This is a genomic window from Vibrio sp. J2-4, assembly GCF_021728155.1.
GTDB classification, from domain to species: Bacteria; Pseudomonadota; Gammaproteobacteria; order Enterobacterales; family Vibrionaceae; genus Vibrio; species Vibrio diabolicus.
This window is the reverse complement of record NZ_JAKKCN010000008.1, coordinates 56,751-113,937: the sequence shown is the minus strand read 5'-3', so window position 1 is coordinate 113,937 and position 57,187 is coordinate 56,751. Positions and strand designations below refer to the sequence as shown.

Genomic DNA, 57,187 nt, shown 5'->3' with positions numbered 1-57,187 from the left:
TCATTGGTATATAGACATGCGGGCGAGGAAGCGCAAAGCCCTGTTGAGCTACAAGTACCATCAGGGACGTCGCGCTAATAGCGAAAAAGAGTCGGAATACAAATCGACTGCCAAAACGCATCATTACTAACGGAAATAGAAAAAGCAGTATCGTAGGTTCTGTCAGTTCTATAACAAGATTTGAGATCTGATTCGCTACCTCGAAACTCGTGTCTGATAAAGCCCCTACCCAGCTTTGTAAGTCTTTCATCCACCTCAATTCAATCTGACGAAATGAAGGCGCGGATTCGATCAGCTGAGTCACATAAGATGCGGACTGCTGAGTAGCTTGTTCAAAAAACTGAATGGCTTGTGGCCATTGAGCGGGATAGCGGTACAAAAATGATGGCAGCTCGGATGGTCCAAGTAACATTGCAGATGCGATTTCTACTCCGTAGTGAGGAGCAAACCAAATAGGTAACTCATTCCCACCTAAGGAATTGTTCATCGAAAAAGCAATAATCTCAGAGTCTGATATGCAATCGTAATAAACCGCGGTGTCTGTTCTGCCAAGTTCCTCCCCAACCGTGACCACTAAACCCGTTTCTTCCCACGTTTCTCTTTGCGCAGCAACTTTGGGGGATTCTCCATCAATAATTGTCCCACCAGGTAGAGAAATCTTATCCGTCAATATTTCATGAACTAGCACTAACTTGTCGTCAGCACGAACAACGCAGAGCGCCCCTTTTACTTCGCTCGCTGCAGCTTTAGCCGTAGAGATTGGTGAAACAGGTAACAAAATAAAACAAAGGATGAGTAATAACAGCTGTCTCAACACAAAATATGACCTTAAGTAAACATTATGATAACCAATGAATAATGGCAGTTAATCTTATCTTTTTCGATAAAAATTAAGTAACGAGTTATGCCAAACAACGTTGATCGAATAAAGCATGATCTTGAAGCTCATTGGAGAGTAATTTAATGCAAACCTGACAAAAGTCAGACAAAACATGAAATGTTGATCGCAATTCTGCCAGTTATATGAAGGTAGCGTCAGGATAAAGTCATACACATTTTATGGGTTCTCAAAGTTGGAACAATAAAAAAGGGCTTATTATTCGAAAACAATAAACCCTGCTTATGATAACTATGCGCTGTTCGTTGAAACCAAGAATGAATTCTACCTCAAGTCACCAACGAATCAGCTTTTGAATGCTTGATGGTTAGTTAGACTTGCAATGTGCGTCGCGAACTTCTTGCCAAACACCCCAAGGTCCAGAGTCTGCTGGGTTATCGCCTTGAGTCCACCACTGCGCCTGCCACACTTTGCCATTCCAAGTAACGTTATCCCCTTTGAGATACACCGTACTCGCTTGCCATTCTGCTGCGCAGTTATCTGTTGGAGGCGTTGTCACTGTTTTGGCTTGAGCCGACACTAGTGCCTGATATTGTGTACTGGTCTTATCAACGTTGAAGTTCAAAGCAACTCTTGCTTCTCCCGCCTGAGCTGCTCCAAATTCGACATCGACACGACAACTTGCATTCATTGCTAACGTCGCCTGAGAACACTGATCATTTGCAATAACGGCAGCATCAGCAACGCCAGAAGCAAACGCGCGAACGTTTTCTACAGTGAACGTCGTGTTACCTGAATTTTTGATAACAAAACTATGTTGCTGCAACTCGCCAACATTAAATGATGCCAATGTCTGTTCGGTGGTATACCCAACAGAAACATTCTCTTTAGGAGGTGTAGTCGTGCCAATGACACCATTAACAAAATTACGCATGGCGGCGATATCGCTATAAACACCATACATACCCGGACGAGCACAACCTATCCCCCAACTGACCACACCAAGTTGAGTAATTACGCCACCACGATTAATAACGATTGGGCCACCGCTATCTCCCTGACAGGAATCTATCCCACCTTGAGGAATTCCCGCACAGAATGACACTTCTCCAACGGTTGTGTAATTGCCACCGGCTTGACGACAAGTCGTGTCCGACACGAGCGGAACGTCAACCTCTTGCAATCGAGATGGGGAGCTTCCTCCTTCAGAGGTTCTCCCTAAACCTGCGACTGTAAGCCAATCTCCGATACTGGCGTATTGCGTTAGACTGCCATCGGTAATTTCAACCGCGGCAACACCTTGAGGTACAGAGTCTAACTTTAAGACTGCGAGATCGTGAGAAAGCGTTGCTCGGCGATATGCCGGGTGCATGTGGATTTCACTCACGTTAGCTCGAACACCGTCAGTGCCATTGTAAACGACGCCACCAATTTTAACCGCAATCTGATTCGGTGAATCACCCTCGACACAGTGGGCCGCAGTCAGGACGTAGCCATTTCCAATATAACTGGCACCACAATATGATCGGTTACCATAACGGCCCACAATTTGGGTGTAGAATCTCCACTCACTAGGATCAGCAGTGATGCCGCCTACGATCTGGGGTTGTATAGTGTGATATTGTTTCTGTGACAAATCATCAGCACTTGCGAACATTGGCAAAACAGCCAACGCAAGTAACGATTTTGTTAGTTTCAAAATATTGTCCTCTTGTTTTTGTAAGCACGATCCTCGTGCTACTAATAAACAAGCAGACAAAAACGCCAATACCAATGTGGGCGCATATTAATTTACTAACATTGCGAGCAACTTATAGAGAAAAGTCTATTGACGAACTGAATGATTTCAATTCGCTAGAATGTGTATCACAATATTAAAATTAAGCATGGCCATTAGCTCAACGGCTTTCTTAGATAGTGAATATGGTGTGCAAACCCTTGTTTTTCATACAAAGAGATTGCACCCTGGTTAAAGTGCCATACTTCAACAAACATCTGTTTTGCACCGTAATCAGAGAACGTTGACTCAATTTTGTTAATCAATGCCTGAGCTGTGCCTTGTTTCCGAAACTCAGGTAACACATAGAGCTCATCCACACTTCCCATCATAACCGGCTGACTGACGGTAGAAACAAGTTCACAGAAATGACCAGAGATAAAACCAATAATTTCATCTCCTTGTTTTGCTACATAAACAAGACATTCAGGATCATCAATGTATCGAGCAAGACTTTTTTCTTGCTCTATCTCCTCTGCAGTTTTGAACAGCTCAGGAGATTGAAGATGATGCTCATCATGCAGCTCAAACATAAGGTCGTTGAGCGACTCAAGGTCGCTAAAACACGCAGATTTAATTACAAACGTGGTCATACAAAGGGTCACTAAAAATTGAATGGCTGTAGTTTGTGAGGAAAATGCCGTATTGGCAAGTCACAAAATTGCCTGCACGAGACGTTTACGCGATCTACAAACAAAAAAGCCCCTGCACTTAATAAGCGTACAGAGGCAGAACCAACCTACAGAGTTCGAGGATCAGGGGTTAGTTAGAATTGAGTTTTAATTAGCGTCTTAACACTCGTTCAATTTCGTTCAAACTACTTGGGTCATCAATCGTTGACGGAACGGTGTATTTTTCACCATCGGCTATTTGACGTATGGTTCGGCGCAGAATTTTACCCGAACGTGTTTTCGGTAAGCGATCCACAACCAGTGCATGCTTAAAGCAGGCAACCGCACCGATCTCACTACGTACCTTGCCAACAAGCTCACCTTCAAGATCAAGCTCGTCCACTTTGACACCATCTTTAAGCACAACAAAACCAAGTGGTAACTGCCCTTTTAACTCATCGTGGATACCCACGACTGCACATTCCGCAATCGCTGGGTGGCCACCGACAATTTCTTCCATTTCGCCTGTCGATAAACGATGCCCCGCGACATTAATCACGTCATCAATACGTCCCATAATGAACAGGTAACCGTCTTCATCCAAATAGCCACCATCACCTGACACATAGTAGCCAGGGAATTGGCTGAGGTAACCGGTTTCAAAACGGTCATGGTTACGCCAAACCGTTGGCAGACAACTCGGTGGCAGCGGACGTTTTAATGCGACAAAGCCTTGTTGGTTAGGCCCGACCGACTCTCCAAGTTCATTCAGAATCTCGACCTGATAACCCGGAATTGGCTTCGTCGAAGAACCCGCTTTAACTGGCATCATTTCAACACCTGTTGGGTTGCCCGCGATAGCCCAACCCGTTTCCGTTTGCCACCAGTGGTCAATAACGGGTTTGTCTGCTTTGCTCTGAACCCATTCCAGTGTTGGAGGGTCAAGGCGTTCTCCTGCCATAAAGATGGTTTTCAATTTAGAGAGATCATACTGTTTTAAAAACTCACCTTCTGGGTCTTCTTTCTTGATCGCACGGAACGCTGTCGGGGCAGAGAACAACGCATCTACTTTGTATTCGTCACACACTCGCCAAAATGCACCAGGATCCGGTGTTCGGACGGGCTTGCCTTCGAATAGGATTGTTGTGCAACCGTGAATCAGTGGCGCGTAAACAATGTAAGAGTGCCCTACTACCCAGCCAACATCAGATGCCGCCCAAAATACGCCATCTTGAGGAATGTTGTAGATTGCGCTCATAGAGTACTTCATCGCGACGGCATGGCCACCGTTGTCACGCACGACGCCTTTTGGCTTACCTGTCGTACCCGAAGTATAAAGAATGTAGAGTGGATCGGTTGCTAACACCGGAACACAACCGTGTGGCAACGCTTGGTTGTACTCTTGCTGCCAATCCAGATCTCTTTCTTGGTTTAGATCGGCTTCGCACTCAGGGCGCTGGAATACAAATACTTTCTCTGGCTTCCATCGGCTGTCCATAATGGCCTTGTCTACCATTGGCTTATATGGAATAACTTTGTTGATCTCAATCCCACACGACGCCGTCATGATGACTTTCGGCTCTGCATCTTCAATTCGTACAGCAAGTTCATTAGGTGCAAAACCACCGAATACAACGGAGTGAATCGCCCCCAAACGCGCACAGGCTAGCATCGCCATTGCGGCTTCTGGAATCATCGGCATGTAAATAACGACTCGGTCGCCTTTTTCAACGCCTTGGGCAGACAGCATGCCGGCAATTTTTGCCACTTGGTCACGCAGGTTACTATAGGTATACGTGGTTTTATTGCCGGTTACTGGCGAGTCATAAATGAGTGCCGTATTATCACCGCGTCCTTGCTCGCAATGGTAATCCAATGCTAACCAGCACGTATTCATTACACCATCTGGAAACCAACGTTCTATGCCGTTTTCATCAGATTTCAAGATAGTTTTAGGAGATTCGAACCAATCGATATTCTCCGCTTGAGCGCGCCAAAAACTCTCCAGTTCGTTTTTCGCCCATAAATATTCTTTTTCGTATGAAGACATATTGCTTCCTCCAGTATGTCCTGACATTGCTCTCGTTCTATTCAAAGACCGTTCTTTTCACTCAAAGACATCAGAGGGTACACGCACAAATCCCTCCATTAGTATTCTCGCACTTCGGCTCATGATGGCTTTTTGCACCACCCAGCCCTGCTCAGTTTGCTTCGCTTGTGCTCCAACTTTTAACGTTCCTGAGGGGTGGCCAAAAGTCACTGACTCTTTTTCACCGCCACCAGCAGCCAAGTTAACCAACGTACCCGGTACACACGCCGCTGAAGCGATAGCAACGGCTGCTGTTCCCATCATTGCATGGTGAAGTTTGCCCATCGACAACGCACGTACCAGCACATCAATTTCCGACTCATTGACCGCTTTGCCACTTGAAGACAGGTAACTTTTCGGTTTAGAAACAAACGCAATTTTCGGTGTGTGCTGGCGTGTTTGAGCTTCTTCTAAATCAGAAATCAGGCCCATTTTTAATGCGCCATGCGCACGGATAGATTCGAACATCGCCAATGCGGCATCATCGTTGTTGATATCGTCTTGTAGCTCAGTGCCCTGATAACCAATCGATTCAGCATCAATAAAAATGGTTGGAATGCCCGCATTTATAAATGTGGCGTTAAACGTACCTACGTCCGGTACCACTAAATCATCGACTAAGTTGCCTGTTGGGAACATGCTGCCTTCGCCATCAGAAGGGTCAACGAAATCGACTTGAATCTCGGCGGCCGGAAACGTCACGCCATCGAGCTCAAACTCGCCGGTTTCTTGGACGAAACCATTAACAATTGGAACGTGAATCAAGATGGTTTTGCTGATGTTCACCTGCCAAACACGCACCGTCACAATGCCATTTTCTGGAATGCGATCTTGTGGAATCAGCCCAGCATGAATGGCGAAGGGACCAACTGCCGCAGACAAGTTGCCGCAGTTACCACTCCAATCGACGAATGGTTTGTCGATCGACACTTGTCCAAACAAGTAGTCAACATCGTGATCTGCTCGGCTACTGCGAGAAACAATCACTGTTTTACTGGTGCTGGAGGTCGCACCACCCATGCCATCAATTTGCTTCGCGTAAGGATCCGGGCTGCCGATAACACGTAACAACAGCTTGTCACGCGCGGCTCCAGCCACTTGCGCTTCTTGAGGCAAATCCTCTAGGTTGAAAAAGACACCTTTACTTGTACCGCCACGCATGTACGTCGCCGGCACTTTGATTTGGCTCATTTGATTCGGAGTTTTGCTTTCCATACCCACTCCTTATTGCGCCAAGAAATCTTGCGCAAAACGCTGCAGAACACCGCCCGCGTTGTACACATGAACTTCGTCAGCGGTATCTAGGCGACACGTAACAGGAACGTCGACTTTCTCACCGTTGCTACGTGTAATAACCAAGGCTAAATCTGCACCCGGCTTGATTTCACCAACCACGTCATACAGTTCAGTACCATCCAGTTCTAGCGTATTGCGGTTTACACCTGGCTTAAATTGCAGTGGTAGTACACCCATGCCAACCAAGTTAGTACGGTGAATACGCTCAAAGCCTTCAGCAACAATGGCTTCTACGCCTGCCAAACGAACACCTTTTGCTGCCCAGTCACGAGATGAACCCTGACCATAATCAGCACCCGCGACAACAATCAGTGGCTGTTTGCGGTTCATGTAGGTTTCAATCGCTTCCCACATGCGTACAACCTGGCCTTCTGGTTCGATTCGCGCCAGAGAACCCTGAACCACTTCACCGTTCTCTTTCACCATTTCGTTAAATAGTTTCGGGTTAGCAAAGGTCGCACGTTGCGCCGTTAAGTGATCGCCACGGTGAGTCGCATAAGAGTTGAAGTCCTCTTCCGGAACGCCCATTTTGGCAAGGTATTCACCCGCAGCACTGCTCGCCATGATCGCGTTGGATGGTGACAGGTGGTCAGTCGTGATGTTGTCGCCCAGAATCGCTAATGGACGCATGCCAGACAGTGTTCTTTCACCCGCCAGCGCACCTTCCCAGTAAGGTGGACGGCGAATGTAGGTACTCATCGGACGCCAGTCATAAAGCGGACTAGAGCTTTTCTCTGCGTCATCGAGCTTAAACATCTGGATGTAAACTTGGTTAAACTGCTCTGGCTTAACGTGTTTGCCGACCACAACATCGATCTCTTCGTCGCTTGGCCACAAATCATTTAAGTAAATTGGTTTACCATTTTGGTCAGTACCCAGAGCATCGCGCTCGATATCAAAACGAATGGTTCCTGCTAGCGCATAAGCGACAACTAACGGTGGAGATGCTAAGAAGGCTTGTTTCGCATAAGGGTGAATTCGGCCATCGAAGTTACGGTTACCAGACAGAACGGCTGTCGCATATAAATCACGGTCGATGATCTCTTGTTGGATTTTTGGATCCAACGCACCACTCATACCGTTACAAGTGGTACATGCGTAACCGACGATACCAAAGCCAAGCTTCTCTAACTCAGGTAATAAGCCCGCTTCTTCCAAGTACAGGCGTGCAACTTTAGAACCCGGAGCAAAAGACGATTTCACCCAAGGTTTACGTACAAGGCCGAGCTCATTGGCTTTCTTCGCGACAAGGCCAGCAGCGACGACGTTTCTTGGGTTACTAGTATTAGTACACGATGTGATAGCAGCGATGATCACTGCGCCATCTGGCAACTCACCTTCTTTCTCTTCCCACGCACCAGAAATGCCACGCTGCGCCAACTCCGATGTTGGTAAACGGCGGTGAGGGTTTGACGGGCCAGCCATGTTACGACTTACTGATGATAAATCGAACTCAAGTACTCGCTCATAAACGGCAGTATCTAGATCGTCAGCCCAAAGACCGGTTTGTTTTGCGTATTTTTCTACTAGAGCAACTTGCTCTTCATTTCGACCAGTTAGTTTCAAGTAATTGATGGTCTGCTCATCAATATAAAACATGCCAGCTGTCGCGCCGTATTCTGGTGTCATATTTGAAATAGTTGCGCGGTCTCCGATCGTTAGATCGCGTGCACCTTCACCAAAGAATTCAAGATATGAAGAGACCACACGCTCGTTACGTAGGAACTCAGTAATCGCGAGGACAATATCGGTTGCGGTAATGCCTGGTTGACGTTTCCCCGTTAGTTTTACACCGACAATATCAGGTAAACGCATCATTGATGGTCGGCCAAGCATTACGGTTTCAGCTTCCAGACCACCAACACCGATCGCGATAACACCGAGGGCGTCTACGTGAGGCGTATGACTGTCCGTACCCACACAGGTATCTGGGTAGGCAATACCCTGCTTCGCTTGCACCACAGGAGACATTTTCTCCAAGTTGATTTGGTGCATGATGCCGTTACCCGCAGGAATCACGCTTACGTTTTCAAACGCTGTTTTACACCACTCGATAAAGTGAAATCGGTCTTCATTACGGCGTTCTTCAATCGCGCGGTTTTTATCGAAAGCATCAGGATCAAAGCCCGCATGCTCAACCGCTAAAGAGTGGTCAACGATCAGTTGAGTCTCAACGACAGGGTTCACTTTTGCAGGGTCGCCACCCTGATCCGAAATAGCATCGCGCAGACCCGCTAAATCGACTAGAGCGGTCTGACCAAGAATGTCATGACAAACAACGCGCGCTGGATACCAAGGAAAATCAAGATCTCGTTTGCGTTCAATTAACTGTTTCAGGCTATCCGTCAATGTGTTCGGATCACAGCGACGGACCAGTTGCTCAGCTAGCACGCGGGAGGTGTAAGGGAGTTTTTCATAGGCTCCAGGAGAAATGGCATTGACGGCTTCGCGTGCATCAAAGTAATCCAGTTGAGTTCCCGGAAGCGGCTTACGATATTGGGTATTAATATTTGTGTTCATGGTTTGCTTCCATTCAGTCTGTACATCTTGCCTTCATCAACGTTTTCCATTGCTCCAGAAACATCGTGATGAGAGGGGCTCCTTCCTCTGTAAGAGAGAGGTACAAAGGAAGGAGGTGGTCAATCAAAGCATATGTGCCCTGATTGACCTTCGCGCTAGCGATTCTCGATAGGTACCCATTCTTGATGGTCTGGGCCCGTGTAATCAGCACTTGGGCGAATGATGCGGTTATTAGCACGTTGCTCATAAACGTGTGCAGCCCAACCAGTTAAACGGCTCATCACGAAAATCGGTGTGAACAGCTTGGTCGGAATATCCATAAAGTGGTACGCCGATGCATGGAAGAAGTCCGCATTACAGAACAGACCTTTTTCGCGCTTCATTACTGATTCCACACGCTCAGAAACAGCATATAGATGTGTATCACCGACTTGCTGTGACAGCTCTTTCGACCAGCGCTTAATCAACGCGTTGCGAGGATCACTTTCGCGATAGATGGCATGACCAAAGCCCATGATCTTGTCTTTGTTGGCCAGCATTTTCATGATGTTCGCTTCCGCCTCGTCTGGCGTTTGCCAATCTTCAATCATTTCCATCGCCGCTTCGTTTGCGCCGCCGTGAAGTGGCCCACGAAGTGTACCGATTGCTGCCGTGATACAAGAATGAATGTCTGACAACGTTGATGCACAAACACGCGCTGCAAAAGTTGATGCGTTGAATTCATGCTCAGCGTAAAGGATTAAGGAACAGTGCATCACTTGCTTGTGTGGCGCTGATGGCTCTTTATCTGTAAGCAATCGCAAGAAGTAACCGCCGATGCAGTCTTCGGTTTGATCTTCTGTATCGATACGAACGCCATCGTGACTAAAACGATACCAGTAGCAGATGATAGCTGGGAAAAGCGCCAGCATACGTTCCGTCGAATGCAATTGCTCATCGAAGCTCATTTCCTGCTCTAGGTTTCCTAACACAGAACAACCAGTGCGCATCACATCCATTGGATGAGCAGTAGCAGGAATAAGCTCTAACGCTTGCTTAAGCTCAGTTGGTAAGCCGCGAAGGTTTAAGAGATGTGTCTTGTACGCATCCAGTTCTTTCTGAGTTGGTAAGTGACCGCGTAACAGAAGATGTGCAACTTCTTCAAATTGAGCATTATTGGCAAGGTCAGTAATATCGTAACCGCGATAAGTCAGACCGGTCCCCGTTTTTCCGACAGTACATAAAGCTGTGCTTCCAGCGCTTTGACCGCGTAGGCCTGCACCACCTAACTCTGCTTTCTTTTCTGCAGTTTGAGACATTGTTTGAACTCCTTTTCTGTCTGGCTTTGCCCTCTTTGGAGCGTTTTTTAGCCAGACGAATTTCACGTTATTGAATTAGATAAATTCCGATTATCTTTTCTTGGGCTTCCGTCTATCTTTTCTTTTCCCGCTATTTTCCTTCAGAGAATAGCTGGTCAAGTTTGTCTTCGTAATCGTGGTAGTTCAGGTGCTGATACAACTCTTTGCGTGTTTGCATTGAATCAACCAAAGCTTCCTGATTGCCCACTTCTAGCAAATGCTTGTAAACCGTTTCAGCGGCTTTGTTCATCGCACGGAACGCACTTAATGGGTAAAGCACCATATCGACTTTCGCTTTTGCAAGCTCGTCGCAGCCGTACAGTGGCGTTGCGCCGAACTCGGTAATGTTCGCCAGAATAGGAACGTGCTTTCCAGTTGCTTGCTCAAGTGCGTTTGAGAACTGAAGGTACTGATCCAGCTTGGTCATTGCTTCTGGGAAGATCATATCTGCGCCTGCTTCCACACAGGCAATCGCACGCTCAATTGCACTGTCCATACCTTCAACAGCTAGCGCGTCAGTACGAGCCATAATCACAAAGCTTTCATCATTGCGTGCGTCAACCGCGGCTTTTACGCGATCAACCATCTCGTGCTGGCTCACAATTGCTTTGTTCGGACGATGCCCACAACGTTTCTGTGCGACTTGGTCTTCCATATGAACCGCAGCAGCACCCGCCTTTTCCATTGCTTTGATCGTGCGGGCAATATTAAATGCGCCTCCAAAACCGGTGTCGATGTCGACCAATAGCGGTAAATCACACGCGTTAGTGATGCGGTCAACATCGACCAGTACGTCGTTCAATGTTGTAATACCGAGATCCGGCAATCCGTATGACGCGTTTGCAATACCGCCGCCAGACAAATAAATCGCTTGATGCCCCAAATTTTTCGCCATCATGGCGCAGTAAGGATTAATGGTGCCAACAATTTGTAGCGGATTGTTTTGTTCAATAGCGAGTCTGAACTTCGCTCCCGGTGTTAAGCTCATGACGAATTCCTTCTAGTCTTTGTCTAAACTTTCTGTATGTATAATTTGCGATTGGATGAGCTTTCGACTTCCTGAGATGTGTCTTCTCATCAGCATTTCTGCAAGCTCTTCATCGCGATTACGGATGGCTTCCAGAATGAATTTGTGTTCAGTCAGCGCTTCGTTTGGACGAGATTGCGCGCGCGGTGACTGATAGCGGTACATGCGTAACAAGTGGTAAAGCTCGTCGCACAGCAGAGAAATCAGCTTGCTGTTTCGGCTTGCTTGGATGATGCGATAGTGAAAATCAAAATCTCCATGCTGATGGAAGTAAGAGGCTCCCTCCACTTGATCGATGTGCTTAGAATGTGTCGACAATAGCATTTCCAAGCTCAAGAGCTCTTCTTGCGTAATATGTCGCGCTGCTAACCTTGCCGCCATACCTTCTAGCGCTTCGCGAACCGCATAGAGTTCTATCAGCTTTTCTGGAGAAAAAGTGGTCACTCTAGCCCCGACATGAGGAATACGTTCAATGAGCCCTAGCCCCTCTAAACGCATTAATGCTTCACGCAAAGGGCCACGGCTGACTTGATATTTCTTCGCCAGTTCAGGCTCCGAGATTTTATGACCAGGCTTAACATCGCCATTCACAATGACTTCAATCAGTGTTTCTGTCAGTGTTTCTGACTTGGTGTGTTCTTTCTCAGAACCCAGTACTTTATAACGAGTTTTCAACTCAGAGTTCATACTCAGATACTCACGTTACCGACATCAAAATGTCTACAATTTCTTAACCTGAATATAAAGTAGCCGATCAAAGTGTCGACAATCAAGTAAATTGTCGACAATTTAGACTAAGGTCGTAATTTAAATCGATGAAAATCATCTATTACGAGCTAAATGGAGGGGTAATTGCGAAAGAAAAAGCAAATTGTCGACAACTAAACACCTCTTAATATTATGATATAAAAGAAAAACAATTAAGCTATCGAACAATTAAGGATACAAAAGGTTATTCTTTAGATGAAAATTGCTCAAAAACTTGCTGCGATGTCATCTTTTGTGAGGTGGGATTGAGGTCATAATACGCGGGCTTTTCATCGGTAAAGATCTCTAATGTGAGTTTGAAATCTGGATTGTCGAACAAACCAGCGGAGAGAATGTACTCGCCTGTCGGTAACAAATGATAGAAAAGGTTTGTGCCGCATTCGCCACAAAAACCTCTCACCGCCCAGTCAGACGATTGATAACGCTTTGGCTCGGCCCCCTTAAACGTTACGTTAGGACCACAATGCACAGCATGGAGTGCTCCACTCGACCATTTTCGACACATCGAGCAGTGGCATAGACTCACTTCATTCTTAGCATCTGCGATCACTTCAATAGCGCCGCACAAACATGTCCCTTTCATTCTCTGTTTCCTTATTCGTTTGATGTCATTCCATTATGACGCAATTGTTAGCACGCACGCGTGATGTGCAACCAATTTTTCAGCGTGAACTTTATGAACAAAATACCCGTTATGCTCAATATTCTCTTTATCGACGTTTTAAAGACATCAATTTAACACTTGATTAACCTTTGACACATCAGCATCCAGTTCGAGTTAAAAGCTGAAACAAAAATAAGACTCATCTAAAAATAGAGTCACCAACATAAGGAACGTGAACATGTTAAAGGTAATCAAACCAACGCTCGCCGCATCGATCATCGCAGCTTCATTTTCATTTAACGCTTTTGCTGCTGATGTAGAAAAAATGCATTTCTTGATCCCTGGAGGTGCCGGTGGCGGCTGGGACATGACCGCACGAGGTACAGGTGATGTGCTACTCAAATCAGACATCGTTGAGACGGTATCTTTCCAAAACCTTTCTGGTGGCGGCGGCGGTAAAGCCATTGCGCACTTGATTGAAACGGCAGATCGCCAAGAAGATACGCTGATGGTGAATTCAACACCGATCGTCGTTCGCTCTCTAACAGGTATTTTCCCTCAATCCTTTAGAGATCTCACTCCCGTTGCAGCCACCATTGCGGATTACGGTGCCATCGTAGCCTCTGTTGATTCGCCATACAATTCTTGGGAAGACGTGGTAAAAGCATTTGAATCTAACCCTCGCAAAGTGAAAATTGCGGGTGGCTCTGCTCGTGGCTCGATGGACCACCTCGTCGTTGCCGCCGCATTTAAAGGCGAAGGATTTGATGCGCGTAAAGTTCGTTACATCGCTTACGATGCGGGCGGTAAAGCCATGGCAGCCCTTCTTTCAGGCGAAACTCAACTGCTCTCTACGGGCCTAGGTGAAGTACTGGAGATGTCAAAATCTGGTCAAGTCAAAGTACTAGCGGTAACTGCACCAAAACGCCTAGAAGCCGCACCAAACATCCCTACGCTAACAGAATATGGTAACGAAACGGTCTTCGCTAACTGGCGTGGATTCTTTGCTGCACCAGGTACTAGCCAAGAAAAGCTGGATGAATGGAATGCAGCATTTACCAAAATGTACAACACTGACGAATGGCAAGTCGTCCGTGACCGCAATGGTTGGATAGACAACTACAAAGCGGACAAAGCGTTCTTCGCGTTCCTTGAAGAGCAAGAGCAGCAAATGGGTGACCTAATGCGCGAGTTAGGCTTCCTAAAGTAACAGTCGAACAGGGTCCCTAAGATTCCAACCTCACCCAATAACGTGAGGTTGGTATTTCCCCAACTGTATTTGCACTCTAAGTTTCACCGTATATGGATATTGTCGACAATCGGCATGCACACTCCTTTGTTTATATACCCAAAGCAGCTCGACTAGCAGCGAAATGCTTAATTGTTAATGGTTTAATTTATTCATTAACGTCCATATGCGGTCTTTTTTATTTTTGTTAGGAGTTGAATATGTCTCGTTCAACCAACTTTTTCACCAAAGAATATTTGCTCTGTCGTGACCGTGTCGGCGCAATGATCTTTCTACTCTTCTGTCTTTGCTACGGTTATCAAACCTCGCAAATTCCATTGTTCCCTGGTGATGAATACGAACCGTTCACCGCACGTACTTTGCCAACCATCCTGACTTACGTTGGTGCAGGCCTTTCTTTGTTATTACTGGTAACAGGACAACCAGATAAACAAAGTGGCGCGGTGCTGACCTTTAATTGGAAGTTACTGATCGCTTTCTTGGTTTTGATGGCGCTGTACGGCGTGGGCCTGACTTACCTAGGCTTTGTTATAGCTACTGGCTTCTTTTTATTGGCTGGCTTCTATCTGCTGGGGGAAAGACGTAAACCCGTTCTGTTCGGCGCGTCGTTTCCATTCGTGATCGCGTTCTATTTATTACTTACTCAAGGTTTGGACATCTACCTCGAACCGGGTTTGATTTTCACCATCTGGTAGTCAAAGAAAGGACTGAATTATGTTAGATGGAATTCTACAAGGTTTATCCACTGCAGTAATGCCAATGAACATCATGATGGTGATCGTTGGTTGCTTCGTCGGTACATTTATCGGCATGTTACCTGGGCTTGGGCCGATCTCAGCCATTGCTTTGATGATCCCAATTACTTATGGCCTAGAGCCCTCCTCTGGCCTTATTTTGATGGCGGGTGTTTATTACGGTGCGGTATTTGGTGGTTCTACATCGTCGATTTTAATTAACGCGCCGGGTTGTTCTTCAACCGTGGTGACAGCATTCGACGGCTACCCAATGGCTCAAAAAGGCCAAGCAGGTAAAGCATTAGCTTTGGCAGCTTATTCTTCTTTCACTGGCGGTACGCTATCTGCCATTATGTTACTTGTCGCAGCACCAGCATTGGCTAGCGTTTCACTTAGCTTCCAATCGTCAGACTATTTTGCGTTGATGCTGCTTGGGTTATCAGCAGTCGCGGCTTTTGCGGGGAAAGGTCAGGTCATCAAAGCATGGATGATGACCATTCTTGGTTTGATGCTATCTACAGTTGGTATCGATAAAGGCGTAGGCGTTGAACGCTTTACCTTCGGTTTAACGGATTTAATGGATGGCTTTAGCTTCTTGTTGCTAGCAATGGCGACATTCGCACTGGGTGAAACATTGATGGGCATTCTTAAACCATCAAAAGACACCAGCGATGAAGAACAGGAAAAGCTGAGTAACATTGGCTCAATGAAAGTGACAAAGGAAGAAATCAAAGACGTCGCGCCTGTTTCAATTCGCTCTTCAATATTAGGTTTCTTCACTGGCGTTCTTCCTGGCGCAGGAGCAACCATTGCGGCTTTTTTAAGCTATGGTATGGAGCGCAACCTCGCACCTAAAGAGAAAAAGGAAGAGTTCGGTAAAGGCAGTATCCGTGGTTTGGTCGCGCCAGAGTCTGCGAACAATGCAGCGTCTAGTGGTTCATTTGTTCCACTGCTAACGCTTGGTATTCCGGGGTCTGGTACGACAGCTATTATGCTCGGCGCGCTGATCGCCTATGGTATTCAACCTGGTCCTCGCCTGTTTGTTGAGCACCCAGACGTGTTCTGGTCGGTGATCATTTCCATGTACTTCGGCAACATCGTACTCGTGATCCTGAACTTACCGTTGATTCCGTACATCTCAAAGCTTTTGGCGGTGCCTAGAACGGTGCTTCTACCGATGATTTTATTCTTCTCAATCACCGGAGTTTATTTGGTCTCATTCAATACCATGGATGTGTTCGTGATGCTGATTGTCGCTATGGCTGCCATTGCACTTCGACTCGCTAACTTCCCACTTGCGCCTTTATTGCTGGGTTTCATCCTTGGGGGATTAATGGAAGAGAACTTACGCCGCGCATTAATGATTTCAGACGGCGAATTGAGTTTCCTATGGGAGCGCCCTATTACCCTTACCTTTACTGTTTTAGCCGTATTGGTACTGGCAAGTCCACTAATCGTAAAGCTGATTCAAAAGTTTAAAGCACAGCCAGTGAGCGTTGAGCAGTAATAGCTGTCTCTTTCAACCTAGATAAAGCCATCCATCGCGATGGCTTTTCTTTCTCCTATCAAATCGTTCACTTATTAAGCAAAACAATATTGACAAGTCATCGCCTATATATAAGAGTAGTTGCATGAATACACACTTAGCGCAACTTAACCAACGAATTATCATCATTCCATAGGAATGGTGGGATATTTGATGCGCTCAATATTTATCGAACCCACCCATAGCGGTGGGTTTTCTGTCTCTACCGTATGGGAAATACTCTTTTGGAGGCGGTCACATGCAAAAAGTAGCGGTTTTTGGTAAGCCCGGCAGCGGAAAATCGACGATAAGTAAAGCAATCGCGTCTGCTACCGATCTCCCTCTTCATCAATTAGATTCCATAGTCTATAAACCAAACGGTGAGCCCGTTGAGCGTAACGTTTTTGATGAAGCACATAGCAATATACTTCACTCAGATCGTTGGATCATAGATGGTCTGGGGCCTATCAGCTCCTTTAATGCTCGTTTAGATGCAGCCGATACTCTCGTTTATATTGATCTACCATACTCCGTAAGCTATTGGTTTGTGACGAAACGTCTCCTTAAAGGACTATTCATTAAACCCGAAGGTTGGCCTGATGGCAGTTCGGTATTGAAAGGGACATTACAAAGCTACAAAGTTCTTCAGCAATGCCCTGCATTCTGGAATGATGACTTTATGTCTCGTCTCGAAGGGTACTCTCAAAGTAAAACCGTTCATGTCATCAAAAACGTCACAGAACTGAACAATTTTGTTTTAGAGCGGGTAAAGTAAACTTCATATCAGAACACTAGAGCATGTGGGATGGGCCATCTAAAGCTCTAACAATGAAAAAGAACATAACAAGGATTGTTTATGCTTTTAGAACTAGCGCTTTTATTCGTTGCCGGCGTAGTTGGTGGGATCATTAACTCCATTGCGGGAGGCGGAAGCTTTATTACTTTTCCGGCCCTATTGGCGGTTGGTGTGCCTCCAATTATGGCCAACGCAACAAATACTTATGCTTCATGTGCAGGGTACATTAGCGGAGCCGTTGGCTTCAGAGAAGAGATCATGAAGAACAAGCAAGAACTGTTGTTCACAGTCTCATTCAGTTTAGTAGGTGGCGCTGTCGGAGCATATCTGCTGCTCAACACACCAGAATCGCTATTTTTGGAAGCCATTCCTTGGCTACTATTGTTTGCCACCGTGCTTTTCCTGACTGGTTCTCGTTTAACAATGCTTATCAAAACTGTCGCGAAAGAGCACAAACACGCAGGAATACTTGGAGCAATCGCTTTGGGCCTATTACTTGTTGGTGTCTCTGTTTACGGTGGTTTTTTTAACGCAGGTTTAGGGGTTATTGTTCTGAGTTATCTGGTAGTAGCGGGTCACCAAGACATTAATTTAATGAACGGTTTGAAATTGCTGGTATCTACGTGTGTTTCACTCATTGCTATCGTGATTTTTGTTGCGAATGGTTCCATTGACTGGCGCACAGGTAGCGTTGTTTTGGTCGGTACGTTGGTGGGTGGTTATCTTGCAGCTCGTGTATCTCGTCAACTTAATCCCAATCATGTTAAAGGGTTTGTTGCTCTTTCTTCTATTCTCATCACTATCTACTTTTTCATTGATGTTTATGCTTAAGTAAAACTTGCACATGTAGATAACACTCCTATAAAAAACGCCATCGCGAATGATTAATGCTGATCGCTGAACGAGGTTTTTGTGTCATTACAGCGAGCCTTGGCGTGACTAGGGATCTAATAGCAGTACGCTGAGCGGCTAATGAAACAATTTTGACCATAAAGGGCTCGGATAGAAGATCCTGTATCACGCTCCTCCGTCGCTGTACAGGATGACGAGAAATAGAAATATGCCACTCGCTGTTAAACGAGTGGCATTAATCGAGAAAGATGGCGTTTTACATCAATAAGAAGAGAAAGTAACGGTTACTTAATCAGCCCTACTTCTTTGTAGTATTTGAGCGCACCTGGGTGAAGAGGCGCAGATAAACCGTCTTTTACCATTTCCTCTTTCTTCAAGTTCGCAAACGCTGGGTGGAGACGGCGGAAATCATCGAAGTTTTCAAATACCGCTTTAACCACGTTATAAACCACATCTTCTGGTACAGCAGTAGAGGAAACAAACGTCGCACCCACACCAAAGGTTTGAACATCACTATCTGTGCCACGATACATACCACCCGGTACATTTGCGACACGATAGAAGCTATTGTCTGCAACCAATTTTTCTACATTAGGTCCAGCTACCGTTACGATATTACTATCACACGACGTAGTGGCTTCTTTAATCGCTCCACTTGGGTGACCAACGGTATAAATCATCGCATCAATTTTGTTATCACAAAGTGCTTTTGATTGCTCTGCTGCTTTTAACTCAGACACAAGCTTAAAGTCATCGTTACTCCAGCCATACTGGCTCATTAACACTTCCATGGTGCCTCGTTGACCAGAGCCAGGGTTACCAATATTGACGCGCTTACCTTTCAAATCATCAAAAGTTTTGATGTTCGCGTCTTTACGTGCAACGACAGTGAACGGTTCTGGATGAACGGAGAATACGGCGCGTAGTTCTTTAAAAGGCCCGCTTTCTTTAAACTTACTGGTTCCTTTGTAAGCATGATACTGCCAGTCTGATTGAGCGATACCGAGATCCAATTCACCAGCACGAATGGTGTTGATGTTATAAATCGATCCCCCGGTACTTTCTACCGAACAACGGATACCGTGATCTTCTCGCGATTTGTTAACCAAGCGACAAATAGCGCCACCAGTCGGATAATAAACCCCTGTTACGCCACCAGTACCAATCGTGACAAACGTTTCTTCCGCAGACGCAGAAAAGCCAGTTGTGAGTGCCGCTAAAGAAGCAGCAAGTGCGATTTGCTTAAACTTAAACATTGAACATCCTTTTTACCTGTGTTGATGACCGTTTAAGTATAGCAACCGTTAACAATTTGATAACGTTTGAGTTCTCATCCTTGCAGATTGGCTTAGCAATCACCATTTTTATCAGCATATTCTGCCATCATACAAGGCTCTATATAAGATGTAAGCGCAACCCGTATCGCATAGAAAATTAAATCTTTTTAAAATTTTTCATTTATGAAATGTTTAGACAGACATATCTATTCGAAATTATCTATTAAATAGAAACAATCAGGTCAATTACAATAATCTTTTTAAACAACCTTTATTCTATATAAATATGATGAATTATAACTCCAGACAAAAGACATGAGGCACTTGAAATAAACAAGACGAAAGAGAGAACAAATAATCGTTTAATATGCTTTGGAACTTTATCTCTCTTCTCTAGCATTTTATACCGTTTCGCATGAAACTTGCTCAGAAAGACAGTGCCATATTGTAGGACACCTTGACCTGATAAGAATATATTCAGAGTGTAGTATCGGACTCCATTATCAAGAGTATCTTCAAGATACTTCAACCAGTTGGATTTCAAATAAATAACAAACAAAACCCAAGTGAATATACCTAAAATTCCAACCGTAGTCAGATAAATAACTAAATCTGATGCTAAACTGATATCTTCCATCTTCGACTACTTATTAAGTTGAGTTTTATATAATTCTGTTCCCAAATACTCACCAGTCGAACCGCCATATTTTCCTTTTAAGTACTCCCACTACAAAAAACACTTTTTGTGAGTAATAATGACACTCTAACTCAATTTTATGCAACAAAGCCACTATGGAGTGATAACTTTGAGCTGAATTCAACAAAAACAACAACTTCTATGCAAGATAAATCTCTTTTAGCATGATGATCAGATCATTGATGATTACTAAGGAAGCGGGATAGAGTAAATGTTTAACTACGTTATATTGTGTTACAAACCAATTCCTCAGTAAGTATCAATATCTAGTTGTTAGCTTAGATAACTGAAACAAAAAAAGCGTTGTATAAACAACGCTTTGTAGTTAATGAGATGGACGGTTACACCGTTGGGACTGACGCTCGCCACGCTTGGTTCTGACTATCTGAGATAGAACGGAACAAGTCACGTAGCTCTTTCAATAAACCTTCTTGGAAACCAATGTTTTCATCGGCTTTCTGTTTGGCTGCTTGTGCGCGAGTCGCTTGTACTTCATCATCTTTGCTGCGCGCTTGCGCTTTGGTTTGCTCTACATTCGATGCTGAGTTTGCCATCTGGCCCAAAGCTTGAAGAATAGCGTTCTTCGCTTGGTTTGAGCTCATCAACTTATCGAACTTACGGCCACCACTTGTCAGCTGCGCTGTCGTGTCTGCGATATTGTCTTTCGCTAGTGAGTGCGCACGCTTAACCTGATCTTGCTGAGTTTTAGACAAGCTATTGTTATTCAATAACTCTTCTGCTTGATCGAAGCCAGCTTTTTGCGTTTTCAGTACATTATTGCTCGCCATTTCATTCTTGATTTCTTTCCCTGCTTTGAAAGAACCAAGGGCACCAATAATTGCGGTAGCACCCGCTAATACACCCGAAACGACTGCCATCGCGATCATCGCACTTGCCGAGTTGTTTAGTTCTGCCGCTTGGCTTTCTAAACTCGCGACGTTTGCTTCAACAGCAATTTCACGTTGTAGCACTTGCTGCTCACGGCTCAGCTTTGATACTTGATACAACAATGTTAATAGCGTCAACGATTGTGATACCGCATCTGATGGTGACTTGATCACCTCCTCACCGTTAAGCGCTTTCATCGTTGTGCTCATTAATGAGCTCACCGTCGGTGCAAGAGCGCTCATTAGGTTTGCAACAACTTGAGCTTGGTTACTCACTGTAGGAGCTTTAGGCGTCTCTAACTGGTAGCGTGCTGCACCAGAAACACCTGACTCACTTTGGCTTTTAACGGCGCCTGCTTCAAGCTTTGTTTCCGGCGCTTTTTCTGCTTTGTTGGTTTTAATGGTATCGCCTAAACCATACAGTTCGCCGCGTCCCGTTCCGCCTACTTTATCTAGCATAATAAACTCCTTATACCGTTGCAGGACGGCTTAACACCGTTTGCATGGTTTCACTTTTCGCTTGGATCATTTGCATGATGACGCTCATCAGCTCTTGGAAATCTTCCATCAACTTGCCAATTTCTTCTTTAAGCTTGTCGATGACGGCCTGGCTTAAGGTCATTTTGGCGCGAAGGTCCGTGATATCTGCCTGAATCTCAGTTACGTGAGCATTGTTAGCGGCATGAACACTGTCCGTAGCGCCTTTACCTACGTTGACGGCAATATCGACAGTTTCTGCTCCGTAACGAATCGCTTTTGCGGTCGTTGTCGCGGCTTTTGAGCCCATGTCCGCCACTTTCGCCATATTTGCAGCTGTTTTCGTAGCGATTTCTGTGACCTTTTGAGCTATCTTGCCAGCACCTTTTGCTGCAAGTTTCGCGATACCGCCAGCTGCTGCACCACCAAACGTCACAACAGCTCCGATAACCGCGACTGCGATTTCTAATGCCATTACGACTTTGTTTAGCACATCGACATTTACGCCCGCTTCTTTTAGCGCATCTTGAACGGCTGGCTCTTGCAGCGCCATACTCACTGCTCCCATGACGCCACCAGCGATCATAAGAGCACCAGCTGCTGCACCAACACCCGTTGCCACCATTACGGCACCAACAACAATAGAAACCACCGCACTGATCCAACCAAAGATCTTCGCTGCTAAGCCTGATTTTTGGGCTTCTTTTGCAGCGGCTTCCGATTCTTTGATTTTGTCTTGGTTTTCCACCATCTCTTTTTCGTGCTTAGCTTTTGCGACCTTCACTTCCTGAATTTTCAGCTCGTTTTGAGCACTTTTCAGTTTATCCGTGATAGCAGCAAGCTCTACTTCAAAATCATCAGCAGAACCTGCGATGATTTTGACTGCAACCGAACCTGTTTGATCTGCAACTGCATGGAGAGATTTTGCAATGGTATCGACGATCTTTTGCAGCTGTGCCATGGCTTTTAGCGTCAAATCATTCACTTTGTCGCTAACAGCTGCGTTAGGTGCATCTAACTGAACTTTTACTTTTCCGGTGTTCAGTACATCTGCATCTTTACTCTTCACGTTTTCTACCGTCACAGAAGGCGTCGCTGTAGACGCCGTTTTCTGCACGTTATCTAACGTGGCTTGGCCAGATTCAGGGCTATAAACCTGTGTCTGGATGCGGTCAAGTGCAATAGAACTCATAGTCTAATTACTCCTTTTTATTTCTCACCGCTTCTAACATGATGCCTGCACGCTCATGCAAATCTGCATATTGTGATTTTCCGGCAGACATCTCCTTCGCGCTGTAAAACCCACTCTCTGCTTCTGTCAGTTGTTCCAGTTTCAGGTGACATTCAGCAGAGTGAAAAGGTGGACGTGGATCATTTACGTCCACTAGCGCTGCGTAGCTGTAGGCGTCTATTGCCTGCAGATACTCACCCAACTCCTGACGAGCCGCACCAAGGCCAATGAAAAATCGCGCCTGATAATGATCAAGCATGCTGAGTAATTGAAATACTTTCGCTGCTTGCTCAATCTTTCCCGATTGGAAAAAGTTGTAACCTACGGCATAAATGTGTTCGATGGTGTCCTGAGACACATCGTGCAACATTTTTAGCGTGCCTCCCTCTTCCAGAAAAGACAGAAGCTCTTCTGCTTGCATTTGGGATGGATCGGTCGCGTTTTGTTTAGTCATGGTTGTTATCCTTAAATGGCTCGTAGGATTTCTTGTAAAATACTGTGGTACTTCTGAACAAATTTGTTCATTGCTTCAACGGTCGAGTTGTATTGGGAACTGGTGTCGTTCAGCTCAGTGGTTTTGATTTGCACTTCATCGTTAAGCAACTTGGATTTAGCACTGACAGAACTAGAAAAATTAGACAGTTTTTTCGACTTCTCTTCGTCTTGGTACGACGCACCATCACCGATAGTAATACCTTGTTTTTGAAGGAAGTCTCGATGGTTTGTTATCTTATTATCCGTCAAATACTTATACTCAGGTGAAGCTTCAAAATCCGTTTGATTACTGTAGTTAAAGTCACTCGCTTTGAAGTTACTTTCTGGATATCCCGGTTTATAAACCCCATCAACACTTTGCGTAGAGTGAATTTTTGATTGCACAACACCAAAAACTTTAAGCTGTATTGTGAGATCCTCTAATGCCTCTTTCTGGTCATTACGTTTCTCTAAACGGTTAACACGACGCTCATTTAGTGCAAGCAGCACTTGCTCATCAAAACGGTCTCCAATGCTAGACTCAACAACGGCCAACAAATCACGAGCCGTTAGAGAGTGCTCTGCTCTCACCTCGCGATCCGCTTTCTCTTTGTCGGTGATATTGAGTAGACGCTCTTTCAATGCCCCTAAGTTCTTGCGCAATGCCTCGTATCGCTCGGCAAATGAAGCCCCGGTAGATTCATCTTTTACTATTTTTTCAAACTGTAATCGGATGTCTCGTTCGGTGTTTTCTTTGATCAAAGTAACTTGAGCTGACGTTATTTGTGTCTTTTGGACATCGGCTATCGCGCTGTCCTGGTAAAAGTCGTCGATTTCTATATTTGTTAAACTCACCGCGAAGTTGGCGAACAGACTAGAAAGGGTCAAAGGTTCGGTTCCGCCAATGACGGTGTTAAGTGCTGCTTTTAGGTTGTTTGTTCCAGCCGCCTCCCCATAAGCTGCGCTATATTGGCCTTTCACTTGAGCGGCCATTTCATCTAACGCTTCTTTAAGCTGCTGTTTAGAAATACCAGGAGTCCATGTAATTCTGTTAGCTAGCGCACTTGCGTCATCGGTGCTTAAAGTAATACCGATACCTTGAAAACTACTTTTTAATTGAGCTGAGACTTGAAGAGCGAAACTCTCTTTAGTCAACAGGAAGTCCGAGCTCTTCAGTTGCGCGAGATTAAGGGAACCTAAGCTACTAAAGGCATTGCGAAGAAAAGAAATAGAAGCATCTCTCACTTCACGGGAGCTCATTTGATTAGCAAGCTCTGCAACAAAAAGAGAAATTTCTTTGGTGGCATTAGCCAGACCTGTCTCGGAGAGGTTGGCGATCTGCTCCGCTTGGTTACTCTGAGTGCCCAAATTAAATTGACTAACAAACTCAGTAGATAACGAGCTATCTACGTTTTCCGTCAGTAACTTACTAAACCAAGACTGAAACTGATTTGATAGCGTTTGGTTTGTTTGAGCATTGAACTCGGCTGCGGTTAATTCGCCATCTGAATTAGCACTTTGTAGCGACTTTATCCAAACAGATGCCGTGTCGGTCAATGATATACCAGCAAACGCGTTATTTTTCGCTTTTAGGTTTTCAAGTGTATCAACATAAAGCGCGATGCTTTGTGATTCCGTTTGTCCCGAGATAGTTGGCAATGAAGAGATTAGAGAGGCAAGTTGCTGAGTCTCTGCTTCACCCAGTACAGGGGTAAATGCCTCTATCAAGTTTTGTTGGAAAGTGGGTAATGGTGCACTACTCGCAGCTGTGTCTGTTGCTCCTGTCGTAGAGCCAGTCGTTTTCATATTCGTCATTTCCAAACCTCTAAATCATCATGCCGCGCATCACTGTGGGACGCTTTCTGCGTTTACCTGACGTACCTTGTAGCTGATTTTGTTGTTGCCGGCGGCGCTGGACTTCGTCTATTAGCTCTTGCTCTGCACGTTTCATGGTATTTACTGGCGCTTTTATGCCGCCAAGTAAAACATCACCCGCAACAGGACCAACACCTAAGCCTTCCAATAGCTCGTTAAAAATATCGGTTCTGTCTTCAGCTTTTCTAATGGCAAGCTCAGCGTTCTCAATCGCATCGGTAAACGGTTGCTTCATCTTGATTCCTATCTTAAAGCGGCTCATCTCATCGGTGCTGTCAGTAACAGTCGTGAGTTTTTACTTTTTCAATTTTTTCAAAGGTCTATAATCTGCTAGGCGTAAACAGTACCAGTCTTCTAGCTCATCATGGCTTGCACCGCATGCTTTTAGATAGAACTGTGCCAATCGCTGGCTGCTCATGTTGCTACCACGTAACACATCGACGTTGCCGCGAATGACCCAATCGGAGGGATAAAGTTGAATGGCATGTTCAGCCAAGAGAAATAAGCCGGCAAAGGGGTTACTCAACCCCAATTTTGGACGAACGCGTTTCAGAAGAACGATGATGATTTCACCGTCCTCCACCCGAAAAACGAGCTCTAAGCCCTCAACTTCAATTCGATAACCAAGTTGAATTTCACTTTTTTGCCAAAAGTATGGCATCACTTCGATCCCCGCTTGCGCAAGCGAGAGTATTAGTTTTGTTTTCATTACATCCCCACCCTTCCAAGTGGCTGAATATTGATTTGCTGGGTTAGTTCTTGAAATGACAAAACGGGCAGATCGTAGTATTCCGATTCAATAAGCTTTCGCACATATCGGCGTACATCCATAGACACAACTAACACAGGCTTATTCGGCATGCGGCTTAAATCACCAATGGTCTGTTTCACATCACTCACAAATTGTTGAGTTACTGACGGGTCTAACGCCAAATAGCTTCCTGCAGAGGTTTGACGAATACCGCTGCGGATTGTGTCTTCGAGACTTTGATCTAATAAGTAAGCGGGCAACATGTTTTGTCCACTCGCGTATTTGTAGCAAATGTAACGTTTTAAGCTGGAACGAATGTACTCCGTCAGCTGTACAACATCTTTCTCTTTTTGGCCCCACTCAACCATGGCTTCCAAGATCACGCGAAGGTTTCGGATGGAAATGTCTTCAGAAACCAAGCGTTGCAAGATTTCCGTCATTTTTTGTAACGGGACAATGCGCTGGGCCTCTTTAACAAGCTCCGAATAACTGCCTTCCATCTGCTCCAATAGATAACGCGTCTCCTGAATACCAATAAAGTCTTGTGCGTACTCCTTGAGAACATGAGACAAGTGGTACGTTAAAATTCTGTCGGGTGTGAGAAAGCCGACATGGCTAGTCGTGAGTTTTTGCTCGTAACTTTGTGCCACCCAAATGCTAGAAATACCGGGTAGAAAATCTTCATCTTGCTCATAAGGCACGCCTAATAAGTTGATCTGCTCATTCCCTTCTGTCACCAAGAGTTGGTCTTTTACAATTCGTCCTCGTGCAACCGGAACTTCTTGTAACTGAATTAAATATTCGCCATTTTGCATCCCCTCGTTAAAACGCAGGTGGATACCCGGGAAAGGCACGCCGAGATCGAGATATAGTGCGCGCCTCACCCTTGCTAGCTCTTCATTCAATGCGACCGCTTCCAAGCTTTCCTGAAGGCTCGCGTCAAGATCGATCAAGAGTGGGACCGTCATAGCGAACTCTTCTTGCTCACCTAATTTACCTTTACTGTTTCTAGATGGGGTTGGTTTGCTTGGCTTCGCTGCTGGTGAACCCGCCCCTTGCGAAACAAAGCTTGATAAGTCGGTAGTATCGGATTCAGCCTGTTTTTTCTGTTGATAGAAAAGGAAGAAACCACCACCACCAACCACTGTGGCCAAGACCAGAAAAGTAATTTTTGGAAAACCAGGAATCAGTGCGAACAGCACCAAAAGCACACCGCCAATAAGAAGCGCACGTGGCTGAGCAATGACCTGCCCACCAATGTCCGAACCAAGATCAGAAGAGTCTTCATGAGAAACACGCGTCACGATAATACCGGCCGTAATCGCGATAAACAGAGCCGGAATTTGCGACACCAAACCATCGCCAACGGTCAAAATCGCAAACAACTCAAGCGCTTCAGAAGCACTCATGCCTTTTTGCGTTACCCCGATCGTGACGCCACCTAAGATGTTGACCACAATGATGACCAAACCAGCAATGGAGTCGCCTTTAACGAACTTCATCGCGCCATCCATCGAGCCATACATTTGGCTTTCTTTTTCAATCAGTGATCGTCGGTGCCGTGCTTCGTGTACGTCAATCACCCCAGCGCGCATGTCACCGTCAATACTCATCTGCTTACCAGGCATCGCATCAAGTGAGAATCGCGCACTAACTTCTGCAACCCGCTCCGAGCCTTTGGTGATAACCATAAACTGGACAATAGTAATGATCAGGAAAACAACAATACCGACCACTAAGTTACCGCCCACGACAAAGTTACCGAAAGTATAAACGATTTGACCAGCATCGCCTTGCAGCAAGATCAAACGGGTTGTCGTGATGGATAAAGACAAACGAAACAATGTCGTGATCAGTAGCACTGCGGGAAACGCTGAGAACTCAAGCGGCGTAGTGATGTAAATCGCTAACATAAGCAGCACCACCGCAATGCTCATGTTGGTGCCAATCAGCACATCCACCAGCGCGGTAGGCAGTGGCAATATCATCATAAAGACGATCGCGAGCAACATCACAGCAAGCATAATGTCTTTACGTTGCCCTACCTTGTTTAAAATATCGATCAACTTATTCATGTGATTCACTATTTAAAGATTGCAGATAGCGTCGGTGCGCTTGGCGTGCCCCATCGACGTCATTTTGTTTCCAACGAGCTTGGCTTAAGCAAAACCAGAGTCCTGCCGAATCAGGTTTAAGGTCGGATTTTAATAAGTGCTCACATACCTCAACAGCACGGGCATATCGACCACTTTGTAAACACGCCACTGCGAGCGTTTGCATCGCCTCTTTGTGTTGCGGGTCTATCTCTAAAACCGCGTCGAGAATAGAGATGGCATGCTCTGGCTTTTGGTATTGAACTTGTAGTGCAGCGTGAACAAGCAACAGTTCAATGTCTTTGGATCTCAACATGTTGGTTAGACCTGGATAAGGAGATTGAGCGCCATGGTGAGGTAGCGCTGATCCAGTTGCGTGCTTTGTAACGTTTCGGATGCTTTGATAAAAGAAGCGGAGCCTGAATCCTGTGCAAGAACTTGCAACTGAGCCAACGTTTCATCAAATTGTTGACGGTATTTTTCTGGACGCAGCAACTCTGAGTGCAACAATTTTGGCTTGGTTAACGCGATTAGGTATTGGTCTGAAGGCCTGAGGTCATAGAGCTTCTCTAAATGCGTAGCGACCGCCTGTCCATCCGGTAGTAATTGAAACCGCTCAGGGAAATCGGCCTTAACCTCACTATGAGTAACATGCGTGAAGGTTTCTATGCCTACATTTAAAGTACTTACTCGAGTCATGAGCCTGCCACATCGTTATGTAGACGAACCAAAAGCGTAAACGCTTGTTCTAAAGTCGGAAGCGTGACCTCTTCTCCGTTTAACCGCGCGGAAAAAACCAACGTTTGCTCATCTAACAAACCAGTTTTAATTTCGAAAGGCCAGCCTTGATCGGCATGACACAAACTGAGTGCGCTTTGAATGATGTCACTGGTTTGATGCCAAGATAACGCTTGAGACAACATCAAGAATAGCTGCTCCCCGTGTCGCTCAATATGTAGTGTACCGCTTTGCTCAAAATCCAGCTGCACCCGTCCAGCTGATGAGAAATCGACGGCATCGAGCCCCATTCCTCGGCAAAATTCATTGACGGATGCATCAATCCAACTCATCTTCCCACGCTTCCTCTTCTTCTATATCAATGGCTTCGTCTAGCGCCTTTTGTACCGCTTGTATTAAATTCTGTCGTTGTTCTTCATCGGCGAATACGTCAATAGGGATCGCGCGAACTAACTTGTGGAACTCTCGAAAAAAATCGATTTTTTGTTGTACCGCCGTCAACTCCATTGCGTTAGCGACTTTCCAAATCTCATCACTGCTTACCCATCGCTGCTCTACCAACGCAATCACATCAGCCATCAAATTAGAAACTTGATAAGCCATAACTCGTCCTTTCCGGTTTAAACATTTGGAACAACTGACTCACGCGATCTTGCAACGTATTCAGAGTTTTGAGTTTTTGCATATCGGACATCAACCACTGCAACTTGACCGAGTCGATACTGCTGCCTTGAACACTAAGATCTGCACTCATGCCTTGCAGCATAAAGTCAACAGCGGTCGATACCTCCTGCTCACCAAAGCGCGCCACTACGTCTTGATAAGCGGCGCCGAGCCCTTGATAGCTATGAACGGTATCGCGATAGAAACCGCGCAGCTGATGTAATGAGCTAAACTCTTGCTCTTGGCTGTACTCGTCAGCAAAGTTTGAGACGCGAATTTCCGTATCAATTTGAGCCCAAGAATCTGGGTTTTGCTCAATTCTCAGAATCGCTTGGTCAATCAGCGCTAGTAGATGTTTACTTTCTGGGCTCGCACTCAAAAACTTTTTAACGGCTTTTAACGCAAGGTATTGATGGCTTTTCTCCTCCGAAAATCCATTCAAATAAGCTTGCAATTGAGCGATGGTCGAGATATTTCCTCCCGCCATTTTTGCAGCCAGATCTTTGATCTTTTGGTTCTTTTCAAGATCAGGGACTTTTCGCAGATAGTCAGAAACGAGTTCGTGCGCTTCATTAACTCGAACGCCACTGTCTTTCACTTTACGCTTGGTCAAATCTTTTTCTGCTTTTTCGGAACCGAGTGAAGTGAGCTCTTCCATCGCATCAAAAAGTGATTGTGTGGCATTGTGAACACGGACCGTTTCACCGCGGTAATTGCCTTTTCGTGAAGCGTCGGTACGAGACGATTCCAACCCGTTTTGGATAGACGCATCAAACTTCGGGTTTGTTGCGATATGATTGTTGATAATACTCATTCACTTGCACTCCTTCCGTACAATACAGGCGAATTATAGGAAGTGCGCTTTCTCGAAGCTGTCAAAATCAGACGTGTTTTTTTAGTGCGTTTTCAGTTTTCTAAAAACTCCCGACTGATATTCACTATAAATACCCCCTCATCCTTTCTATCCTCCCAACATCAATCATTGCGCATATTTTTACCTTGAACGATTTCTCATACATCACTGATATCCAACAATCTGCGATCAGGCAAACTCGTCTGATCCAAATTCGCGGGCGCGTTACGCAAGTAACCGGCACCATTATCAAAGCTGTCGTCCCTGGCGTTCGTGTAGGTGAACTGTGTGAGTTGCGTAATCCCGATCAAACTCTGTCTTTGTTAGCGGAAGTGGTTGGCTTCCAGCAGCATCACGCTCTGCTCACCCCGTTAGGAAATATGTTTGGGATTTCCTCAAATACAGAAGTTAGCCCAATGGGAAAAATGCATGAGGTCGGCGTTGGCGATCACCTGTTAGGTACAACGCTTGACGGACTTGGGCGTCCTTTCGATGGTACGCAAAGCCAGGAACCAAGTGCTTGGTATCCGGTTTATCGCGATGCACCGCCACCAATGCAACGTAAACTGATTGAAAAGCCAATCTCTCTTGGGGTTCGATCCATTGATGGACTACTGACCTGTGGTGAAGGTCAGCGCATGGGCATTTTTGCAGCGGCCGGCGGTGGTAAAAGTACCCTACTGGCAAAATTGATTCGCTCCGCAGACGTCGACGTGACCGTTCTCGCCTTGATTGGTGAACGCGGACGCGAAGTACGAGAGTTTATTGAGCATGACTTGGGCGAAGAAGGAATGGCTAAGTCGGTTTTAGTGGTCGCGACATCCGATCGCCCAGCCATGGAGCGTGCCAAAGCCGCTTTTGTTGCCACCTCTATTGCTGAATATTTTCGTGACCAAGGTAAACGCGTGTTACTGCTGATGGATTCTGTAACGCGTTTCGCCCGCGCACAGAGAGAAATTGGACTAGCCGCAGGCGAGCCACCAACACGACGCGGCTATCCGCCTTCCGTTTTTGCCGCTTTGCCAAAGCTGATGGAACGAGCCGGTCAATCTGACAAAGGGTCAATTACAGCGCTGTACACCGTGTTGGTTGAAGGCGACGACATGACAGAACCTGTCGCCGATGAAACTCGCTCCATTTTAGATGGGCACATCATTCTCTCGCGCAAACTTGCGGCAATGAACCATTATCCTGCCATTGATGTACTCCGGTCAGCAAGCCGCGTGATGAATCAAATCGTTGAACCTGATCATCAGGCGTCTGCTGCTCACCTTCGCGAAATGTTAGCCAAGTACGAAGAAGTTGAGCTACTGATCAAAATTGGCGAGTACCAGCATGGGGCGGATAGCCGAGCGGATATGGCGATTGCACAAAGTGATGATATACGGGCCTTTTTACGTCAAGGAACGCATGAACCAAGTGATCTTGATGGTGCTATCGCTCAACTAAAAGGGATGGCGAACCGATGATCGAACGGTTATTAGAAATCAAACAAATTCGAGCTGAGCGTGCGGATAAAGCCGTTAAGCGCCAAGAATACCGAGTATCAAATTCGGCAGCACAGGTTCAAAAGGCCGAACGTTCCGTAGCGGACTATCACGTTTGGCGCCAGGAAGAAGAGGAGCGACGTTTTGCCAAAGCAAAGCAACAAACACTCGTTCTCAAAGAGTTGGAAACATTGAGACAAGAAATCGCGTTGTTGAGAGAGCGAGAAGCCGAGCTTAAACAGCGCGTTGCCGAAGCAAAAAAAGCGCTTGAGTACGAACGCTCGGTACTTAAAGAAAAACAAAAAGAGGCACGGCAAGCCCATAAAACCAAAGAAAAATTCGTTCAGTTGCAACAACAAGAACTCGCGGAACAGTCGCGAGAAAGACAATACCAAGAAGAACTCGAACAAGAAGAGTTTCGCACTGTCGATATTATCTAAAGGTTCATTATGCGCATTACTCCAACAGAAGAAACACCGAATACGCTGTACAAATCAACGCCAGAAAAAAAGCCCCTGGAACGAGAGGTTGAGCTTCAATCACAGTTCGAGCGTGCAATGACGGAGAAACCTAGTAAGGAAGAAGAATCTACCGTTGCGAGCAAAAAAGACACTCAGAGCAGAGACGAGAGCCTTCCGTTAAGACATGAAGCATCTCAAAGCCTAGACAAACAATCGAAACTTTCTAACCAAGAAGCCAGCACTTATAGAAATACCGCTACATTAAAAGACAAAAGTGACACTGTGACCAAAAATAATGTAGAGAAGCACGAAAGCTCTTCACTAAATCGCGAAGAAAGCCTGATTGAAAACAGTAAATTGCATGAGAAAGATAAGAAACTTGAGAGCGATCAGGCTCCAAGCTCATCCTCGATTGAGCGAGTTGGCCCCCATTCTCAAGCACAAGCTTCTCTCGACGGTTCTCTCCCTAAAAAGGCCGTAGGGAAATCGCTCGCTCAAGATGCAATTAACAATGCTAACTTCACGACGAAACAAACCGAAACGACACACAATAAGCGTGCAACGCAGCGACTACAAGACACAGGCAAACTAACAGATAAAACCGATAGTCGTTCTGAAACTAAATCGCTTGAGAAAGTCGAGACGAAAAGCGCACTAGTGGCCGTTAAAGCGGATGACGAAAAAGCAGAACCTCAACACCTTGCGAGCGCGGCAACACAAGGCGATGTCATTTTAAAGAGTGTTGCTTCACAGGCTCAGCCGGCCCCTGTACGAGAAGTAAACACGTTACTCCAACAATTGGTGGACAAAATCTATGTTTCGCTGCCAACCGCATCGGACAACAAAGAGGTTCGACTGTTTCTGAGTGAAGGACAATTAAAAGGTGGCGAAATCCACATCAAGTTGGACGCGCAAGGTTATAGCGTGACGATTCGACAAGAGCATGCCCTTTCCATTATTAGCCAGCAAGCTAGACAAGATCTTGCCGAACGCCTAAACCGATTTGGCGGTGATCAGCCACTTCGTCTAGCGATCAGCGAACAAACTCAACAGCTCGATCAACAACAACATGAACAACAACACTCACGCCAGAAACGTAGCGTGTATGAAGAATGGCAAGCGGAGAATGACCTATGACGCCGTTAACGATACCCAAAGTCGATTCAGACAGTATTGCGCTCAGTAATCAACTTTGTGCAAAGCAATGCCATTTCCAAGGGGCTGATGGTCAGAGCGTATCGATTACTGTTTCTCAAATCCCTTCATTTGAAGGATTCCGTTTAACCACGTTGATTGGAGGGCAAACGATCCAAGTGGATTTTTGTCGTGCGCAACTCCAGAAATGGCTTGAGTCTACTCTGAATGCCACTGCATTCGAGTCACTGCCCAACTCGCTCCAGTTAGCACTTTTGAGTTCTCAGATTGAACCGCATAGTGAGGCATTCAAAGCACTATTTGGTCAGTTGCCCATTCTTAGCCAGTTACAACCGTTAGAGTCGAGCCAAGTTCAAGAGCATACCTTGATGTTAACCCTCAATAAACCTAACGGCTCTCTTTGTTTGTGGGTTAGCGAAGGAGCAAACGTGCTGTTGGATGCACTACCAAACAGCGCTTCTCTTCAGGCGCGACATCTCGCTTTACCTGTGTGGTTAAGCCTTGGAAAGACCCATTTAATGTTAAGCGAATTTAATTCGCTCGAACTGGGAGATGTGATCTTTTTTGACGGTTGTTATATCGCCCAACAACAAGCCATTTTTCAAGTATCTAACCAGAATCTCTGGCGCTGCCAACTGGATGACCAAATTCTTCACATTATTGAAAAAGAAACCAATATGAATGACCTAAACACTTCAGAAATGTTAACCGACCACCAGCAACTGCCCGTGGAACTCACGTTTGATATCGGCCATCAAACCATCACTCTAGAACAGCTTAACCAGCTTCAGCCTGGGTACGTATTCGAGCTAAACCAACCTGTATCTAAGCCGGTAACATTGCGTGCCAACGGCAAAATCGTCGGTAAGTGTGAACTGGTTAATGTTAATGAGCATTTAGGTGTGCGCGTACTGGAACTGTTTGGTGGCACGCAGGAGCCAGCATGATCCAGTTACCTGACGAGCTCAATCTCATTGTCAGCTTAGCACTGCTGGCACTGATCCCATTTATCGCGATGATGGCAACGTCGTTTGTCAAGCTCGCCGTTGTATTCTCACTGCTGCGTAACGCTCTCGGTGTACAGCAAATTCCACCGAACATGGCGCTGTACGGATTGGCGATCATTTTGTCTATTTTCATCATGGCTCCCGTCGGGTTTGAAACCTACGACTACGTAAAGCAGCATGATATCTCCCTCGAAGATTCTGCAAGTGTGGAAGGCCTCATTGAAAGCGGTTTACAGCCTTATCGAGAGTTTTTGAAAAAACATATTCGGGAAACCGAAGCCATATTCTTTACCGATGCTGCGCGCACATTATGGCCTCAAAAGTACGTGGACCGTTTAGAGTCAGATAGCTTGTTGCTGTTGCTGCCAGCGTTTACGGTCAGTGAGCTTACCCGTGCTTTTGAAATTGGCTTTCTATTGTACTTACCGTTCATCGCTATCGACCTAATTGTATCGAATATCTTGCTCGCCATGGGCATGATGATGGTATCGCCAATGACGATTTCCCTCCCCTTCAAATTGTTACTCTTTGTCTTGCTTGACGGCTGGACGAAACTCACTCACGGCTTAGTGCTGAGTTACGGTTAATCACGGAGAAAGTATGCATTCTGCAGAAATCATTCATTTCACGACTCAAGCATTAACCCTAGTTTTGTACTTGTCGTTACCGCCGATTTTAGTCGCAGCGTTGGTTGGTACATTGGTGTCGCTTATTCAGGCGTTAACTCAGGTCCAAGAACAAACGTTAGGCTTTGTGGTCAAGCTTATCGCGGTCATTATTACGCTGTTCGTCACAACGCAGTGGCTAGGGGCAGAGCTCCACGCCTTCGCCTCGCTTGCCATGGATAAAATTCCTCAAATACGATGAGTTATCACGACTTACACCAGGCTTTATTTTTGTACAGCCTGACGTTACCTCGGTTAATGGCATGCTTCATCTTTTTGCCTATTTTGAGCAAGCAAATGCTAGGCGGCACCATGGTGAGAAATGGTGTGCTTTGCTCACTCGCACTGTTTATATTTCCGATGATTAATCAGCAAAGCTTGCCCGCAGAAACCGACGGTATTTGGCTGATAGTGATTTTGGGTAAAGAGGTATTAATTGGGCTATTGATCGGGTTTGTTGCTGCTATCCCCTTTTGGGCAATAGAAGCGGCTGGCTTTCTGGTCGACAACCAACGTGGTGCTGCCATGGCAAGTATGTTTAATCCAACGCTAGGCTCGCAATCGACGCCAACCGCAGTGTTGCTGACCCAAACGTTGATTACCCTGTTCTTCTCTGGCGGGGGCTTTGTCACTTTTATCTATGCGTTATTCAAAAGCTACACATCTTGGCCGATCGTGGACTTTTTCCCAACCGTTAGTGATGCATGGGTGAGCTTCTTCTACGCACAATTTGAACAGCTTATGTGGCTTGGTGTGCTGATGTCTGCCCCATTAGTGTTGGCAATGTTTCTTGCTGAGTTTGGTCTGGCTCTTATCAGTCGTTTTGCACCGCAATTGAATGTTTTTTTCCTTGCCATGCCAATAAAAAGTGCCATCGCGAGTGTTTTACTGATCGTGTATCTCGGAATAATGATGGATCACTTTGAAGTACAGTTTTACGGCATTACCCGATTCGCAGAACAACTCAATACCATTTGGCAATAACGCTTAGGATTCTTTATGAGCGCAGAAAAAACAGAGCAACCCACCGCAAAAAAATTACGCGATGCCAGGCAGAAAGGTCAGGTAGCCAAAAGCCAAGAAATCGTATCGTCTGCATTAATTTTGGCGCTCATAATTGTACTATTTGCGTTCGCCGATTATTACATGTCGCACATCTCCGCGCTTATTCTCCTACCAAGTAAGCTTGCTTATCAGGGCTTCCAAGATGCGCTAGTCGATGTCGCTATTGCCATCGCAAAAGAAATTGCCTATCTACTCGCCCCGATTATTCTGGTTGCTGCACTCGTCGCCATCTTTTCCAATATGGGGCAGTTCGGCTTTCTATTTAGTGGCGAGTCCGTTAAACCCGACATCAAAAAGATCAATCCCGTCGAAGGTGCCAAACGCATTTTTTCCCTCAAGAGTGTGATTGAGTTTATCAAGTCGATCCTTAAAGTCTCTCTTCTTTCCTGCATTATCTGGGTGACGTTACGCGGTAACATCAACGCTTTAATGCAAATTCCAACTTGTGGGCTAGAATGTGTCCCGACCATTACTGGCGTCATGATTAAACAATTAATGATTATCTCTTCGGTAGGCTTCATCGTTATCGCTGCCGCAGATTTTGCGTACCAGAAATTTGATCACACGAAAAAGCTCAAAATGAGCAAGGACGAAGTGAAACGCGAATACAAAGAGATGGAAGGCAGTCCAGAAATAAAAAGCAAACGTCGTCAGTTGCACCAAGAGCTACAAGCCTCCAATCAACGCGAAAACGTTAAACGTTCTAATGTATTAGTTACAAACCCAACACATATCGCGGTTGGCCTTTATTACAAGAAAGGCGAAACGCCCCTGCCCGTCATTACCTTGATGGAAACCGATGCGGTAGCCAAACGTATGGTCGCAATCGCCAAGGAGGAAGGTGTGCCTGTGATGCAAAAAGTCCCTCTTGCTCGCGCACTATACGCGGACGGCAACGTCGACCAGTACATCCCAAGTGATCTTATTGAGGCAACCGCCGAAGTGCTTCGTTGGTTGGCATCATTGGAGTCCGATAAGACGCTGAATTAACATGATTTCGAGAGTAAAGGCTATCGTACGAAGAACGGTTATCACTTTTCTATACGTAATGAGATTTTTAAATGAGTCATCCTTCGCTATAGGTTTCAGCATATCGAATTTGCCTACTTTTGCTTGTCTCAATGAAGCACTTGGTTCATGAAAAGTCGTGTTTACTAACGTCAATAGTGGTACTGTACTGGACAGTTTTACTTTCATCTCTAAACCACCTAGAGCTCGGTAAGAAACCACGCCAGCCACAACAAAGGTGGATTTTTGCTTAGGTTGATTTATTTATGCGCATATCTACCGAAAAGAAACGAACTCGAATCATCAAAGTTGCCACTGACCTTTTTATAAAGCAAGGTTACAAAGACACATCACTCGATCAAATCGTCGCGATTTGTGGAGGCTCAAAGCAGACGTTATATCGCTATTTTTCGAACAAAGAAGGGTTATTTGTTGAAGTTTTAGCATACAATACCAAAACCAGCTTAGAGTCCGTCTTCCAGCTTGCCGACAAGCAATCGGAGCCTTTACAAGAAACATTGAATGACTTCGCCAAGAAGTACCTAAAAGGTGTATGCTCCAATCCTATGCTATCACTTTATCGGATCGTTTCGGCTGACTTCAACAAACATGATTCCGTACCAAATCAATTCTGGCAGACAGGGCCGCATCGCATTCATCAATACCTCATCGACTTTTTAAAGAGTGAAACTGTCAGCTCACAGCTCGATGTTGAAAATGCCGACCTCGCTTGTGAGCAACTACTTGCATTAATTAAACTTGATTACCAGAACATGGCACTAATTGGCTTCGATTTTCCGACAGATGAAGAGTTAGATGCACATACGAAAAAAGCGGTCACCGCCTTCCTAAATCTATACCAAAGATAAACTCACTGAATATAAAAGGGAGCATCATCGCTCCCTTTTTGTTTCTATGGCTTAGTGAATCTCTCGCTTCGCCGCTAGCTTTTTACCGATTATTAAGATTGGCGCGAGAGCAAAGACCGAGATAATAAACATCAATAATGAATTACTCAGTGCTAGAGTGGTCGCCTGCTCTTTGACAACAGAACTAATTTGGCTCATTCCTAATGCCGAATTTGGCAAGTGTCCATGAGTCAGAATCGTACTGCTCAACGCATTTTTATAAGCACCAAAAGCATGATTCACATCATCTAGCGTTCGGCCAATCTCTCCAGCGGCTTGTGCACTATGGCTTTGCATTACCCGTGAGAACACGGCACCAGCGATCACACCACCAATGGTACGAAAGAGGTAGAAATTGGCGATGCCTTCTAAACGCTGCCCGACCTGGAAGTACATCAAGACTGCAATGGTCACAGACACATTCAATAAGCCGACACCAAACCCACGCAACATCATCGGAACGGACAAAGATTCCGTACCAGCAAAGCTAGGTAACTGACTAAACTTATGTACCGAAAGTATAATCATCACCACACCAAACGGGACGACTGCATCCGCTAATGGACGGCGGAAGTAATACACCAGCACACTGACTAGCATACCACCTAACATGGCATAAAATGCCGGCAATTGGGCATATCCAGCATTAAGGTTGTTGTACTGCAACGCCATTTTCAAAAAGCTAGTAAACAACACATTGCTCGCCATAACAGCAAAACCTGCCAAAAAAGCGTTGTACATAAAAACATTAGTTTTCAACTTACTATGCAGCTGTATTGATGCTGTATTTAAAGGACTGGTTTTCACAAAGTAATACACCACTAATAAAGTCAGAGCCGCGGCTATCGAAGAGGCTTTAACAAACCATTCCGAGTCAAACCAGTTGTAATAACTGCCTCTCATCAATAGAAATACAACGAGGCTTATTGTCAGGGCAAAAACTAAATAAAACCAACAGCCCGACTTGGCTTCGGCCTCGATTTGAATCGACTTAGGATTGTAGATGCATGCAATTACCAAGGCAGAGAAGTACAGCCAAGCCGACACGACACACAACAGTGACCAATCAAAGATTTCGACAATATTGGCCACTACCCAAGGGTAAGCGCCGATCGGTAGCAAGGTTGAGAATACTAACGTTAAAGCAATAATGGCTGGTAGCCAACGCTGTTCAAAAAAGTGGAGCAGGTAAAGGTTTAATACCACCATTAACATGCTCATAAAAAAGCCACTCGAGAGCCAAGTCAGAGTGAACACCAGTTCTTGCTGTCCGCCCCAGTAAAGTACAAGATTGCTCGCTAGGCCTACCAATAAAATGGCATGTAAGAGAATTAACGTACCCAATCTACGCACCAATATTGGTGTGAATATAAAACCTAATACCTGGGTAATCATAAAGCCGACTTTAACCAGAGCAACTTCATCGACAGATAAGCCTGACGTTGCCGCCATCTCATACGATAACTCGGTAAACATCACGGAGTTAATACCAAAAGCAGCAATCGCAAAAAGCGTCAAAATCAGCAGCGGTGAACGTTTTTCCATTGCAGTTATCCTTGTGCCGCGGTCTCGATCGATACTTCTGCAGACAACCCCGGATAGACTCGTTGACTCAACTCTTGAGGGATCTCTAGCTCAATACGTACTGGTACACGTTGTACTACTTTTACGAAATTGCCTGTCGCATTTTGAGGTGGCAATAAACTAAACTGTGCACCAGTCGCCGGGGTTATCGAAGAAACACGGCCATGCAATGGATGGTTTGGAAACATATCCAATACCACTTCAACCTCTTGCCCAGGCACAACGTTCTCAAGTTGTGTTTCTTTAAAGTTTGCCTCTATCCAAACATAATCTGGCACCATCACGATGAGCCCCATTCCTGGTTGTACAAACTTGCCGACTTGCACTTGTCTATCTGCCACATAGCCATCAAATGGTGCACGCACCGTGGTTCTTTCCAGTGAAATATTAGCCAGTCGTAAGTTTGCTTCTGCTTTTTTACGCTGTGCTGTCAGTTGCAACTTCTCGGTCATCAATGTGTCGAGCTGTTTTTGCTCAGCAGCTAAGCCCAATTTAGCGGTTTCAAGATTACTGCTTGCTTCAATAGATCGCGTTTTTTGTGCTTCAAACTGATTTTTGCTCACAGATTGCTTTTGTACCAAACGAGAAAGACGTTGAAACTCCGCCGCTTGGTGTTCGGCATTTGCACTCGCGCGGCGAATACCTTGCTTCGCCTGCTCAATTTTCATTAACTGCATATCCGTTTTGATTTGATTTGCAGTAAGCTCAGATTTCGCAACATCTAGTGCTGCTCGAGCAATTTCTTGGTTGGCAATAAAGTCTTCATCATCAATGACAAACAAAGGAGTTCCTTCTCTTACCCACTGGTTATCTTTGACAAAGATTTCGCTTACTTGCCCCCCAACCTCAGGTGAAATGGCCGTAACGTCTGAATGAACATATGCGTTATCCGTCATTACAGTATTCGGCTGGTATAAGGCACAGCCAGCAGCAAATAACGAACCAACAACAAGCGACAAGGCGATAACTTTCTTCTTCATGTTTGAAACCCATTTTATGACTTTCACAAACTGTACTGTACCGTACAGTTTTAGTAAAGATACATTTGATCATTGCCAATCAAAAAGATCAATCTCATTGATTTATCATGAACTTCTTGAGAAAAGTGTTTCGAATGAAAAGAATGAAAATCTAACCATTTGTAATGTAAATAAAAAAACACATTTAAACTGAATAAATAAAGAGAGGACTGCAACTCCCCTACCTTTATTGAAGCCTGCTCCCCAACTCGGCGCATCAATCGCAAACAACTTGACTGGCCGAAGTTTTCGAAGCTACCTCACCAATTTTCATTAGCACCTCAATCTGACACATCAACCCAACGATAAGCACAAGCTAGTAGCATTTTCTTCAAACGAATTTGACATCGCCCAACATAGTTGTGTATACAACCATATTGTTCGTTCATGTTATTTGGTGAAATTTTCCATGTCCCAATACAACCATCATCAGTCTCTCGGTCACCTTACGGGGCTTGCTAGTCGCCTGTTTAACCGATTACTCACTACCCGTTTCAAAGATGCTGGTATTGATATGACAGCAGAACAATGGGGTGTCGTGTTGCTGTTGCGAAACAACGGTGCCCTTTCTCAAAGTCAGATTTGTGAACTGTTGTACTTAGAAAAATCGAGCGTCAGTCGCTCAATTGATGGGCTTGAAAAGCGCGGTTGGACAGAGAGGAAACCTTCGCCAACGGATAGTCGAAGCAAGTTAGTCGTGCTAACAGAAAAATCTTTAGACACCGTTGATACATGTGCAAATATCGCTTCGCTAGTACTGCAAGAAGCCCAACAGAACCTTGCTGATGCCGACCTAGATAACAGCAAACAGCAACTTTCTAGCGTGGTAGCGAACTTACGCAAGCTTAACGGACAAATTTAACTTATCAGCGTACGTTGCGACAGAAGCTGGTTTAACAGTCAGGCTCAACCTTGGAGAAATACGATGACAAAACGCAATGCTTTAATTACAGGTGGCGCTCGTGGAATTGGTGCAGCAACAGCAAAAGCACTCGCTGCAGATGGTTACCGAGTTTTTATCAACTACGTAAATAGTACTGCGGTCGCGGAAGCGTTAGCTCAAGAAATTCAAAACGCCGGTGGTGAGGCGTACACTTTAAAAGCTGACGTTCGAGATGACGCACAAATACAAGGAATGTTCGACAGCATCGCAAATGAACATGGTGGCGTTGATGTTCTTGTCTCAAACGCAAACATGAGCTTTACCGCTAAACCTTTCACTGAGCAGTCGTGGGAAGAGTTTTCACAAAAGCTAAATGACGAAATGCACGCTGCATATCAAACGGCAAAATTGGCGGTAGAAAATATGAAAGCCAGCCAGTTTGGTCGCTTAATTTTTATCTCTAGCACCTTATCAGAAGCCCCTGCACCAAGCTTTATTGCTCATGGTAGTGCAAAAGGTGCACTTGATAGCTTTAGTAAATACCTCGCCCAAGAACTTGGTCCCTTCGGGATTACGTCTAATGTCGTTGCTCCGGGTCTTGTAGAAACAGACGCAACAAAAGGTGCTCCTGAAGAGTTTAAAGAAACCATTCGAATGTTCACACCAACGCAGAAAATTGCCACACCTGAAGACGTAGCAAACACCGTGAGCTACTTGGCAAGTGAAAAAAGCGGACATATCACGGGCACATACAATCCAGTATGTGGCGGCGCCTACCTACCATAGCGCCAAGTGTGCTAGGCACAAATACAAAGGCATGTACGCATGCCTTTGTATCTTTAGGTATTGCTTTGCAACGCGCAAGCTTCCTTCATGGGCAGTTTTGTCTGAAGAAAAATAGAAAGTCCTATCTATTTCTTATAATCGGTGTATAGTGAGCTCAGCTCCTAACCGTGAGCTATTGATGAAATATTTAGTTCGAGTCTCTTCTTAGTTTTCTTTCGAGTCATTTCGTTACTCAACTCCTGTAGCAACTTATTCTTTATCTTCCATTAAATAGCCTCAGTTTTGATTTAAATACGAACGAGAGTTAGCTCTCTTAGCATGGTTATCACAACGCGCTGTCTTTACATCGATAGGTTTATAAGGAATTTAACCTTATAAAAACAATCAGTAAGCGTCAAAATAAGACATAACGCACATAGCCACGTCGTGTATATATCACCACTATTTAGGAATAGTCATTAGCGGTGGAATATATTAATCAGCGCGATGACAATGGAATATTTAGACTTAATTTAAACCATTTTGACTTCGTTATTCCTATAAAAGTAGAGGTTAATTAGATTGACCTTTAATAAACACGATCTAGAGGAATAAAAATGAGAAAAAAACGAGATAGCTTTCAAAAAAAGAATAAAAAAAGCAATTATGAAGATAAATTTGAGTTGATGGTAAAAGAATACCACAGCGCAAAAGAAGTATTAGACGCAATGCCAGAAGGTTCGGCTGACTACGACAAGCAGAAAAAGCACTGTGAATCTCTATTTGCTAATGCCGAGCGCTTTTTTAAGCGAAATCAGTAGGCCAGTTTAACGCCTAGATAAACATCCGGCAAAACACCATATACGGTAAGGGAGCATCTGCTCCCTTACTTTCAATTAAACCCAACCTTCCGCTAAGTACATCAGTCGCAATTGACTTGGTGAGCCCAGTTTATCTAATGCATCCAACTGAGCGTCACTCAGGTTTGGGCATTTATCAAGGTATACTCGTCCATTTTCGGCATCAAGTGGCAGTTTGTAAGTCAGCTTTTCATTGATTTGACTCGCCTCACCTTTATCGATCGCTCGAACTGCAGGCATGAGCCAATCCCAATCTTCGCCCAACAGCTTTTTAAACGCACTATTAGCAGTTGCCTCAGTTTTACTTGGCGCATCTTCTGGACTTAGCTTCAAGATAGGATCAACGTCAGGGACTAAGTGTTCACCTGGCTCTGATCCCAACATCTTTTTCAACGTTAAGCGAGCAGCTTCCATCTCTTGTGCTTCTTTAGGCGCTTGAGGTGATGTCATCGCCGTGTTCTCTTTAGGGCCAAGGTACGCCATTAATGCGCGTACAGAAGCTGGATCTTGCATGCTGAAGGTAAAGTCTCCTTTGGCATTAGAAACTTCAAGCCTTGGTAAAACACCAGACATCTCACCTTGCATGAGTTGTTCTTTGACTTCTGTATTTAGTCCGTATGCTCCAGCTTGGTTCGCAACAAAACCACCACCACTGATGATGCCAGTCGTGGCAGCCGAACCAATGGCTTCTTTTGCTATCGGCGTAACACCCGCTGTCGCTACAGAGCTCACACCAAAAGTACCCAAGCTCCCTGTCGCCATGCCCAATGTTGCCCCAACTGCACCTTCAGCTGATAACATTGCATGACCTTGAGCCAATGTTTGTTGCATCGGCATAGAGAGACGTTGGTCTCGCCCTGGAAGCTGCGAAATTTGCTCCAGCTGATGGTGGTAAGCTTCAGCATCGCCATTGACTGCCGCTTTGTGCAGCTCACGTCCTGTTGAAATTAATAGCCCTACGCCAGGCAAAGCTAGGTTGATGACAGCATTAACGCCAGAACCTTTCAGTTTTTCTTTGCCCATCTGTAACAGTTCGGCACCAAAACCATCCATTTTCCCCGGGTACTGAGCCTCTAAACTCACCTGCATACGCGGATCTTTGCTGATCGCGTCAAACGTATTTTTAAGCTGCTGGTACGTATCGCTGCTCACCTTGACTTCATCCAACAAGCTGACAACTTCTAAGATTTTGCGCTCAGTAAGCGGCTCACCGCGATAACCAGAAGGGCTAACTAATGAGTAAGCTAGCAAGGCAACCTCAGGCTTTTCTTGTTTAAGTAGTGCCTGTTTCAAATCAAGGTGAGTTTTGATGTTTTCTTGGAAAAACTTAGTGTATTTGCTTCTCAACACGCCTTCGTGGATAGAAGCAAACTTGTGACCTTTGTGGAACGTTGAAGGTTCTTTTACCTCACCTCTTTTACTGATCACTCGGTCATCTTTTTGCGCAGCGACTGCACGAAACTGTTCTAGATCAGGTACTGGGCTTTGGCTGATTTTTTGCGTTGTATTGACCATTTTTCTCTCCTACACACGAAGTGATTGAACATGAGCTTGTTCATGATTAGGGGTGGTTGGAATCGCTTGATCCAACATTGCAAAACGCGCTTGCCACAATTCAGTCTGTTCAATAACCTCATGAAACCAAGCAGTAAGATTCGTCGTGTTTAGGTGCTCAACGGGTTTACGTCCCGCTAAGACAAGCTGTCGACCATTTGGGGCTAAAGCAAGTGCAAGGCTGCCACTACCGATGCCCTGATAATTAGCATGAGCAAGAAGCTCTAAACCTTTTAGTCTTTGTTCGCCCGATTTTTCTAATCCTCCGAACGTCACGGACAACATTAAGTCATCCGTATCTGTCGCGATGAAATACAGCATGTAGCGGTCGTCGACCAGTAGCTGACAACGTTCATTGTCTTCAAAATTCAGTTCGGGTAACTCATTGAGTTGGCAAAACTCCAAGAGCAGTTGTTGAATCGTGTTCATAACTTTTTCCTTTTGTTTCAATAACTCTATTGAACAACGATTGCAGATTGAACGATGTCGGTAATGGCTTTATTTTTGTCACTTTTTCGCCTTCATTGTGAGGTTTTCCGCAGAAATCTCGCTGTAAAAACGAGTTGCCAGAGTAATCAAAAAGAGCAGCTCAGGGCTGCTCTTTCAATAAAGGTTAGATGATTAGCATGATGTATTTGCTCACTTCTTTTGCAGAGTGACTAACCCAGTTTATGGCTATCAAAAATGACTTCTGTTGGCGGGAACATATTCGAAACAGGTGGTCGTTGCGCATCTCCAAACATTGGTGCACCGAATGCGGATGTTGCCCAAGGATCAACAATTTTCACATCCTTACTCCATGTTGATGGATCTTTGATATCACTCCCCTCTTGTCGACCAACCAGTACATAAAGGTGTGTACCTGAATGACCCTTTTTAAACGCAACCACTTCTACTTTAGGCTCACCTTCAGGTGTGCCTGACATACCTTGAATCATCTCAGCAGCGGCAGCAAAGGCAAATGTAGTACAGCAGCCGGCTTTCGCGTTTTGTACTGCCTTGGCAATGTTCTGTAGAGTGCTTAATTGCGGTGCGGTCCCTCTTTGTGCTGCAGCTTGAACTCCGTTTGCAGACATAGTCGCTCGTTGATCTTGCATGATTCGCGCTTGATTCGCGTGAAGCGCTTCTAATCTAGGCTTTCCTTTGGTTTCATAAAACTGCGAACCTTTTACACCAAATGTATTTAAGTCTGTACAGGCAAAATCACCAAGCTTTTGAAGGTTAGCTTTATGTTCGTTGATCAGCGCGACACTCGATGAAGCTTTATTGGTTTTGGAAGAAGAGGCCGTTTGCGCGGCTGGCCAATGTGAGCTCGGACCAGACGACAATCTCTCTAGGTTTTTCAGACTACCAAGCGTTAACTTGTTTTCACCGTTCAACACATTTTTCAGCATCAGCTTCGCAACATCTTTAGGAATACCCTGCTTAGTAAGCAGGTTCACTACAATGTCTTTCGCTTTATTCTGGTGGCTAATACGCGCGCTGATACTTTTATTTTTTGGTGCACCCTCTTTAACAAAAATATCTTTGCCGTTGTGTGCTCGAACCTCTTTATCGTCAGATTGATTTTGTGTCGCCAAATGGGATGTTAACTGACTCAACGAGTGCATTTGCGATGTATTAATATTGACCATGTGTAATGCCTTAAACTTGAATAAATGCGTGTACGTCTGTTTGGCTAAAATCTACAACCGTATTGTTCTGAAATAGCTGAGCCCAAGTATCCACTAGCTCATTCAGTTGAATCATCAAGTTAGCAATATTGGTGAGTTCACTCTCGGCCGCGATGGCAACCTGAAGAACCACATCTTTAGTGGTTGGATTAACGCAAAACTGCACACCGCCGGTTTCTCGATATAAGAAGTTGTATTCAAGTAAAACTTGAAGTTTGTCTAACGTAATATCCTCTTGTTCTATGTGCAGGTTTTTAGAAATCAACAACTCGCCTTTTTCCTCCACGAGCAGAACATCGACACTGTTATTTTCAGCAAAATGCAGTGACCACATTTGATCGTCATACGCTGTCACGCGCTCAAGGTTCAGCACTTCTCCCAGTTCAGAGAGAAGCATATTAATCTTTCCTGTATCCATGTTGTGTCCTGTCTAATTTAATATACCTAAGTAGCCTCGAAATATATGATGCAGCGAGACGACTTGGGTATAACGGCTTATTTAAATAAGCTCATAAGGATAAGAGCGATTTTATGGCGTGATAGACACAAGAGCTTTATTTAAACGTCTCAATTTTATTGCTATTAGCCGTTTTAGCGAGGTAGAAAAATGAAGAATAAGTTGGATAAAGAAATAAGAAAAGAGCGGCAATCGCCGCTCTAAAATTGGAATAGAAGAGAAAAATTACTTGATGCCGTGAAGGCTGTTCTCTGCGTTCATAGCCAAAGGATTGAATGAGTCGTTACGAAGTTCTGCTATCGCGTATAGCATGCGTCCCATGCGACCGTTTCCATCGGTGAACCCGTGATACCCAATGACTCCTGCAAACAAGTGTTTACCCAGATCTTTATCCGCCACTGGGTTTTCTTTCAAAAATCCTTCAATGTGCTGCTTTAGCATCCCCTCACCGCCAATACTTGAAGGCAAAGTACCACCCGAAATATTTGGCCCTCGGTAGTCACGTTCAACATCAGGTACCAATCGAGCGTGTAGCTCTTTTAAGTTGTCCATATTCAATAAGTCTTTACCATTAGACGCGTACTCTTTAAGTAAAGACGTAATGTTTTCGGCATCGTTTCCTTTAGAGTTAGAAGCATTAATGATCCACGCCGCAGCTCGTTCGACATTATCGGTGACGCCACTTTTGTTAAACGCGTCCTCTGCCAGTCCTTCAGCGTATACACCTTGGCTTAGATCGGTGCTTGCTAGACCTTCGATATGGCGTTGCGCCGATTTAAGATGCATCACCTCCATATCAAACACCGCTTGCATTTGAGTGATGCTACCTGCTGGATTTTTTTGCGCTGCAGACACACCACCGCCATAGTCTTTTACTACACGTCCAGCAAGCGACTTCGCTGCACTTTCGCCAATCAGTGATGTGAGGTTTTTACCAGAATCGGTTTCTAGCATTGATTCTGTCATTGCTCGCTCCGCTAACTGGTTTAGCTCAGCAGAGTGCGATTGGACCGTTTTGCTATCCAATTTTGCGAATGCATTTAATACATCTGATGCGGTTTTTATGTTTCCATCTTTGAAGAACATTTGTCCATGCTCAACAGAAGAAGCAGCTCGTAAACGCTGAGCTTGGCCTTGCTCATTATCAAATACGGCTTTTGTAAGGGCTTTCGCAACCGATTGTGGGCTGCCTTCGCGAAACAGTTTTCCTGTCGCTTCAAAAAATCGCGCTACCGCACCATTAGTAGGATTGGCACGAGTAAATTCTTGGGTCGCTGCGTTGATTTGGTATTCTTTGCCACCAATACTCAGCTTGCCTTCGTTTAGTATCTCGTTGCGAGCTTGCGGCATGGCAGCCTGCAATGCGCTAACACTTCCAAAACTGATCATGTTTTAAACCCTTAATGTGGAAAAATGAGTAGTACTCGTTACCGGGACTTCGGTTGTTTTATTGGTTACTTTTTGCGTGTTCGCACTTTTTAGCCATTCGATGAAATTCGCTAATGATTCATCAAGAAAAGAAGCAGTTAACAGTTGCTGGTGCAGGTGTATGAAACCGATGTATCCCGTTTCTGCCTCCCAGAATACCGCTGGAGAGCCTTGCGTTAAGGCATCTTTCATATGTTGATGCAAAGCATCATCACTCGGCTTATCGCCTGAAATCAGCCCAATAAGTGTCAGGCGATCTTCTTGTGCGCGAATTGTGATTGCTGTGTTTTGGTCAATGAGTAGATGACAACAATCATCCTCATCAAAAACCAGCGACTCCAGTTGGCAGCGGCTGGCAAAATCTGTCAGTAAAGAAGTTATAAATCCATTAGCCATTCGACTAAATAATCCTATTTTTGTTGTTTTAGAGGCGCTGCTTGGTTGCAACACTTATCAACTAAGCAGCTTTCTTAGGTGTATTCTTAAGGATTTATGGCAGTGAATATTTTAGAAATGGTCGGATTTTTTTTGTTTAAAGGCATTAAAATGAAAAAACTCAGCAAGTGCTGAGTTTTTAAGATTTATTCATGAATCGTAATTTTACGCTCACTGAGCTGCTTCACCATCGCTTGCTTTAATGCATGCAACTGTCCATCAATACTGGCGTCGATGATCCCAACTTCTGTTTCCAAAATGCAGCCTCCATTTTTCAAGCGCGCATCTGCTACCACGTCAACATAACCGACTTCAGGGAAATCACTTAATACACCAGCCACCTTTTCCCTCACATCAACAACCTGCTCTGGATGGACATGTAAAATGACCTGCTTTTGGTTGCTCACCAATTGCAACGCTTCTCGCACGACGCTCACCGTGGTATCGACATCATCAAAGGTATCGATGATCTTACGTACCGCTTCTAACACCACGCCTGTCATTTTTTCTTCGACTTGCTGATAGTAATCATTACAACGCGCTAGGGTTTCAACCATCGTTTGCGCATTTTCAATCTTGGCTTGTGCGAGACCATCTTGATAACCACGTTGTTTTTCAGTTTCGTAGGCTTGTTGGGCATTAGCAATGATGCTTTCAGCTTTGGAGTTCGCGGCTTCAACTAAGTGTTGCGAATCAAGATAACTGGCATAATTTTTCGCTTTCAGCACCTTTAAGCCAGGTGCCAGCTGCAAGTTGTCTGTTTTTATTTCAACAAATGAAACCATTGGGGAATAACCTGTTTTGCGATTTTTTTTGTGAGTCGATACGCTAGATCTCGCTGATCTTTTGCCAACCAGCTAGCCATTTCCGTACTCTCGCTGAGCTGCTGTTCTAGTTTGAATTGCCAACGCAGGACAATGTCTTCTGGCGAGTTAACTAAAACAAACCTTATCCAGGAGTATCCAAGCGCTTGCATTTTTGCTTCAACAGACCGCTCATCCAATGATTCTGGCAACGGATGTTGCCAACCTTGCGGCCAACTGGATAACAACATCGGCCCGTTTTGAATCAAGAACCGAGCGCCTTCCAATCCAAAGACGTTGTTCAGAACCTGTTTCGGATGTTTTAAAACAACGCCTCGCATTGCCACACAATGTAAAGCTCCGCCCACCATCAATACGAGTTGATTCAACGCATCCGCTGGGAGCAACGCCAAGCTATGGCAAGGTTTGTTAAAAGCCGTCTCTGGAACTGGAGATAACGCCCACTCATTTATGCACCATTGGTTAAACATGGGGTTATCTCTCCAACCTTCAATATTTAATAACCAAGGCTGTTTCTGTTCTATCCAACTTTTATGGATGTATTGGCAAGGCGCGTAGTTAAATTGATGTTGTACCTGCGCGAGTGGTGTTTCTGGTTTAACCACGCTTTGTGTTCCTGCGGCACCAAGTAAAAGTAGCGATATTTGAACCGATAAGCGCAGCTACCAAGAACACCAAAATGGCGACAAAATTATTCGCCGTCTCTTTGGTGACCTGAACCGACAAAATGCTTTTAAATTGATTGTTTTGAGTAGCAACTCGTACCTCTGATGAGGGTACCATCACTACGCTGATTCGATCGTAATTCAACCCCTCAATACTGTTGTTCACCAATAATTTAATCTGAGGAACATACGAATCAAGCGCAATATCCGCCGCGTGTTTAATAAACACAGAGGCAGACGCAGGAGTTGGACGCTCTCCTGGACGTAGATCTTGATCTTCCAAAACAACATGAACACGTGCCACCAGCACGCCATCAATCTGAGATAAGGTTGAAGAAAGTTCTTGAGATTTCGCGTACACCAAACGTGCTCGTTCTGCTAATGGCGACGAGATCAAATCGTCTTTGGGAAACACCTCTTTCAATGTAGAAAACTGCTCTCTTGGATACCCTTTTCGCTTCAGCGCGTCTACCGCGAAGGCGATTTGAGAACTGTCTACCATTAACTTGACGGTGTTGTCTTTGTCAGGTTCTTTTGTTGCAACGACACCTTCGGATAGTAAGATCGACAACATCTCATTCCCCTCTTTCTGAGTTACGTTGGTGTACAGCTCGGTCTGACAACCCACCAGAAACAACGTGAGCATGATGAAAACCGCTCTCATTTTATTCATCATCACTATTGTGCCTTCAATAAGGTTTCTACGTTTTGTGTGGTTTTACCCACGGTTTTCGCGATCAGCTCTTCTTGAAAAGTAATGCGCGTCAGTGCCCACTGCATTTGCAGTAATTGCGCCGGATCATCACCCACCATCTTCATGTTGTCTTGCAGGTTACTTTTCGCGTTATCGATAGTATTTTTTAACTCGCTGATGTTTTCGAGCAAACCGCCCTCCAAGCCATTATTCGCCTCGGGAACCGACATGGCTTGCTCGAAACGTTCACTTAAACCGTCCTCGACTTGTGCATCCTGCAACTTATCAATGTTGGTTTGCATCACCTCGGTGTACTGCGTGTTTATCATATGTACTCCTAAGACAAATCTAACTTGTGACTATGAGTCACGATGTTTTTCACCATCGCATTTTTTTGAATCATGAAGCTAAGCTCATCACGAACCATGTCCAGTGTTGATGCCATATCAGGTAACGACTTCAACTCAGCCCAGCAGTGCCACAAGGCTTGTTCTTTCTGGGCACCAAGTGGAAAATGCTGCGCCAACATTTCTTTAAGTGCTGCTTTATCGACAGGTGGCTCGGCAATAAGCTGGCCCGAAAAATCCCCTAGCAACTCCTGCTTCAACACCTTTAATAAATCGGCTTGCGGGTGTTCGGTGCCCTTTGCACTCTTCGCCTCATAAAAGGCGTACCACATTGCCTCTCGTTTAACTTGAGGATCGGAGAACGCTTCATTCAACGATGATAAGACGCTTTGTTTACTGACAACATCTGCGTCTTTTAGTGATTCATACCACGCTTTGATGTCCGCCAGTTTCGCTTCTGTTTTCTCTAACGTCTCTTTTGGAGAGGCGTGTGAGGCTTCCGCTTGCTTGGCATTACGCTCCATGAGCACATTCATCTTATCTTCATCGCTCCGCTCATAATGGCGCGACTCCGATTGGCGCAGAGGTTGAGGCTGAAGAGTTAGATTACTTGAATCAACGATCATCCAAGGTTCCTAATGTCCTGAGAAAAGCTTGCAGCAAATGCTTGGCTTTCTTCGCTTCCCTGTGATGCGAGTTCTACCCAACTTTCCGCTTTGCTCAAGAAACCAGCTTTGGCGGAAGCAAGGGCCGCTAAACTGATCAGATCTGGATAGGCGTTGCAAAGTGGTTCGAGCAATTGATGAGCCTCTTCGTACAAGCCTTTATTCATAAGGCTCATTGTACGAATCATCACCACGGTCTCTTCAGAACCAGAGCTTGCTTCAAGGCCGTCCGCAATCGTGTTAGCTTCTTGATGACGATGCATACCGGTTGCCATCAGCGCGATTTCAGCCAGCAATTGGCGCATTTCTCGTTCCATGCTTTATACCTTCTGGAGAATCGACTGCATCACATCTTTAATCGCACGAGTAGTGGTCGCATTGATGTTGTAAACAACAGACCATTTGTTGATCGCGTGCTGAAGTTCAGCCAGCTTAGATGGATCATCGGCGTTTGTTTCTAGGTTCTTGATGGCAGTCGTCACCTCTGTGTTGGCATCTTTCGCTTGTTTTTCTAACTTAGTTTTAACATCATCAAGGTTTACACTGTTACTAGCATCGTAAAATGACATAAGACTTCCTCGTATTTTTTAGTTCGCTTCGTATGATTCAACGACCGCATGTGCGGCGGTGTAAGCTTCATACTGTTTGAGTAGCAATTGGTACTGCTGTGGTGAGCACCCTAAATCCAACTGACGTTTCACCACCGCTTGTGCTTCTAAGAGCTTGCTCTTAATCTTGTGCACTTCCGCACCGTTTTTGTCGTTATTTAAAATTTGTTCAAGATTTGTCATTGTTCGTCTCGCCCTCGTATCCGAGTTCTATTGTTATCACCCGCCCGCCTTTGACCAGCTCAATGCCAGCAGGCGTAACACTGGATATGCGGTAGCCTTGAGGCGTTCTTGCACCAACCATGTAACGAACGTTATCGGTCAGAATCACATATGGAACCTGACCAAAGTTAACGCTACGAAACGGGAAATCGATGTTGGTGCCTTTACTCACCTTAGGTATGGATTTCAAAACTAAATACGGTTTTTCACCATATTGTTCTCGGAAGTCTCGAGTCACACCGTAAAATCGAGTCGTTTCGATATCATCAAGTTCCCCGCGTACTTCGATGCGATCACCGCTGGTAACCAACTGGACTTTTTTCAGTAGCTCCGCATCCGTCAATAAGGCTTTTAGCGTATCCATATAGGCACCCGCTCTTTGCAGTTCAACCTTCCACGCTACGAGGCCCGGTACGTCTCGCTCTAAAATTTGCTCAACTTGGTTCCAGCGGCTTGCATCATCGATATAACCCGTCAGTAACAGTGTGCCCGTCTCATCCCCATTTTCGACTTTCACCTGGTGATAGCCGAGGTTTCGCAAAATAAATCGAACCCCGCGACGGATTTCTTCCATCGTTCTTAAGTCACTTTTGTAATTGATACCTAATACATCAATTCGACCAAGCAGATCGAGTTTCTGAGTTCGATCTTCTACATAGCCTTCCAAAACCGCTTGGCGTGCGGCGGCATTCCATTCCACACGAACGTCGCTAAGTTTGAGCTCGCCTAAGATGTTGCGCACCAAAACAATGGGTTCTGCTTCTGTGACAGTCTCATTATTGTTTCCGTTAGCTTGGCTGTACCACATACCAGCAAAAATGACACTCGGGACAAAACTACAAAGCAAGGCGATGAGCGTTGTTTTTTTCCAGCTAGAGCGTTGTACAGCAACAACAGGTGTATCCTGTTCGCTAGATTCGTCGCTGACGTTACTCACGATTAACGCATCTTCTGCGTACCCCAGTGCGAACTTCACAACGCCTACAGAGACAACGGCATGGCGTGACAACTCGATCCCATCATCTTCAACAGAGATGTTTTCACCGTTAATATTTGCCTCTTTGCAGCCTCGTAAAATGACCGAGTCTTGCTGGCAAACCAACGTGAAATGGTTAGCTTCGACCCCAGCATCAGACAGCACGAGATCTGCGATAAAGTCGTCACTGCCAAGCACAAGAGCGCCCTCAGGTAAGGTGACTTCAACTCCGGAATGCACGCCTGATAAAATACGAATTTTCCATTGCTGCATCGCGGTTAAGGCTCCTCTGATGGACGCACACACTCACTTTGTGAGTCATCGCATTCCAATACTTTTACACGCCAACCCTTTTGTCCTGTCGGCAATTGGCACTGCGTCAATTGAGACGACTGTTGCTGTGACAATAAGTCTTGCTGATAGCGCTCTGCTTGAGTCTTTGATGTGCAGCTATACACTTCGACGACCGATTTAAATTCAGCACTGTTGTTGGAAATGTTGTTGAGCTTGCCAATGCTTGGTCGCAGATCGTACTCATTACCAATCAACACACTATCGCCAATACCATCCACAACGATTCGCGGTTCTAGAATAAACATGCGCACCGTGCGGCGTTTAGTGTTGGTATTACTTCTAAACAACGCACCTAAATATGGGATGTCTCCCAACAGTGGTACTTTACGTAACTGATGACTCACTTCATCTCGATAAACACCACCGATGAGCAAGCTCTGTCCTTGCTTCACCGTCGCCAACGTACTGATTTCAGTTTTACGAACGGAAGGAAGGTCGTCGACACCACCATCGGTAATCTTTGCCCCGTCTTCGAGATGAAGGCTCAGATTGATTTCTGGTCGGGCAGCAAACCTGTCACCAACGATACGCGGGACAATTCTCAGTAACGTGCCATACGTGACCTCTTCCAGTGCTGCGGTCTCTTTACCAACCAGCTTGACGTAAAACGTGCTGCTGTTGTTCAGTACCGCTTCGACATTTTCTTGGGTTAGCAGTGTTGGTCTTGAAACCACTTGAGCACTGCCTTGAGATTCCAATAAACGGATTTGAGCCAACAGGTAATTCAGATTGGTTGAATCAAGCAAAGACTTAAAATTTTGTCCGCTACCGAGAGTCACATCACCCGAACTCACATCCCCTGTTGTTTTGATATCAACAATTCGATTATTTCCGACAGATACTCCCGCTCGCCAATCCACGCCTAACTGACTTAAATCGTTGGCACTGATGTCGACAATCGATAATGCAACTTCAATTCTTGATTGCGGTTGGTCCAATTGAGCGACCAGTTTGCGATAGAGCGGTAATCGCGCTTGAGTATCACGAACAATAATCGCATTAAGGCCCGGCTCTGCTTCAACCGTTGCTCCGCCATGAACTGAGGCGGTTTTATTGCTTTTTACAGGCTTATCTGAACTGGTAACTTCTTTGTTCGACGCACTCGTCACTTGAGTTTGAACACCAGACACGACTCGCTTTAAAACCGATGCGATACCCGGAACCGTAATGGTCTGATCTCGATATGCAATTTGTCTATCCGTTGCAGAAGCGTACTTCAAAGGAATTATTTCAACGAATAACTCGTCGGTTGAATTCGATTTCTGCAGCAGGCGCGTTTCTAATGCTTCGGCCGTTTGTACAACTAAGTCGACATAACGTGGAGGACCTGCAAGATAAACCAACCCTTTACTTTCAGCGGCTCTCCACCCATAGCGCGAATCCCACACTCCAGTGGAAATTAACGTGCTTCGTAGCTCTCTGGCGGTCAATAATTCTAATTGGAGTAAACGTGAGCGCGTTTCTGTCGCCTTATAGACATGTAAGACGGCACCATCGAAATACCACATCAAGTTATAGACTTGCGATAAGTAGTCGAGGAACTCAGCCGGATCATCAGGAGTAAAACGTCCACTCACTCGATCATTAACTTTGTCACTCACAGAAACCGAAACGCGATAGTTTGCGCCAAAGTTATTCAACAACTCTTTTAATGAGTCGTTATCTGCATAGTATCGGAATGGTTGTTCGGGCCAGTGTAAGTCTGTTGCTTGTGCGAATCCCAACGGAGCAAAGCTCACAGCACACAACAGTATCTTTGTGGCAGCACGTCTGATGTTCGGAAAGACTTTTCGCATCATGGCAACCACACATTATGATTAATCGTGTGGTTCACGCGCTCTTGCTCCAATAATGCCATATAACGCTCACATAGATTAACGTGCTTAGAAAGCAAAGAAGAGAACAGCTCAATCGAACAGTCCTCGATCCTCACTTTGCTTTGTAAAATCAGCTGCTGATCATCATTCGCTGTTAGTACGCAGCCATCTTCACAGATTGTTTTTAGTGAGAGCTGCATGCAACGTTGTAACGCTTGTTCTTGTTGATAATCTAGATGCTCTTTAAACTGGAAGGGTAAAGCTGCTTCCCATAAAAACCATGATGCGTGTTGTTTGATGGTCAGTGACAACTGATCAACCTCGATGTTGTAAGAGCCATTTTCTGAGGCAATAAAATCCCCTACCTTTAGCGTTTCCGCTAAAGATTTCATCATCTTATCTAACATTTAACGCCCTATTTAAATCTGGCTGAGGTGATTGCAAGCCTGGCCGCACTGGCCGCTTTGAGTGTCAAAATAGTAGTGATCAATGTCGCCAACAATTTGCATGCTCTTGAACCACTGCCATACTTTCGCAACCGCATTTTGGTCGTTGTAAACCACATCACATGCATCCCAGACTTCGTTCAGCTCAGGAGCTTCAAGTCGAACTTCCGAACACCACTTTTTCCACTCAGAGATAAACTGAGCAGTCGTAGAAGTGTACTCTGCGAACCCTTTAAGCTCGTCTAGGGACGGTTGCCACTTCTCAATTAACGAACGATGACATTCAATCACTTGCATCTGTTGTTCGCTCAACGTCCCGAGTTGATCTTTCAACTGGTGCTGTTGGCGCTCAATTAAATCGAGTTGCTGTTGTACAAACACCGCACTGGTGTCCTCTCCCGATAGTTTCGACCAATATTCCTTTTGAATATCGAGCTGATTGATAAGCTGTTCCACTTTAATGGAGGCATGCAAAGCGCTTTGATCAACTTGACGGTTAATCCACTCGTTTAGAGATAAATGAAAACAAAGCATCAACGTTTTTGGTACCGCTAAATTGAAGCGAAAACCAAGACGCGCGTTGATGTATTCCAGTCTTTGTTCAAAGGTCACGAGTGTGCGGCTATCACTGAGCTGCGACCCAATTTCCAAAAATAAACGCATGGCGAATCGGTCAAGCGACGCACCGAGCTTTTGATACGTTTTCACCAACTGGCTTGCGCACAGGCTATCGACGACGCTTCTATCCAACAAGCGCTGAAGTAAAGATAACTGTTCATAATTAATGACGCCTTCACTCAACAATTGTCGGTGATTGACGTGCACAACATTGAAATCCTGCGTTGATCTAGAAGCACTTTCATATCGAGCTCCTCTCTGCAAAACAGTCACTTTCCGTTGTGTCACAATGCTGTCTGGAAAAAGCGAACGGCGTCGCCAATGCTGCTTTTTCATTTATGTTCGTCTCCGCACCCCTCTCGAACGATCCAGAAAGAAAGAGGTGTAATAATTTTTAATCGTTCGTTGTTACATGACGCATAATAGAATTTACGCTGATGAGTGACTTTCAAAATTAGTCAGAAAATTTTAGTCCCAAGTCATTTCATTTCGCGATGG

At 45.1% G+C, this 57,187-nt stretch carries 62 protein-coding genes (2 of these 62 only partly in view); 17 read left to right on the top strand and 45 right to left on the bottom strand.

Going from position 1 to position 57,187, the window contains the following annotated elements; translation table 11 throughout:
• From L3V32_RS22455 to L3V32_RS22410, 10 genes are all read right to left on the bottom strand, one after another.
• Nucleotides 1-817: the 5' portion of a bifunctional NUDIX hydrolase/phosphatase PAP2 family protein gene (locus tag L3V32_RS22455; RefSeq protein WP_237285265.1), read on the bottom strand. Its footprint begins 629 nt before the window's first position; only the first 817 of its 1,446 coding nucleotides appear in the window; its start codon is at nt 815-817; its stop codon lies beyond the left edge, outside the window.
• A 388-nt stretch (nt 818-1,205) separates the two neighbouring features.
• A complete protein-coding gene (locus L3V32_RS22450) occupies nt 1,206-2,537 on the bottom strand; it encodes a trypsin-like serine protease (protein WP_237285264.1) in 1,332 nt (443 codons plus the stop codon).
• A 194-nt stretch (nt 2,538-2,731) separates the two neighbouring features.
• Entirely contained in the window at nt 2,732-3,208 is a 477-nt protein-coding gene (locus L3V32_RS22445) for a GNAT family N-acetyltransferase (protein WP_237285263.1), read from the bottom strand.
• Between the two features lie 190 nt (nt 3,209-3,398).
• On the bottom strand, nt 3,399-5,276 hold the full coding sequence (locus L3V32_RS22440) for a propionyl-CoA synthetase (protein ID WP_237285262.1): 1,878 nt from the start codon (nt 5,274-5,276) through the stop codon (nt 3,399-3,401).
• A gap of 57 nt (nt 5,277-5,333) precedes the next feature.
• A complete protein-coding gene (gene prpF / locus L3V32_RS22435; protein WP_237285261.1) occupies nt 5,334-6,530 on the bottom strand; it encodes a 2-methylaconitate cis-trans isomerase PrpF in 1,197 nt (398 codons plus the stop codon).
• Nucleotides 6,531-6,539: 9 nt separating this feature from the next.
• Nucleotides 6,540-9,131 carry a Fe/S-dependent 2-methylisocitrate dehydratase AcnD gene (gene acnD, locus L3V32_RS22430; RefSeq protein WP_176319609.1) on the bottom strand — a complete coding sequence of 864 codons (2,592 nt, stop codon included), beginning with the start codon at nt 9,129-9,131 and terminating at the stop codon, nt 6,540-6,542.
• A gap of 155 nt (nt 9,132-9,286) precedes the next feature.
• The gene (prpC, locus tag L3V32_RS22425; protein ID WP_237285260.1) at nt 9,287-10,429 is read right to left on the bottom strand and encodes a 2-methylcitrate synthase; all 1,143 of its coding nucleotides are present in this window, start codon (nt 10,427-10,429) and stop codon (nt 9,287-9,289) included.
• 130 nt (nt 10,430-10,559) lie between these two features.
• Nucleotides 10,560-11,456 (bottom strand): methylisocitrate lyase, encoded by an 897-nt coding sequence (gene prpB, locus L3V32_RS22420; protein WP_237285259.1) that lies wholly within the window; start codon nt 11,454-11,456, stop codon nt 10,560-10,562.
• Nucleotides 11,457-11,468: 12 nt separating this feature from the next.
• Nucleotides 11,469-12,182, bottom strand: coding sequence for a GntR family transcriptional regulator (locus L3V32_RS22415; RefSeq protein ID WP_005395069.1), 714 nt, complete (start codon nt 12,180-12,182; stop codon nt 11,469-11,471).
• 265 nt (nt 12,183-12,447) lie between these two features.
• The gene (locus tag L3V32_RS22410; RefSeq protein WP_041852953.1) at nt 12,448-12,846 is read right to left on the bottom strand and encodes a GFA family protein; all 399 of its coding nucleotides are present in this window, start codon (nt 12,844-12,846) and stop codon (nt 12,448-12,450) included.
• Nucleotides 12,847-13,105: 259 nt separating this feature from the next.
• On the opposite strand from L3V32_RS22410, the gene L3V32_RS22405 reads away from it, so the two are divergent.
• From L3V32_RS22405 to L3V32_RS22385, 5 genes are all read left to right on the top strand, one after another.
• On the top strand, nt 13,106-14,077 hold the full coding sequence (locus L3V32_RS22405) for a tripartite tricarboxylate transporter substrate binding protein (protein ID WP_005395072.1): 972 nt from the start codon (nt 13,106-13,108) through the stop codon (nt 14,075-14,077).
• A 239-nt stretch (nt 14,078-14,316) separates the two neighbouring features.
• Nucleotides 14,317-14,811 carry a tripartite tricarboxylate transporter TctB family protein gene (locus L3V32_RS22400; RefSeq protein ID WP_048626438.1) on the top strand — a complete coding sequence of 165 codons (495 nt, stop codon included), beginning with the start codon at nt 14,317-14,319 and terminating at the stop codon, nt 14,809-14,811.
• Between the two features lie 19 nt (nt 14,812-14,830).
• Nucleotides 14,831-16,357 (top strand): tripartite tricarboxylate transporter permease, encoded by a 1,527-nt coding sequence (locus L3V32_RS22395; RefSeq protein ID WP_048626439.1) that lies wholly within the window; start codon nt 14,831-14,833, stop codon nt 16,355-16,357.
• A 277-nt stretch (nt 16,358-16,634) separates the two neighbouring features.
• Nucleotides 16,635-17,150: an adenylate kinase gene (locus L3V32_RS22390; protein WP_104971761.1), complete on the top strand. Its 516-nt coding sequence runs from the start codon at nt 16,635-16,637 to the stop codon at nt 17,148-17,150.
• An 81-nt stretch (nt 17,151-17,231) separates the two neighbouring features.
• Nucleotides 17,232-18,002: a sulfite exporter TauE/SafE family protein gene (locus tag L3V32_RS22385; RefSeq protein ID WP_237285257.1), complete on the top strand. Its 771-nt coding sequence runs from the start codon at nt 17,232-17,234 to the stop codon at nt 18,000-18,002.
• A 305-nt stretch (nt 18,003-18,307) separates the two neighbouring features.
• On the opposite strand, the gene L3V32_RS22380 is transcribed toward L3V32_RS22385, so the two are convergent.
• From L3V32_RS22380 to sctW, 14 genes are all read right to left on the bottom strand, one after another.
• Entirely contained in the window at nt 18,308-19,279 is a 972-nt protein-coding gene (locus L3V32_RS22380) for a TAXI family TRAP transporter solute-binding subunit (RefSeq protein ID WP_006741544.1), read from the bottom strand.
• A 292-nt stretch (nt 19,280-19,571) separates the two neighbouring features.
• On the bottom strand, nt 19,572-19,937 hold the full coding sequence (locus L3V32_RS22375) for a hypothetical protein (protein ID WP_031780445.1): 366 nt from the start codon (nt 19,935-19,937) through the stop codon (nt 19,572-19,574).
• 401 nt (nt 19,938-20,338) lie between these two features.
• Nucleotides 20,339-21,343, bottom strand: coding sequence for a type III secretion system translocon subunit VopD (gene vopD, locus L3V32_RS22370; RefSeq protein WP_005377262.1), 1,005 nt, complete (start codon nt 21,341-21,343; stop codon nt 20,339-20,341).
• Nucleotides 21,344-21,353: 10 nt separating this feature from the next.
• Nucleotides 21,354-22,553, bottom strand: a complete 1,200-nt coding sequence (gene vopB, locus L3V32_RS22365; protein ID WP_237285255.1) for a type III secretion system translocon subunit VopB — start codon at nt 22,551-22,553, stop codon at nt 21,354-21,356.
• Between the two features lie 7 nt (nt 22,554-22,560).
• A complete protein-coding gene (gene vcrH, locus L3V32_RS22360) occupies nt 22,561-23,046 on the bottom strand; it encodes a SycD/LcrH family type III secretion system chaperone VcrH (protein ID WP_005395089.1) in 486 nt (161 codons plus the stop codon).
• Nucleotides 23,047-23,057: 11 nt separating this feature from the next.
• Nucleotides 23,058-24,881, bottom strand: coding sequence for a virulence-associated V antigen (locus tag L3V32_RS22355; RefSeq protein ID WP_276574085.1), 1,824 nt, complete (start codon nt 24,879-24,881; stop codon nt 23,058-23,060).
• Nucleotides 24,882-24,891: 10 nt separating this feature from the next.
• Nucleotides 24,892-25,176: an LcrG family type III secretion system chaperone gene (locus L3V32_RS22350; RefSeq protein WP_054867031.1), complete on the bottom strand. Its 285-nt coding sequence runs from the start codon at nt 25,174-25,176 to the stop codon at nt 24,892-24,894.
• A gap of 60 nt (nt 25,177-25,236) precedes the next feature.
• Nucleotides 25,237-25,650 carry an LcrR family type III secretion system chaperone gene (locus tag L3V32_RS22345; protein WP_237285253.1) on the bottom strand — a complete coding sequence of 138 codons (414 nt, stop codon included), beginning with the start codon at nt 25,648-25,650 and terminating at the stop codon, nt 25,237-25,239.
• Complete coding sequence (gene vcrD / locus L3V32_RS22340; protein ID WP_308191691.1) at nt 25,650-27,776, bottom strand: SctV family type III secretion system export apparatus subunit VcrD; 2,127 nt, start codon at nt 27,774-27,776, stop codon at nt 25,650-25,652. The genes L3V32_RS22345 and vcrD overlap by 1 nt, the downstream gene beginning before the upstream one ends.
• Nucleotides 27,760-28,101: a type III secretion system chaperone VscY gene (vscY, locus tag L3V32_RS22335; protein WP_005395110.1), complete on the bottom strand. Its 342-nt coding sequence runs from the start codon at nt 28,099-28,101 to the stop codon at nt 27,760-27,762. The genes vcrD and vscY overlap by 17 nt, the downstream gene beginning before the upstream one ends.
• A gap of 5 nt (nt 28,102-28,106) precedes the next feature.
• Entirely contained in the window at nt 28,107-28,484 is a 378-nt protein-coding gene (gene vscX / locus L3V32_RS22330; protein WP_237285251.1) for a type III secretion system protein VscX, read from the bottom strand.
• Complete coding sequence (gene sycN, locus L3V32_RS22325; RefSeq protein ID WP_047009811.1) at nt 28,481-28,855, bottom strand: type III secretion chaperone SycN; 375 nt, start codon at nt 28,853-28,855, stop codon at nt 28,481-28,483. The genes vscX and sycN overlap by 4 nt, the downstream gene beginning before the upstream one ends.
• A complete protein-coding gene (locus L3V32_RS22320) occupies nt 28,842-29,126 on the bottom strand; it encodes a TyeA family type III secretion system gatekeeper subunit (protein ID WP_012841775.1) in 285 nt (94 codons plus the stop codon). The genes sycN and L3V32_RS22320 overlap by 14 nt, the downstream gene beginning before the upstream one ends.
• A complete protein-coding gene (gene sctW / locus L3V32_RS22315) occupies nt 29,107-30,000 on the bottom strand; it encodes a type III secretion system gatekeeper subunit SctW (RefSeq protein WP_048626445.1) in 894 nt (297 codons plus the stop codon). Before sctW ends, L3V32_RS22320 begins: the two co-directional genes overlap by 20 nt.
• A gap of 185 nt (nt 30,001-30,185) precedes the next feature.
• On the opposite strand from sctW, the gene vscN reads away from it, so the two are divergent.
• The 9 genes from vscN to L3V32_RS22270 all read left to right on the top strand — a co-directional run bounded on the left by vscN (nt 30,186) and on the right by L3V32_RS22270 (nt 37,756).
• Nucleotides 30,186-31,508: a SctN family type III secretion system ATPase VscN gene (vscN, locus tag L3V32_RS22310; RefSeq protein WP_237285250.1), complete on the top strand. Its 1,323-nt coding sequence runs from the start codon at nt 30,186-30,188 to the stop codon at nt 31,506-31,508.
• The gene (locus L3V32_RS22305) at nt 31,505-31,966 is read left to right on the top strand and encodes a type III secretion protein (protein ID WP_237285249.1); all 462 of its coding nucleotides are present in this window, start codon (nt 31,505-31,507) and stop codon (nt 31,964-31,966) included. Before vscN ends, L3V32_RS22305 begins: the two co-directional genes overlap by 4 nt.
• Before the next feature lie 9 nt (nt 31,967-31,975).
• Complete coding sequence (locus tag L3V32_RS22300) at nt 31,976-33,124, top strand: type III secretion system needle length determinant (protein ID WP_176320603.1); 1,149 nt, start codon at nt 31,976-31,978, stop codon at nt 33,122-33,124.
• Nucleotides 33,121-34,089 (top strand): type III secretion system cytoplasmic ring protein SctQ, encoded by a 969-nt coding sequence (gene sctQ, locus L3V32_RS22295; RefSeq protein WP_237285247.1) that lies wholly within the window; start codon nt 33,121-33,123, stop codon nt 34,087-34,089. The genes L3V32_RS22300 and sctQ overlap by 4 nt, the downstream gene beginning before the upstream one ends.
• The gene (vscR, locus tag L3V32_RS22290) at nt 34,086-34,736 is read left to right on the top strand and encodes a SctR family type III secretion system export apparatus subunit VscR (protein ID WP_005377232.1); all 651 of its coding nucleotides are present in this window, start codon (nt 34,086-34,088) and stop codon (nt 34,734-34,736) included. The genes sctQ and vscR overlap by 4 nt, the downstream gene beginning before the upstream one ends.
• Nucleotides 34,737-34,749: 13 nt before the next feature.
• Complete coding sequence (gene vscS, locus L3V32_RS22285) at nt 34,750-35,016, top strand: SctS family type III secretion system export apparatus subunit VscS (protein ID WP_005377227.1); 267 nt, start codon at nt 34,750-34,752, stop codon at nt 35,014-35,016.
• Nucleotides 35,013-35,798, top strand: coding sequence for a type III secretion system export apparatus subunit SctT (gene sctT, locus L3V32_RS22280; protein ID WP_137282056.1), 786 nt, complete (start codon nt 35,013-35,015; stop codon nt 35,796-35,798). The genes vscS and sctT overlap by 4 nt, the downstream gene beginning before the upstream one ends.
• A 15-nt stretch (nt 35,799-35,813) precedes the next feature.
• Nucleotides 35,814-36,869, top strand: coding sequence for a SctU family type III secretion system export apparatus subunit VscU (gene vscU, locus L3V32_RS22275; RefSeq protein ID WP_104971772.1), 1,056 nt, complete (start codon nt 35,814-35,816; stop codon nt 36,867-36,869).
• 284 nt (nt 36,870-37,153) lie between these two features.
• Complete coding sequence (locus L3V32_RS22270; protein ID WP_047009923.1) at nt 37,154-37,756, top strand: TetR/AcrR family transcriptional regulator; 603 nt, start codon at nt 37,154-37,156, stop codon at nt 37,754-37,756.
• Between the two features lie 51 nt (nt 37,757-37,807).
• Here L3V32_RS22270 and L3V32_RS22265 read toward each other — a convergent pair whose 3' ends face one another.
• Together L3V32_RS22265 and L3V32_RS22260 are read right to left on the bottom strand one after the other, a co-directional pair.
• Complete coding sequence (locus L3V32_RS22265; protein ID WP_048626451.1) at nt 37,808-39,340, bottom strand: MFS transporter permease; 1,533 nt, start codon at nt 39,338-39,340, stop codon at nt 37,808-37,810.
• A gap of 5 nt (nt 39,341-39,345) precedes the next feature.
• Nucleotides 39,346-40,359, bottom strand: a complete 1,014-nt coding sequence (locus L3V32_RS22260) for an HlyD family secretion protein (RefSeq protein ID WP_005395128.1) — start codon at nt 40,357-40,359, stop codon at nt 39,346-39,348.
• Between the two features lie 448 nt (nt 40,360-40,807).
• Between L3V32_RS22260 and L3V32_RS22255 the strand changes: the two genes are divergently transcribed.
• The 3 genes from L3V32_RS22255 (at nt 40,808) to L3V32_RS22245 (ending at nt 42,867) form a co-directional block, all read left to right on the top strand.
• A complete protein-coding gene (locus tag L3V32_RS22255; RefSeq protein WP_005395130.1) occupies nt 40,808-41,260 on the top strand; it encodes a MarR family winged helix-turn-helix transcriptional regulator in 453 nt (150 codons plus the stop codon).
• Nucleotides 41,261-41,323: 63 nt separating this feature from the next.
• Nucleotides 41,324-42,067, top strand: a complete 744-nt coding sequence (locus L3V32_RS22250) for an SDR family NAD(P)-dependent oxidoreductase (protein WP_047009819.1) — start codon at nt 41,324-41,326, stop codon at nt 42,065-42,067.
• A 596-nt stretch (nt 42,068-42,663) separates the two neighbouring features.
• Nucleotides 42,664-42,867 (top strand): hypothetical protein, encoded by a 204-nt coding sequence (locus tag L3V32_RS22245; protein WP_005395134.1) that lies wholly within the window; start codon nt 42,664-42,666, stop codon nt 42,865-42,867.
• Between the two features lie 75 nt (nt 42,868-42,942).
• Here L3V32_RS22245 and L3V32_RS22240 read toward each other — a convergent pair whose 3' ends face one another.
• From L3V32_RS22240 to L3V32_RS22150, 19 genes are all read right to left on the bottom strand, one after another.
• Nucleotides 42,943-44,421 carry a cation transporter gene (locus tag L3V32_RS22240; protein WP_104974064.1) on the bottom strand — a complete coding sequence of 493 codons (1,479 nt, stop codon included), beginning with the start codon at nt 44,419-44,421 and terminating at the stop codon, nt 42,943-42,945.
• Between the two features lie 9 nt (nt 44,422-44,430).
• Nucleotides 44,431-44,889, bottom strand: a complete 459-nt coding sequence (locus tag L3V32_RS22235) for a CesT family type III secretion system chaperone (protein ID WP_005395137.1) — start codon at nt 44,887-44,889, stop codon at nt 44,431-44,433.
• 230 nt (nt 44,890-45,119) lie between these two features.
• The gene (vopR, locus tag L3V32_RS22230) at nt 45,120-46,094 is read right to left on the bottom strand and encodes a type III secretion system effector VopR (RefSeq protein WP_134646535.1); all 975 of its coding nucleotides are present in this window, start codon (nt 46,092-46,094) and stop codon (nt 45,120-45,122) included.
• A 10-nt stretch (nt 46,095-46,104) separates the two neighbouring features.
• A complete protein-coding gene (locus tag L3V32_RS22225; RefSeq protein WP_031780449.1) occupies nt 46,105-46,551 on the bottom strand; it encodes a type III secretion system chaperone in 447 nt (148 codons plus the stop codon).
• 264 nt (nt 46,552-46,815) lie between these two features.
• The gene (locus tag L3V32_RS22220) at nt 46,816-47,979 is read right to left on the bottom strand and encodes a VopS family T3SS effector adenosine monophosphate-protein transferase (RefSeq protein ID WP_237285246.1); all 1,164 of its coding nucleotides are present in this window, start codon (nt 47,977-47,979) and stop codon (nt 46,816-46,818) included.
• A 3-nt stretch (nt 47,980-47,982) separates the two neighbouring features.
• Entirely contained in the window at nt 47,983-48,414 is a 432-nt protein-coding gene (locus tag L3V32_RS22215) for a CesT family type III secretion system chaperone (protein WP_134646531.1), read from the bottom strand.
• Nucleotides 48,415-48,599: 185 nt separating this feature from the next.
• Nucleotides 48,600-49,238 carry an HrpE/YscL family type III secretion apparatus protein gene (locus L3V32_RS22210; protein ID WP_237285244.1) on the bottom strand — a complete coding sequence of 213 codons (639 nt, stop codon included), beginning with the start codon at nt 49,236-49,238 and terminating at the stop codon, nt 48,600-48,602.
• Entirely contained in the window at nt 49,217-49,882 is a 666-nt protein-coding gene (vscK, locus tag L3V32_RS22205) for a SctK family type III secretion system sorting platform protein VscK (protein WP_114322286.1), read from the bottom strand. Before vscK ends, L3V32_RS22210 begins: the two co-directional genes overlap by 22 nt.
• Entirely contained in the window at nt 49,875-50,621 is a 747-nt protein-coding gene (gene sctJ / locus L3V32_RS22200) for a type III secretion system inner membrane ring lipoprotein SctJ (RefSeq protein ID WP_086015689.1), read from the bottom strand. The genes vscK and sctJ overlap by 8 nt, the downstream gene beginning before the upstream one ends.
• Complete coding sequence (gene vscI, locus L3V32_RS22195) at nt 50,621-50,965, bottom strand: SctI family type III secretion system inner rod subunit VscI (protein ID WP_005377202.1); 345 nt, start codon at nt 50,963-50,965, stop codon at nt 50,621-50,623. The genes sctJ and vscI overlap by 1 nt, the downstream gene beginning before the upstream one ends.
• A gap of 8 nt (nt 50,966-50,973) precedes the next feature.
• Nucleotides 50,974-51,609, bottom strand: a complete 636-nt coding sequence (locus tag L3V32_RS22190) for a YopR family T3SS polymerization control protein (protein WP_005395152.1) — start codon at nt 51,607-51,609, stop codon at nt 50,974-50,976.
• Nucleotides 51,606-51,965 carry a YscG family type III secretion system chaperone gene (locus L3V32_RS22185; RefSeq protein WP_203347183.1) on the bottom strand — a complete coding sequence of 120 codons (360 nt, stop codon included), beginning with the start codon at nt 51,963-51,965 and terminating at the stop codon, nt 51,606-51,608. The genes L3V32_RS22190 and L3V32_RS22185 overlap by 4 nt, the downstream gene beginning before the upstream one ends.
• A gap of 3 nt (nt 51,966-51,968) precedes the next feature.
• The gene (gene sctF / locus L3V32_RS22180) at nt 51,969-52,217 is read right to left on the bottom strand and encodes a type III secretion system needle filament subunit SctF (protein ID WP_047009831.1); all 249 of its coding nucleotides are present in this window, start codon (nt 52,215-52,217) and stop codon (nt 51,969-51,971) included.
• A gap of 18 nt (nt 52,218-52,235) precedes the next feature.
• Nucleotides 52,236-52,439: an EscE/YscE/SsaE family type III secretion system needle protein co-chaperone gene (locus tag L3V32_RS22175; protein ID WP_012841766.1), complete on the bottom strand. Its 204-nt coding sequence runs from the start codon at nt 52,437-52,439 to the stop codon at nt 52,236-52,238.
• Nucleotides 52,426-53,727: a type III secretion system inner membrane ring subunit SctD gene (gene sctD, locus L3V32_RS22170; protein ID WP_012841765.1), complete on the bottom strand. Its 1,302-nt coding sequence runs from the start codon at nt 53,725-53,727 to the stop codon at nt 52,426-52,428. The genes L3V32_RS22175 and sctD overlap by 14 nt, the downstream gene beginning before the upstream one ends.
• Nucleotides 53,728-53,732: 5 nt before the next feature.
• Nucleotides 53,733-55,607, bottom strand: coding sequence for a type III secretion system outer membrane ring subunit SctC (gene sctC, locus L3V32_RS22165; protein ID WP_267136703.1), 1,875 nt, complete (start codon nt 55,605-55,607; stop codon nt 53,733-53,735).
• On the bottom strand, nt 55,604-56,032 hold the full coding sequence (locus tag L3V32_RS22160) for a YscB family type III secretion system chaperone (protein ID WP_237285239.1): 429 nt from the start codon (nt 56,030-56,032) through the stop codon (nt 55,604-55,606). Before L3V32_RS22160 ends, sctC begins: the two co-directional genes overlap by 4 nt.
• Nucleotides 56,033-56,044: 12 nt before the next feature.
• The gene (locus tag L3V32_RS22155) at nt 56,045-57,025 is read right to left on the bottom strand and encodes a T3SS regulon anti-activator ExsD domain-containing protein (protein WP_006741518.1); all 981 of its coding nucleotides are present in this window, start codon (nt 57,023-57,025) and stop codon (nt 56,045-56,047) included.
• Between the two features lie 148 nt (nt 57,026-57,173).
• A protein-coding gene (locus L3V32_RS22150; RefSeq protein ID WP_006741517.1) for a helix-turn-helix transcriptional regulator crosses the window boundary here: on the bottom strand, nt 57,174-57,187 show its 3' portion. Its footprint extends 847 nt past the window's final position; 14 of the gene's 861 nt are visible here — the last part of the coding sequence; its start codon lies beyond the right edge, outside the window; the stop codon is at nt 57,174-57,176.

Bases quoted from the DNA above. Each gene is read 5' to 3' on its own strand.
- L3V32_RS22215 (WP_134646531.1), bottom strand. From the start codon at position 48,414: ATGGCTAATGGATTTATAACTTCTTTACTGACAGATTTTGCCAGCCGC.
- sctD (WP_012841765.1), bottom strand. From the start codon at position 53,727: ATGCAGCAATGGAAAATTCGTATTTTATCAGGCGTGCATTCCGGAGTT.
- L3V32_RS22385 (WP_237285257.1), top strand. From the start codon at position 17,232: ATGCTTTTAGAACTAGCGCTTTTATTCGTTGCCGGCGTAGTTGGTGGG.
- vopB (WP_237285255.1), bottom strand. From the start codon at position 22,553: ATGAGTTCTATTGCACTTGACCGCATCCAGACACAGGTTTATAGCCCT.
- vopD (WP_005377262.1), bottom strand. From the start codon at position 21,343: ATGCTAGATAAAGTAGGCGGAACGGGACGCGGCGAACTGTATGGTTTA.
- L3V32_RS22350 (WP_054867031.1), bottom strand. From the start codon at position 25,176: ATGAAGCAACCGTTTACCGATGCGATTGAGAACGCTGAGCTTGCCATT.
- L3V32_RS22245 (WP_005395134.1), top strand. From the start codon at position 42,664: ATGAGAAAAAAACGAGATAGCTTTCAAAAAAAGAATAAAAAAAGCAAT.
- L3V32_RS22440 (WP_237285262.1), bottom strand. From the start codon at position 5,276: ATGTCTTCATACGAAAAAGAATATTTATGGGCGAAAAACGAACTGGAG.
- vscX (WP_237285251.1), bottom strand. From the start codon at position 28,484: ATGACTCGAGTAAGTACTTTAAATGTAGGCATAGAAACCTTCACGCAT.
- L3V32_RS22305 (WP_237285249.1), top strand. From the start codon at position 31,505: ATGATCGAACGGTTATTAGAAATCAAACAAATTCGAGCTGAGCGTGCG.
- L3V32_RS22355 (WP_276574085.1), bottom strand. From the start codon at position 24,881: ATGACGAATATGAAAACGACTGGCTCTACGACAGGAGCAACAGACACA.
- L3V32_RS22185 (WP_203347183.1), bottom strand. From the start codon at position 51,965: ATGGAACGAGAAATGCGCCAATTGCTGGCTGAAATCGCGCTGATGGCA.
- vscS (WP_005377227.1), top strand. From the start codon at position 34,750: ATGCATTCTGCAGAAATCATTCATTTCACGACTCAAGCATTAACCCTA.
- prpB (WP_237285259.1), bottom strand. From the start codon at position 11,456: ATGAGCTTAACACCGGGAGCGAAGTTCAGACTCGCTATTGAACAAAAC.
- L3V32_RS22255 (WP_005395130.1), top strand. From the start codon at position 40,808: ATGTCCCAATACAACCATCATCAGTCTCTCGGTCACCTTACGGGGCTT.
- L3V32_RS22405 (WP_005395072.1), top strand. From the start codon at position 13,106: ATGTTAAAGGTAATCAAACCAACGCTCGCCGCATCGATCATCGCAGCT.
- L3V32_RS22220 (WP_237285246.1), bottom strand. From the start codon at position 47,979: ATGATCAGTTTTGGAAGTGTTAGCGCATTGCAGGCTGCCATGCCGCAA.
- L3V32_RS22210 (WP_237285244.1), bottom strand. From the start codon at position 49,238: ATGGTTTCATTTGTTGAAATAAAAACAGACAACTTGCAGCTGGCACCT.
- L3V32_RS22155 (WP_006741518.1), bottom strand. From the start codon at position 57,025: ATGAAAAAGCAGCATTGGCGACGCCGTTCGCTTTTTCCAGACAGCATT.
- vscY (WP_005395110.1), bottom strand. From the start codon at position 28,101: ATGTTGAGATCCAAAGACATTGAACTGTTGCTTGTTCACGCTGCACTA.
- sctQ (WP_237285247.1), top strand. From the start codon at position 33,121: ATGACGCCGTTAACGATACCCAAAGTCGATTCAGACAGTATTGCGCTC.
- L3V32_RS22375 (WP_031780445.1), bottom strand. From the start codon at position 19,937: ATGGAAGATATCAGTTTAGCATCAGATTTAGTTATTTATCTGACTACG.
- L3V32_RS22175 (WP_012841766.1), bottom strand. From the start codon at position 52,439: ATGACAAATCTTGAACAAATTTTAAATAACGACAAAAACGGTGCGGAA.
- L3V32_RS22235 (WP_005395137.1), bottom strand. From the start codon at position 44,889: ATGAACACGATTCAACAACTGCTCTTGGAGTTTTGCCAACTCAATGAG.
- L3V32_RS22250 (WP_047009819.1), top strand. From the start codon at position 41,324: ATGACAAAACGCAATGCTTTAATTACAGGTGGCGCTCGTGGAATTGGT.
- vscI (WP_005377202.1), bottom strand. From the start codon at position 50,965: ATGATAAACACGCAGTACACCGAGGTGATGCAAACCAACATTGATAAG.
- L3V32_RS22260 (WP_005395128.1), bottom strand. From the start codon at position 40,359: ATGAAGAAGAAAGTTATCGCCTTGTCGCTTGTTGTTGGTTCGTTATTT.
- vopR (WP_134646535.1), bottom strand. From the start codon at position 46,094: ATGGTCAATATTAATACATCGCAAATGCACTCGTTGAGTCAGTTAACA.
- L3V32_RS22400 (WP_048626438.1), top strand. From the start codon at position 14,317: ATGTCTCGTTCAACCAACTTTTTCACCAAAGAATATTTGCTCTGTCGT.
- L3V32_RS22270 (WP_047009923.1), top strand. From the start codon at position 37,154: ATGCGCATATCTACCGAAAAGAAACGAACTCGAATCATCAAAGTTGCC.
- vscU (WP_104971772.1), top strand. From the start codon at position 35,814: ATGAGCGCAGAAAAAACAGAGCAACCCACCGCAAAAAAATTACGCGAT.
- L3V32_RS22390 (WP_104971761.1), top strand. From the start codon at position 16,635: ATGCAAAAAGTAGCGGTTTTTGGTAAGCCCGGCAGCGGAAAATCGACG.
- L3V32_RS22265 (WP_048626451.1), bottom strand. From the start codon at position 39,340: ATGGAAAAACGTTCACCGCTGCTGATTTTGACGCTTTTTGCGATTGCT.
- vcrH (WP_005395089.1), bottom strand. From the start codon at position 23,046: ATGACTAAACAAAACGCGACCGATCCATCCCAAATGCAAGCAGAAGAG.
- sctT (WP_137282056.1), top strand. From the start codon at position 35,013: ATGAGTTATCACGACTTACACCAGGCTTTATTTTTGTACAGCCTGACG.
- sycN (WP_047009811.1), bottom strand. From the start codon at position 28,855: ATGAGTTGGATTGATGCATCCGTCAATGAATTTTGCCGAGGAATGGGG.
- L3V32_RS22380 (WP_006741544.1), bottom strand. From the start codon at position 19,279: ATGTTTAAGTTTAAGCAAATCGCACTTGCTGCTTCTTTAGCGGCACTC.
- L3V32_RS22395 (WP_048626439.1), top strand. From the start codon at position 14,831: ATGTTAGATGGAATTCTACAAGGTTTATCCACTGCAGTAATGCCAATG.
- L3V32_RS22415 (WP_005395069.1), bottom strand. From the start codon at position 12,182: ATGAACTCTGAGTTGAAAACTCGTTATAAAGTACTGGGTTCTGAGAAA.
- L3V32_RS22320 (WP_012841775.1), bottom strand. From the start codon at position 29,126: ATGGCTTATCAAGTTTCTAATTTGATGGCTGATGTGATTGCGTTGGTA.
- sctW (WP_048626445.1), bottom strand. From the start codon at position 30,000: ATGAGTATTATCAACAATCATATCGCAACAAACCCGAAGTTTGATGCG.
- prpC (WP_237285260.1), bottom strand. From the start codon at position 10,429: ATGTCTCAAACTGCAGAAAAGAAAGCAGAGTTAGGTGGTGCAGGCCTA.
- sctC (WP_267136703.1), bottom strand. From the start codon at position 55,607: ATGATGCGAAAAGTCTTTCCGAACATCAGACGTGCTGCCACAAAGATA.
- L3V32_RS22300 (WP_176320603.1), top strand. From the start codon at position 31,976: ATGCGCATTACTCCAACAGAAGAAACACCGAATACGCTGTACAAATCA.
- L3V32_RS22190 (WP_005395152.1), bottom strand. From the start codon at position 51,609: ATGATCGTTGATTCAAGTAATCTAACTCTTCAGCCTCAACCTCTGCGC.
- L3V32_RS22345 (WP_237285253.1), bottom strand. From the start codon at position 25,650: ATGAAAACAAAACTAATACTCTCGCTTGCGCAAGCGGGGATCGAAGTG.
- L3V32_RS22160 (WP_237285239.1), bottom strand. From the start codon at position 56,032: ATGTTAGATAAGATGATGAAATCTTTAGCGGAAACGCTAAAGGTAGGG.
- L3V32_RS22445 (WP_237285263.1), bottom strand. From the start codon at position 3,208: ATGACCACGTTTGTAATTAAATCTGCGTGTTTTAGCGACCTTGAGTCG.
- prpF (WP_237285261.1), bottom strand. From the start codon at position 6,530: ATGGAAAGCAAAACTCCGAATCAAATGAGCCAAATCAAAGTGCCGGCG.
- L3V32_RS22240 (WP_104974064.1), bottom strand. From the start codon at position 44,421: ATGGTCAATACAACGCAAAAAATCAGCCAAAGCCCAGTACCTGATCTA.
- sctF (WP_047009831.1), bottom strand. From the start codon at position 52,217: ATGTCATTTTACGATGCTAGTAACAGTGTAAACCTTGATGATGTTAAA.
- vscR (WP_005377232.1), top strand. From the start codon at position 34,086: ATGATCCAGTTACCTGACGAGCTCAATCTCATTGTCAGCTTAGCACTG.
- acnD (WP_176319609.1), bottom strand. From the start codon at position 9,131: ATGAACACAAATATTAATACCCAATATCGTAAGCCGCTTCCGGGAACT.
- L3V32_RS22410 (WP_041852953.1), bottom strand. From the start codon at position 12,846: ATGAAAGGGACATGTTTGTGCGGCGCTATTGAAGTGATCGCAGATGCT.
- L3V32_RS22225 (WP_031780449.1), bottom strand. From the start codon at position 46,551: ATGGATACAGGAAAGATTAATATGCTTCTCTCTGAACTGGGAGAAGTG.